Source organism: Xanthomonas sp. BRIP62418 (assembly GCF_003993495.1).
GTDB classification, from domain to species: Bacteria; Pseudomonadota; Gammaproteobacteria; order Xanthomonadales; family Xanthomonadaceae; genus Xanthomonas; species Xanthomonas euroxanthea.
In genome coordinates this window covers 172,677-230,347 of the sequence record NZ_QEZG01000033.1, presented here as the reverse complement: position 1 = coordinate 230,347, position 57,671 = coordinate 172,677, and the positions used below count along the sequence as shown (strand labels likewise).

Annotated in this window: 45 protein-coding genes and 1 pseudogene (1 of these 46 only partly in view); 22 read left to right on the top strand and 24 right to left on the bottom strand. The window is 65.5% G+C overall.

All coding sequences use genetic code 11. From position 1 onward, the window contains the following. From EO174_RS08600 to EO174_RS08560, 8 genes are all read right to left on the bottom strand, one after another. On the bottom strand, nucleotides 1-849 hold the 5' portion of the coding sequence (locus EO174_RS08600) for a dipeptidase (protein WP_126943774.1). The gene continues 405 nt to the left of window position 1, outside the view; only the first 849 of its 1,254 coding nucleotides appear in the window; the start codon lies at nucleotides 847-849; its stop codon lies beyond the left edge, outside the window. Between the two features lie 116 nt (nucleotides 850-965). Next, nucleotides 966-1,442, bottom strand: coding sequence for a hypothetical protein (locus EO174_RS08595; protein ID WP_126943771.1), 477 nt, complete (start codon nucleotides 1,440-1,442; stop codon nucleotides 966-968). 82 nt (nucleotides 1,443-1,524) lie between these two features. Continuing rightward, nucleotides 1,525-3,657: an acylase gene (locus tag EO174_RS08590; RefSeq protein WP_241235908.1), complete on the bottom strand. Its 2,133-nt coding sequence runs from the start codon at nucleotides 3,655-3,657 to the stop codon at nucleotides 1,525-1,527. An 11-nt stretch (nucleotides 3,658-3,668) separates the two neighbouring features. Next, nucleotides 3,669-6,431: a TonB-dependent receptor gene (locus EO174_RS08585; RefSeq protein WP_206515055.1), complete on the bottom strand. Its 2,763-nt coding sequence runs from the start codon at nucleotides 6,429-6,431 to the stop codon at nucleotides 3,669-3,671. Between the two features lie 156 nt (nucleotides 6,432-6,587). Further along, nucleotides 6,588-7,556, bottom strand: coding sequence for a FecR domain-containing protein (locus EO174_RS08580; RefSeq protein ID WP_126943765.1), 969 nt, complete (start codon nucleotides 7,554-7,556; stop codon nucleotides 6,588-6,590). Nucleotides 7,557-7,558: 2 nt separating this feature from the next. After that, nucleotides 7,559-8,146, bottom strand: coding sequence for an RNA polymerase sigma factor (locus EO174_RS08575; protein ID WP_126943762.1), 588 nt, complete (start codon nucleotides 8,144-8,146; stop codon nucleotides 7,559-7,561). Between the two features lie 726 nt (nucleotides 8,147-8,872). Next, nucleotides 8,873-9,190 carry a hypothetical protein gene (locus EO174_RS08565; RefSeq protein ID WP_104650381.1) on the bottom strand — a complete coding sequence of 106 codons (318 nt, stop codon included), beginning with the start codon at nucleotides 9,188-9,190 and terminating at the stop codon, nucleotides 8,873-8,875. Between the two features lie 31 nt (nucleotides 9,191-9,221). Next, nucleotides 9,222-10,388: a class I SAM-dependent rRNA methyltransferase gene (locus tag EO174_RS08560; RefSeq protein WP_104585916.1), complete on the bottom strand. Its 1,167-nt coding sequence runs from the start codon at nucleotides 10,386-10,388 to the stop codon at nucleotides 9,222-9,224. A gap of 261 nt (nucleotides 10,389-10,649) precedes the next feature. On the opposite strand from EO174_RS08560, the gene EO174_RS08550 reads away from it, so the two are divergent. Together EO174_RS08550 and EO174_RS08545 are read left to right on the top strand one after the other, a co-directional pair. Continuing rightward, on the top strand, nucleotides 10,650-11,606 hold the full coding sequence (locus tag EO174_RS08550; protein WP_016901852.1) for a TerC family protein: 957 nt from the start codon (nucleotides 10,650-10,652) through the stop codon (nucleotides 11,604-11,606). Nucleotides 11,607-12,302: 696 nt separating this feature from the next. Next, nucleotides 12,303-13,091 (top strand): rhomboid family intramembrane serine protease, encoded by a 789-nt coding sequence (locus tag EO174_RS08545; protein WP_104650383.1) that lies wholly within the window; start codon nucleotides 12,303-12,305, stop codon nucleotides 13,089-13,091. A 119-nt stretch (nucleotides 13,092-13,210) separates the two neighbouring features. Here EO174_RS08545 and EO174_RS08540 read toward each other — a convergent pair whose 3' ends face one another. Further along, nucleotides 13,211-14,311 carry a glycerophosphodiester phosphodiesterase gene (locus tag EO174_RS08540; RefSeq protein ID WP_164740139.1) on the bottom strand — a complete coding sequence of 367 codons (1,101 nt, stop codon included), beginning with the start codon at nucleotides 14,309-14,311 and terminating at the stop codon, nucleotides 13,211-13,213. 248 nt (nucleotides 14,312-14,559) lie between these two features. After that, nucleotides 14,560-16,860 (bottom strand): TonB-dependent receptor, encoded by a 2,301-nt coding sequence (locus EO174_RS08535; protein ID WP_126943755.1) that lies wholly within the window; start codon nucleotides 16,858-16,860, stop codon nucleotides 14,560-14,562. A 193-nt stretch (nucleotides 16,861-17,053) separates the two neighbouring features. Here EO174_RS08535 and EO174_RS08530 point away from each other — a divergent pair, with 193 nt between their 5' ends. Continuing rightward, complete coding sequence (locus tag EO174_RS08530) at nucleotides 17,054-17,914, top strand: phosphatase PAP2 family protein (protein ID WP_126943752.1); 861 nt, start codon at nucleotides 17,054-17,056, stop codon at nucleotides 17,912-17,914. Nucleotides 17,915-18,587: 673 nt separating this feature from the next. Next, nucleotides 18,588-21,632: a TonB-dependent receptor plug domain-containing protein gene (locus EO174_RS08525; protein WP_126943863.1), complete on the top strand. Its 3,045-nt coding sequence runs from the start codon at nucleotides 18,588-18,590 to the stop codon at nucleotides 21,630-21,632. A 108-nt stretch (nucleotides 21,633-21,740) separates the two neighbouring features. Here the strand turns inward: EO174_RS08525 and mnmE are convergent, their stop codons facing one another. The 4 genes from mnmE to rpmH all read right to left on the bottom strand — a co-directional run bounded on the left by mnmE (nucleotide 21,741) and on the right by rpmH (nucleotide 25,752). Continuing rightward, nucleotides 21,741-23,081: a tRNA uridine-5-carboxymethylaminomethyl(34) synthesis GTPase MnmE gene (mnmE, locus tag EO174_RS08520; protein ID WP_126943749.1), complete on the bottom strand. Its 1,341-nt coding sequence runs from the start codon at nucleotides 23,079-23,081 to the stop codon at nucleotides 21,741-21,743. A gap of 308 nt (nucleotides 23,082-23,389) precedes the next feature. After that, nucleotides 23,390-25,111, bottom strand: coding sequence for a membrane protein insertase YidC (gene yidC, locus EO174_RS08515; RefSeq protein ID WP_104650388.1), 1,722 nt, complete (start codon nucleotides 25,109-25,111; stop codon nucleotides 23,390-23,392). A 15-nt stretch (nucleotides 25,112-25,126) separates the two neighbouring features. Then, nucleotides 25,127-25,573: a ribonuclease P protein component gene (gene rnpA, locus EO174_RS08510; protein ID WP_104650389.1), complete on the bottom strand. Its 447-nt coding sequence runs from the start codon at nucleotides 25,571-25,573 to the stop codon at nucleotides 25,127-25,129. A 38-nt stretch (nucleotides 25,574-25,611) separates the two neighbouring features. Further along, nucleotides 25,612-25,752: a 50S ribosomal protein L34 gene (gene rpmH / locus EO174_RS08505; protein ID WP_002805908.1), complete on the bottom strand. Its 141-nt coding sequence runs from the start codon at nucleotides 25,750-25,752 to the stop codon at nucleotides 25,612-25,614. Between the two features lie 242 nt (nucleotides 25,753-25,994). Between rpmH and dnaA the strand changes: the two genes are divergently transcribed. From dnaA to EO174_RS23410, 12 genes and pseudogenes are all read left to right on the top strand, one after another. After that, nucleotides 25,995-27,323, top strand: a complete 1,329-nt coding sequence (gene dnaA, locus EO174_RS08495) for a chromosomal replication initiator protein DnaA (RefSeq protein ID WP_126943746.1) — start codon at nucleotides 25,995-25,997, stop codon at nucleotides 27,321-27,323. Nucleotides 27,324-27,599: 276 nt separating this feature from the next. After that, nucleotides 27,600-28,700 (top strand): DNA polymerase III subunit beta, encoded by a 1,101-nt coding sequence (gene dnaN, locus EO174_RS08490; protein WP_104650390.1) that lies wholly within the window; start codon nucleotides 27,600-27,602, stop codon nucleotides 28,698-28,700. A gap of 1,083 nt (nucleotides 28,701-29,783) precedes the next feature. Beyond that, complete coding sequence (gene recF, locus EO174_RS08485) at nucleotides 29,784-30,890, top strand: DNA replication/repair protein RecF (protein WP_126943860.1); 1,107 nt, start codon at nucleotides 29,784-29,786, stop codon at nucleotides 30,888-30,890. 114 nt (nucleotides 30,891-31,004) lie between these two features. Then, nucleotides 31,005-33,449, top strand: a complete 2,445-nt coding sequence (gene gyrB, locus EO174_RS08480; RefSeq protein ID WP_104586350.1) for a DNA topoisomerase (ATP-hydrolyzing) subunit B — start codon at nucleotides 31,005-31,007, stop codon at nucleotides 33,447-33,449. 67 nt (nucleotides 33,450-33,516) lie between these two features. Beyond that, on the top strand, nucleotides 33,517-34,353 hold the full coding sequence (locus EO174_RS08475; RefSeq protein WP_126943743.1) for a CPBP family intramembrane glutamic endopeptidase: 837 nt from the start codon (nucleotides 33,517-33,519) through the stop codon (nucleotides 34,351-34,353). 62 nt (nucleotides 34,354-34,415) lie between these two features. Then, nucleotides 34,416-35,222: a M48 family metallopeptidase gene (locus EO174_RS08470; protein WP_126943740.1), complete on the top strand. Its 807-nt coding sequence runs from the start codon at nucleotides 34,416-34,418 to the stop codon at nucleotides 35,220-35,222. Nucleotides 35,223-35,374: 152 nt separating this feature from the next. After that, nucleotides 35,375-36,571, top strand: a complete 1,197-nt coding sequence (locus tag EO174_RS08465; RefSeq protein WP_126943737.1) for a tetratricopeptide repeat protein — start codon at nucleotides 35,375-35,377, stop codon at nucleotides 36,569-36,571. A 267-nt stretch (nucleotides 36,572-36,838) separates the two neighbouring features. Beyond that, nucleotides 36,839-37,396, top strand: a complete 558-nt coding sequence (locus EO174_RS08460; RefSeq protein ID WP_180496974.1) for an energy transducer TonB — start codon at nucleotides 36,839-36,841, stop codon at nucleotides 37,394-37,396. Between the two features lie 85 nt (nucleotides 37,397-37,481). Next, nucleotides 37,482-38,243, top strand: a complete 762-nt coding sequence (gene exbB / locus EO174_RS08455; protein WP_005912445.1) for a TonB-system energizer ExbB — start codon at nucleotides 37,482-37,484, stop codon at nucleotides 38,241-38,243. Between the two features lie 45 nt (nucleotides 38,244-38,288). Then, on the top strand, nucleotides 38,289-38,711 hold the full coding sequence (locus tag EO174_RS08450; protein ID WP_011035268.1) for a biopolymer transporter ExbD: 423 nt from the start codon (nucleotides 38,289-38,291) through the stop codon (nucleotides 38,709-38,711). Between the two features lie 3 nt (nucleotides 38,712-38,714). Continuing rightward, nucleotides 38,715-39,125, top strand: a complete 411-nt coding sequence (locus tag EO174_RS08445; protein WP_011035269.1) for a biopolymer transporter ExbD — start codon at nucleotides 38,715-38,717, stop codon at nucleotides 39,123-39,125. A gap of 180 nt (nucleotides 39,126-39,305) precedes the next feature. After that, nucleotides 39,306-39,543 (top strand): annotated as a pseudogene (locus tag EO174_RS23410) (biopolymer transporter ExbD); the annotation flags it as partial. Nucleotides 39,544-39,669: 126 nt separating this feature from the next. Here EO174_RS23410 and EO174_RS08440 read toward each other — a convergent pair. The 3 genes from EO174_RS08440 to cls all read right to left on the bottom strand — a co-directional run bounded on the left by EO174_RS08440 (nucleotide 39,670) and on the right by cls (nucleotide 42,252). Further along, nucleotides 39,670-40,437, bottom strand: a complete 768-nt coding sequence (locus EO174_RS08440; protein WP_126943734.1) for a pyridoxine 5'-phosphate synthase — start codon at nucleotides 40,435-40,437, stop codon at nucleotides 39,670-39,672. Nucleotides 40,438-40,447: 10 nt separating this feature from the next. Further along, on the bottom strand, nucleotides 40,448-40,717 hold the full coding sequence (locus EO174_RS08435; protein WP_104535352.1) for a hypothetical protein: 270 nt from the start codon (nucleotides 40,715-40,717) through the stop codon (nucleotides 40,448-40,450). 74 nt (nucleotides 40,718-40,791) lie between these two features. Then, the gene (gene cls, locus EO174_RS08430; RefSeq protein WP_115675509.1) at nucleotides 40,792-42,252 is read right to left on the bottom strand and encodes a cardiolipin synthase; all 1,461 of its coding nucleotides are present in this window, start codon (nucleotides 42,250-42,252) and stop codon (nucleotides 40,792-40,794) included. A 136-nt stretch (nucleotides 42,253-42,388) separates the two neighbouring features. On the opposite strand from cls, the gene EO174_RS08425 reads away from it, so the two are divergent. Further along, on the top strand, nucleotides 42,389-43,483 hold the full coding sequence (locus tag EO174_RS08425) for a PA0069 family radical SAM protein (protein WP_119127927.1): 1,095 nt from the start codon (nucleotides 42,389-42,391) through the stop codon (nucleotides 43,481-43,483). A gap of 78 nt (nucleotides 43,484-43,561) precedes the next feature. On the opposite strand, the gene EO174_RS08420 is transcribed toward EO174_RS08425, so the two are convergent. Further along, nucleotides 43,562-44,278: a 2OG-Fe(II) oxygenase gene (locus EO174_RS08420; RefSeq protein ID WP_164740143.1), complete on the bottom strand. Its 717-nt coding sequence runs from the start codon at nucleotides 44,276-44,278 to the stop codon at nucleotides 43,562-43,564. 294 nt (nucleotides 44,279-44,572) lie between these two features. After that, nucleotides 44,573-45,913, bottom strand: a complete 1,341-nt coding sequence (locus EO174_RS08415) for an outer membrane protein transport protein (protein ID WP_104586250.1) — start codon at nucleotides 45,911-45,913, stop codon at nucleotides 44,573-44,575. 217 nt (nucleotides 45,914-46,130) lie between these two features. Here EO174_RS08415 and EO174_RS08410 point away from each other — a divergent pair, with 217 nt between their 5' ends. The 3 genes from EO174_RS08410 (at nucleotide 46,131) to EO174_RS08400 (ending at nucleotide 48,212) form a co-directional block, all read left to right on the top strand. Further along, nucleotides 46,131-46,823, top strand: a complete 693-nt coding sequence (locus EO174_RS08410) for a rhomboid family intramembrane serine protease (protein ID WP_003482177.1) — start codon at nucleotides 46,131-46,133, stop codon at nucleotides 46,821-46,823. A gap of 82 nt (nucleotides 46,824-46,905) precedes the next feature. Beyond that, complete coding sequence (locus tag EO174_RS08405) at nucleotides 46,906-47,226, top strand: DUF1820 family protein (RefSeq protein WP_016901574.1); 321 nt, start codon at nucleotides 46,906-46,908, stop codon at nucleotides 47,224-47,226. Beyond that, a complete protein-coding gene (locus tag EO174_RS08400) occupies nucleotides 47,226-48,212 on the top strand; it encodes a D-2-hydroxyacid dehydrogenase family protein (protein WP_126943731.1) in 987 nt (328 codons plus the stop codon). The genes EO174_RS08405 and EO174_RS08400 overlap by 1 nt, the downstream gene beginning before the upstream one ends. A gap of 141 nt (nucleotides 48,213-48,353) precedes the next feature. Here the strand turns inward: EO174_RS08400 and EO174_RS08395 are convergent, their stop codons facing one another. After that, nucleotides 48,354-49,883: a S41 family peptidase gene (locus EO174_RS08395; protein WP_126943728.1), complete on the bottom strand. Its 1,530-nt coding sequence runs from the start codon at nucleotides 49,881-49,883 to the stop codon at nucleotides 48,354-48,356. 141 nt (nucleotides 49,884-50,024) lie between these two features. Further along, nucleotides 50,025-51,323 (bottom strand): peptidoglycan DD-metalloendopeptidase family protein, encoded by a 1,299-nt coding sequence (locus EO174_RS08390; RefSeq protein ID WP_206515054.1) that lies wholly within the window; start codon nucleotides 51,321-51,323, stop codon nucleotides 50,025-50,027. 97 nt (nucleotides 51,324-51,420) lie between these two features. On the opposite strand from EO174_RS08390, the gene EO174_RS08385 reads away from it, so the two are divergent. Further along, on the top strand, nucleotides 51,421-52,077 hold the full coding sequence (locus EO174_RS08385) for a hypothetical protein (protein ID WP_126943726.1): 657 nt from the start codon (nucleotides 51,421-51,423) through the stop codon (nucleotides 52,075-52,077). A 60-nt stretch (nucleotides 52,078-52,137) separates the two neighbouring features. Then, complete coding sequence (locus EO174_RS08380; protein WP_126943723.1) at nucleotides 52,138-53,928, top strand: M28 family metallopeptidase; 1,791 nt, start codon at nucleotides 52,138-52,140, stop codon at nucleotides 53,926-53,928. A gap of 329 nt (nucleotides 53,929-54,257) precedes the next feature. Here EO174_RS08380 and EO174_RS08375 read toward each other — a convergent pair whose 3' ends face one another. From EO174_RS08375 to EO174_RS08365, 3 genes are all read right to left on the bottom strand, one after another. Beyond that, entirely contained in the window at nucleotides 54,258-54,704 is a 447-nt protein-coding gene (locus tag EO174_RS08375; RefSeq protein WP_164739720.1) for a PepSY domain-containing protein, read from the bottom strand. 291 nt (nucleotides 54,705-54,995) lie between these two features. Continuing rightward, entirely contained in the window at nucleotides 54,996-56,057 is a 1,062-nt protein-coding gene (locus EO174_RS08370) for a glycoside hydrolase family 5 protein (RefSeq protein ID WP_104586398.1), read from the bottom strand. Nucleotides 56,058-56,568: 511 nt separating this feature from the next. Then, nucleotides 56,569-57,558: a glycoside hydrolase family 5 protein gene (locus EO174_RS08365; protein ID WP_206515059.1), complete on the bottom strand. Its 990-nt coding sequence runs from the start codon at nucleotides 57,556-57,558 to the stop codon at nucleotides 56,569-56,571. Nucleotides 57,559-57,671: the final 113 nt, after the last annotated feature.

Sequence of the window (57,671 nt, the reverse complement as noted above, 5' to 3'; positions counted from 1 at the left end):
GCCGCTGTCGACCAGGTAGCCGCCATAGGAATTCACCTGGATCACCCCGCCGTGTGCGGCCAGCACCTTCAGCCGCGCGTCGTCGATATTGCGCGGATGGTCGAACACCGCACGCGCGCCGCTGTGCGAGAGCACGATCGGCACCGGCGACAGCGCGATCAATTGGTCGAACACCGCATCGGAGGCATGCGATTGATCGATCACGATGCCCAATGCCTGCGCCTGCTGCACCAGCTGCTTGCCGGCCGGACTCAGGCCCTTCCATTCCGGTCCCTTGGGATCGGTGGCCGAGTCGGCGAATTCGTTGTTGAGAAAATGCACGGTGCTCATCAGGCGCAGGCCTTGCGCGTAATAGAACCGCAGCAGCGTGGGGTCGGCCACCAACGGGCTGGCATTTTCCATGCTGATGTACACCACGCGCTTGCCAGCGGCCTTGATGCGCGCGGCATCGGCCGGCGTGGTGGCGAAGGCGAAGCGCTGCGGTTGCGCGGCCAGCAGCGTGTGGATCTTCAACAACCGCTGCAGGCCGGCATCGCGATCGTCCAGGTGCGCGGCCGCACTGCGATCGCCCTGCCCGGTGTAGACCGCCCAGAAGCCGCCATCCAGCGCGCCTTCGACCATGCGCGGGTAATCCACCTGCGACAGCCGGTTGCCGGCATGCGCCTGCAGGACGTCGAAGTCGGGGCGCTCCAGATTGGCCGGCGTGTCCAGATGCGAATCCAGCGTGACCAGCCGCTGTTGCAGAGCGGTGGCGCGCGCCAGTTCGGCCCTGGAAAACTCCAGCGCGTGGCTGGGTGCGGCCACGGCCAGACTCAGCACGATGGCGGTGCACAGGCGATGCAGGGTCATGGCAGCTCGCAGAAGTTGGGGGTGTATCGATCATAGCCGCGCTGGCCTCAGCCGCTGCACGATCAGGAGGTTCGCCTGCGTGGTCCGGGGCGTCGTCGCCGACCACGCCCCGGCGCTCACTTGCGTTCGAAGAACTCGTGATAGGCCTTGGATTTGCCTTCCGGCGACTTGCCCACCCCATTGCGGATCAGCGTCTTGCCATCTGCAGAGAACGTCCAGAACTCGCCGACGATCACGTCGTCGTCCTTCATCTTGAGGATCTGGTAGGTGTCGGCGCCGGTCTTGCTCACCGCGATCTGGTTGAAGCGCGCCTGCTCGTTGAGCGGGCTGGGTTTGCCGTCCAGCGTGGTGACGTAATCGACCTTGTACGGCGTGTCCGGGCGGGTGGTGTTGATGGAGTGGTACTCGATGCGGTTGTCGGAGAACTGCACGTTGATGGTCAGCCGCATGCCCTTGGGAAATTTGCCGTCGCTCCAGTTGGATTTGGATTCCACCAGGGTCCAGGCGCCGTCGTGCGGATCGGCCGCCGATGCGGCGAACGTGGCAGTCAACGCCGAGACGGCGAACAGGGCGGCGGTCAGAAAGGTGCGCATGGGCGGTGTCCTTGGAGGCTGGGATAGTGGGCGGTGCTGTCGGGTAGCTGCTTGGCGTCGGGCGATCGTCGGGAGCTGGGCATCAGAAGTCGGTGCGCGATTCCAGGTGCTGTTCGACCTGCTCGCGGGTGGTCCACAAGGTGCGGAACTCGCCCTTGGACAGCAGTGGCAGCTGGTCGCTGATGTGCGCCGAACCAGGCTGGCTGGCATTGCCGTAGCTCATCAGGCCCTTGGCCTTGAGCGGCGTGGAAAACTCCACCAGCGAGACCCAGGTTTCGCCGTGCTGCGGCAGGCGTTGGCCATCGGTATTGGGCGGGTTCCAGGTGATCACATCGAACGCACCGAGATTGCCGAAACCGCCGCGCCCGGGCACATCGACAGCGCCCAGGTGGAAGCGCGACACCTCGCCATACGGCCGGTCGATGGCGCCATAGGTCTTCTTGGTGCTGGCGACGGCCTGCTTGAGTCGGCGCAGCGCCAGCGCCGGGTCCTTCAGGCCGCTGGGTGTGGTCAGCGGCGCGTCCAGCGACCACGGCGTGGCATAACCGGCCTGCGAGAGGTAGCGCGCATCGCCGGTGAACAGGCGCGCCCATTCCTCGAACAACAACGCGCCGCGGCTGTCGGCTTCGAAGTGGCGGTCCCAGGCCTTGAGCACGTCGACCGCAGCGACAATGTCCGGATCGGTGCTGTCTGCGGCTGCGGCGTACAGCTGCGGCAACGTGCGATCGGCCGCCAGCGCCTGTGCGGTGCGCTTGAGTGCCACCAGCTGGTCGAAGTCGATGCTGTCGTGCTCGGCCAGCATCTTCACCGAGTTCTGCGCGCGCAACGACATCGGCCCGGTTGGGGCGACATAGGCCGGAAATGCGCTGGGGTCCAGCGCGCGCGGCCAGCTCGCCAGCCACGGCGGGTCGTTGGTGTTCTGCACGAAACCGCCGGCCGGATTGATCACCTTGGGCAGCTCGTCGTAGCTGTGCACATCGCTCCATAGCGTGGACGCGGTATCGCCGGGCACCAGGCCGCTCCAGTACTTCAGATCGCCTTGCGCATGCCTGGGCAGGATGCCGTTGTCCAGGAACAGCACGTTGCCGGCGTTGTCGGCATAGACGATGTTGAACATCGGCACCTGCAGCTGCTTGAGCGCGCGCTGGAACTGCGCAAAGTCCTGCGCCTTGCCCATGTCCCAGTACTGCTTGAGCATGTCGGGGCGATCCAGGCCAGCCACGCGCAGCGCCACGGTACTGCCGTCGTAGCGTTCGAACACCGGGCCGTGCACCGACTGCCGCACGTCCAGCGTCTGGGTTTTCAGCGCGCCATCGGCCTGACGGATCTTCAGCGTTCTGGTCTCCCGCTTGAACGGCAGCACCTTGCCGTCCAGCAGATAACCCTCGCCCGACAGCGTGAGTTTGTAGGTGGTCTGGCCCAGCAGCGTGTTCACCGTATTGGTGAAACCCAGTTGCTTGTTGAAGCCGAAACGCAGGATCGGCAGGCCGACCTGGGTGGCGCCGTACAGATCCACGCCCGGTCCGTTGAGATGCGCTTCGTAATAGGTGAAAAAGCCGCTGCCCCAGGGCAGGTGCGGGTTGGCCAGCAGCATGGCATGGCCGTCGCGGGTCTTGCTCGGCATCAGCGCCCAGGCATTGGAGCCATCGCGGGCCTGGCCGTCCTTGGGCGCTTCGCCCAGCACCTTGGCCGGCGAGGCGATGTAGACGTAATTCATCAGCCGGTGCGCGTGCGCCACCACGTCCACGCCGGTGATCGGCAGCACCACCTTGACGTTGGCGTCCAGGGCCTCCGGATGTGCGGCCGCGTAGGCGTTGATGCCTTGCGCGAAGGCGTCCAGGTCGGCACGAAAGCCCGGGGCCTGCTGCCGGTACCACTGCTGCGCGCGTGGGTAGACAGCGTTGCTGACCAGCCAGCGATCCTGTTCGGCGTACTTCTCGCCCCAGTATTCGGCGGCGCGGCCGCGCGCTTCGCCATACAGATGCAGCAGCAGATTGCCATGGCTATGGGTCTGCGCCCAACCGAAACCGTAGAAGGTGCCGGCTTCGGTCCTGGCATAGACATGCGGCACGCCGTAGCGGTCCCACAGGATCTCGCCGGTGTCCTTGCCGGCGCCGGCAAGCGCCGCCAGCGGGACACACGCCAACGCGATCAACAGCCCTGCGCAGATGGAAGCGCTGCGCGCATGCGCCCGCATCGAAGAAAGTCGCGGCACTGGGTCACTCCTCAAAAGGTGTAGGTCAACTTGGTGTAGTAGGACCCGCCGGTGAAGCCGTACGGCACGCTGGTCACATAGAAACCGCTGCCGGTGCTGGCGACCGCACCGATGTTGTTCGGGTATTGGTTGAACAGGTTGTTGGCGCCGAGCGTCCAGGTGATGCGCCCGGACAGTGCGTAGGACGCTTCCAGATCGGTGATCCATTTGGCCGGCACGTGTTCGTCGTTGGCCGGGTTGTTTTCCAGCACGTCGAAGCTGCCGAAGCGGTTGACGCGCACGTTGAGCGCGAAGTCGCCGATCACCCAATTGCCGCCCAGCAGCAGCTTGCTGCGCGGGGTGCGCGACAGGTAGCCGCGCGAGGCACGGTCGAACAGTTCGTAGCCGGCGCCCAGCGAGTCCAGTGCGGACGGGTTGTCGGCGATGCGGGTGATCTCGGTGGTGTTGTAGTTGTAGCCCAGGTTCCAGTTGACCCGGCCCCAGTCGCCGGCCTCCATGCGCCAGGTCGCCACCACGTCCACGCCTTCAGTGCGGGTGTCGATGGCGTTGGTGAAGTACTGCGCGCTGTCGACGCCGGACACGCCGGCGCGGGTGAGCAGGTCGGTGATCGCCGCACCGGTGATGTAGCCGGTCATGCCGATGCGGTCGTCCAGATCGATGCGGTAGGCATCCACGGTGAGGCTGAGCGCGCGCGTGGGGTTGTAGGTGAAGCCGATGCTGGCATTGGTGGATTCCTCCGGCTTCAGCGGTTCGGCCCCCAGTGCCAGCGCGGCGGGGGAATCCACCGGCAGCGTCTTGGCCAGGAACAGCTCGCGGTCGCCGTTGTCCAGCGTGCGCCAGCTGCTGTTGGTGGCCGCGTACAGGGCCTGCGCCAGGGCCGGCGCGCGGAAGCCGGTGCTGGCCGCGCCACGCAGCGCGAAGGTCGGGGTGATGGCCCAGCGCGCGGTGAACTTGCCCACCGCGGTGTCGCCGGCCGAATCATCGAAGCGCTCGTAGCGTCCGGCCAGGCCCAGCGACACGCTGTCGGCCACGTCCCAGGTCAGGTCGACATAGGCCGCGCCGCTGTTGCGATCCAGGCTGCCGGCTTCGTCGGGCTGAAAGGTGATCGCGCCCTGCGCGCCGGGCGGCGGCGCCTGCCCGGCACGCGGATGCCCGGCCGGGAACACGTAGCTGCCGGCCGCGTAGGCCGCCTGCTCGCCGGCCTGGATCTCGTATTTTTCGTAGCGATGCTGCACACCCAACGACACCTGCAGCGGGCGCTCGGCCAGTTGCAGGCCGCGGGTGATGTCCAGGCTGGTGGTCCAGTCGGTGGAGGTCAGCTGGCCGAGATAGAACGCGGTGGGGCTGGTCGGCCCCAGGCTGGCGTTGAGCGTGTGCAGGCCGTCGCGTTCGGAGGCGTTGCTGCCGTAGCTGGTGGCCAGGTCCCAATCCCACTGGCCCCACAGGCCCTTGATGCCGGCGGTGAACTCGTAATCGGTCTCGTCGATGCGCAGGCGCGGGCTGTACCCGTCCGGATAGATCTCCTGCAGGGTGTTGTTGGCGTTGGGATTGCGGAACGACCATTCCAGGTCGCTCAGGCGGCGGCTGTAGGTGGCGTAGGAATACCCACGCAGCTCGCCGCCCAGGCCCAGTTCGGCGTTGTAGGACAGGTTGGCGCCCTTCTGCCAGGGCTGGCCGAAGTTGCGCGTGATCAGGCGGTTGGCGGTGGCCTCGCGCGGGTCCGGCTGGCCGTTGACCGGGTAGTACAGCCGGTAATCGTCGGCCACCGGTACTGCGCGATTGGAGCTCTGCTGGTACCTGGCGTCGGCGGCCAGATAGACGAAGCCGTCGCTGCCCAGCGCCAGCCCCTTGCCGATGCTGGCGCTGCTGCTGTCGCCATCGGCGCGGTCGATGTTCTGGCCCCACAGCAGGTCGGCCTTGCCACCCTCGGCATCGGACTTGAGCAGGATGTTGATGACGCCGGCGATTGCGTCCGAGCCGTACTGCGCGGCGGCGCCGTCGCGCAGCACCTCGATGTGATCCACCGCCGAGACCGGGATCAGGCTCATGTCCACCGGCACCGAACCGCGCCCGACGATGCCGGCGATGTTGATGCTGGCGGTGCGGTGGCGGCGCTTGCCGTTGACCAGCACCAGGGTGTGATCCGGATTGAGCCCGCGCAGCCCGCCGGTGGCGATCACATACGAGGTGCCGTTGCCGGATTTGGCCGGTGCATTGAACGAGGGCACCAGATCGTTGAGCGCCGACAGCAGGCCCGGGCGACCGGTCTTTTCCAGTTCCGCCGCGCCGATCACATCGATCGGGGTGGGGCTTTCGGTGACGGTGCGCTGCACGCCGCGTGCGCCGGTGACCACCACCGCATCCAGGTTGCCGACTGCGGCATCGGCTGGCGGTGCAGCGGCTGGTGGCGTCGGTGCGGATGCGTCCACCTGTGCGTAGCCCACGGCGGGATATCCGTGCAACGCGGCCGTCATCGGCTGCGCCGAGGCCAGCGTGATGCGTTCGCCATCGTCTTGAACCACGCTCAGTCCGGTGCCGGCCAGCAACTGCCGCAATGCCACGCGCGATTCCAGCGTGCCCTGCACCGCCGGCGTGCGTACCTGCTGCAGGTATTCGCCGGGTGCCACGATCTGCACGCCGGCCTGCCGCGCAAATTCCGGCAACGCCACCACCGCATTGCTCTCGGGGAGCGAGAACGTGCGCCCCTGCGGCGAGGCTGCCAAGGCCGCTCCCGCTGCCATCGTCGCCACGGCCGTGCCGATGGCCTTGCTCAAACGCCTGCTTGCTGCCTGCATCACTGCTCTCCGCTGGCGCGCGTGCGCCGCTGTCCGGTCGTCGTCACCGTTGCTGTGTGGCCCCCTGTCTGTTGGATGCGTGGCCGCCGCTTTTCCGCCATCGACATCGCGGGTGGTGACGTGCAGCGGTGCACCTCACTGCGCGAGCGCGCCGCGCAAGTGGATGCCGCCACGGGTGTGTTCGATCTGCAGGCCCATGCTCAGCGCAACGGAGCGTGCGAAGCCTTCCGGATCGTTGGCCGAATACAGGCCGACCACGGTGCGCCGCGCCACCGCGGGGTCGTCGATCAGGATGCGCATGTCGTTGTAGCGGGCGAATTCGGCCGCGGCCTGCGCCAAGGTGTCGCCGTCGAAGGCGATCATTCCCTCGCGCCAGACCAGCAACTGCTGCACGCGCCGTGCTGGCAGCGGCTGCACCTGCACCGCCTGCGTCGGGCTGACCATGGCCAGCATGTTGGCGGCCACCCGCTGCGGTGTGCGCCGGTCGGCCTCCACTTCGACGGTGCCTTCGCGCACGACGACCTTGACCGCATCGTCCTGCCGCCGACGCACGCTGAAACTGGTGCCGACCGCGCGCACTTCCGCGCCGGCCGCCATCACCACGAACGGGCGATGACGGTCCTTGGTCACATCGAACAAGGCCTCGCCACGCAGCAACTGGATCTGGCGACGGTCGGCGCTGAACTCCACCACCACTTCCGAGCCGGAATTCAGCGTCACCGCCGAGCCGTCTGCCAACGGCAGGCGCAACACCTCGCCGATGCGGGTGAGGTGATGGCCGCTGCCGGGCGCGCCGGTGTCGGGGACGGCGGGCTGCAATGCCAGCATGCCGGTAGCCGCAGCGACCACGCAGGCGGCAAGTGCGGCCAGCCACCTGCCGCGTCGATGCGTGCGCCGCGAACACGTCGCTTCCGCGGCAAAGTCCTGCCCCAGCGCGCGCGCACGATCGAAATGCAGATGCACCGCGTGCGCCCGTGCATAGGCGCCGCGATGGCGCACGTCTTCGGCCAACCAGCGGTCGCGCTGCACGCGCTCGGCCGGCGTGAGCGGATCGCGGTCCTCGCGTCCCACCCAGGCGGCGGCAATGTCGTCGATGCTGCGCATGCTCAGCTGCCGCGCTGCGGATCGGCCAGGCGCGTGGCCGGCGCGGCGTGGCCCGCGGCCGGTGCCGATGCGGGCGTGCGGCCCATGCGTGCCATCAGCAGACGCAATCCCTTCACGGTGTGTTTTTCCACGGTGTTCTCGCTGATTCCGAGCCGCGCGGCAATCTCGCGCTGCGACAGGCCGTCGACCTTGCGCAGCAGAAACACCTGGCGGCATTTGTCCGGCAGTGCCGCCAGCGCTTCGCCGATGCGGCGCAGCTCCTGACCGGCAATGGCGTGGCGCTCAGGTGAGCGCTCGTCCTGTGTGATGTCCAGGCGCTCGATTTCCGCCACGCTCTCGATCGACACGATCCTGGCGCGGCGCACCTGCTGCAGCAGCACCGACTGCGCAGCGGTGAACAGATAGGCGCGCGGATTGGCGATATGACCCACCTCGCCCAGCCCGGCCAGGATGGCGTAGGTCTCCTGGATGACGTCGTCGCAATCGACGTTGCCGGGGGCGTGCTTGCGCAGCCAGCGCCGCAGCGCCGGCTCGTGCGGCAGGACCTGCGTCGCCAGCCAGGCGGCGCGCTGGGAATCGATGGCCGGCATCTAGGACGCGGCCGCTGACGTGCCCGCACGTCGAAGTGAGGAAGTCATTGCGTTCTCCGGGGGTTCGAGCGAAGGACCTGCTCTTGAAGTCACGATGCGCCAGCGGCGCAACTCCGCCATGCACTCCGACGGGTGGCCCGCTGCGATGGCACTACCCGCGCAGCGCGCGCCGGACATCGACAATGTCCGGTCGGATGCGGCCAACGAAATGGCCGTTGGCAATGACCTGACTGCCTTGGGTTATGCAGGCGCGCCGCCACGCCAATGGCAACGCGAATGGCAACCCCGTGGTGATGGGCGGCGCCGTGCAGGGCACTGCAGTATCTGGCGGTCTGAACGTGCGGCATCCGGGCGCGACGAGCGGCGCCGATGCGCTAGCGAGTACGGTGTTTATGGGGCCGGGCGTGCTGTGGCGATGTCGATCCGGGGACCATGACAAAGTCCGGTTTCGGGGGCCAATCTGCGCCAGGCGGTGCCGGACATCACCGCAGGGCCGGTGGGTTGGTGATCGGTTGCCGCTGCAACCAGCCGCAGGTCATCGGCGGATGGGCCCGATACGCGCAGGCCGAAGATGGCCTGGCCGGTGGTCCTTCGAGCGGCTGGCAGAAGCGATCGGGCGTGCGCAGTTGGCAGCACGCAGCACGCAGCACGCAAACGATTTGATCTGGCCTGCAAGAAATCCATCGCACGCGCCTGATCAGCGCGCAGTGGTGCTGCGCGCCGTGTTCAGTCGCCCAGTTCGGACAGGCGTGCGCGCACGCTCTCCACATCGACGTGCTCCCGCAGGTGCAGCCACTGCCGCGCCCACACCGAGCGCAACACGATCCAGGCACCGAACACGCCCAGACAGGTCGAGCCCAGCGCCAGCGTCAACGGATGCAACGGCGAGCCGCTGCCGGTCTGGAACAGATACATGAAGGCCCCGGAAAACAGCAGCCACACGCCGAACACCGGCCAGTTGCTGGCCAGCAGGCTGGCATGGGGCCGCTCGATCTCGCGCAGCAACCGGGTCAGCGCCTTGCGTTCCTCATCGTCCGGTGTCATCGACTGGCCGCTCCACGGATTGGTCGCCGCGCTAGATCACGCGGCAGAAAACAGCCTTCAGGTAGCGCGATTCCTGCACGTGCGCCATGAACGGATGGTCCGGACCGGCACCGGCCACCTTCAGGATCTGGATGGTGCGCCCGGAGAAATACGAGGCGCGCCGCAGCATGTCCAGAAACTCCTGCTCGGCCACCAGCCCGGTGCACGAGAAGGTGGCGAACAGGCCGCCGGGCTTGACCACGCCCAGCGCCAGCTTGTTCATGTCCAGGTACTTCTTCAGCGCCGGGATCACCTGCTCGCGGTCGCGGGTCATCTTGGCCGGGTCCAGGATCACCACATCGAACTGCTCGCCGCGGTTGGACGCATCGCGCAGCCACGGGAAGATGTCGGCCTGCACGAACTTGGGCCGCACGTTGTTGAGCTTGGCGTTGCCCTTGGCGATGGCGATCACGTCCTCGTCGATGTCCACGCCCAGCACCTCGGACGCACCGCGCGCGGCCGCATACACCGCAAAGCCGCCGGTGTTGCAGCACAGGTCCAGCACGCTCTTGCCCTCGACCTGCTCGCTCAGCCACTGGCGGTTCTCGCGCTGGTCGGCGAAGAAGCCGGTCTTGTGCGCACCGGCCGGGTCGGCGCGGAACCTGATGCCGTACTCGGTGATCACCGATGCTTCGGTGGTGGTATTGCCGTGGAAATCGAAGCTTTCCTGCTTCTGCACGTGTTCGTCGGCAAAGCTGTGGAAGCGGCAGCCCGGGAACTGCGCGCGCAGCGCCTCGTAGATCCACTCGCGGTGGCGGAACATGCCGGCGGCGAAGAACTCCACCACCACCAGGTCGCCATAGCGGTCCACCACCAGGCCGGACAGGCCGTCGCCTTCGCTGTGCACCACGCGCCAGGCATCGGACACCGCGTCGAGCTTGAGCCAGTCGCGGCGCAGGCTCACTGCCGCGGCGATCTTGCGCGAGAACCAGCCCGCATCCACCGGCACCGCCTGGTCGGTCTCCAGGATGCGCACGGCGATGCGCGAGTGGCCGTTGTAGAAGCCGCGGCCGACCCACTCCCCGTCCACGCCGACCACATCGACGATGGTGCCGGGTTTGGGCTTGGCGGCGGGCTTTTCCACCAGCTTCTGGAAGATCCACGGGTGGCTGGAGCGCCAGGCATTCTTGAGTCGGACGACGGGGACTGGAGTATTCATCCGCCCATTGTATCCGGCTGGATTGACGTGCCTGCCCTCCGGCACGCAGAATCGGGCGCAGAAGGGGAGTAGCTCCCAGCGTTGTCGCCGTCATGACGAGTCCTGCCAGCCAGGCTCCGGTGCAACGGCAACCGGCCAGGCCGGTTGTGAGCGAGACCTTCGCCGCGCAGGCGAAGGTCCGTCACCCGGAATCCACGATTTCCGTGTCACAAGGCCTCAGCCCACCGGCTGTCCAGGTCGTTTCACTTTCGGGATTCTTTTATGCAAACCATTGGCAATGTCTGGTTATGGGGCGGCTTCGCGATCGTGGTGATCGTGGCCCTGTTGGTCGATCTGGTGCTGATGCGCCACGGCGGTGCCCACAAGGTCACCTTCAAGGAAGCCACCTGGTGGAGCATTGGCTGGGTGCTGCTGGCGCTCGCCTTCAACGCCGGCCTGTGGTGGTACCTGCAGGGCAGCATGGGCGACGCGGCGGCCGACCGCATCGGGCTGGAGTTCCTGACCGGCTACCTGGTCGAGAAATCGCTGGCGGTCGACAACATCTTCGTGTTCCTGATGGTGATGACCTACTTCGGCGTGCCCGAGGAACAGCGCCAGCGCGTGCTGATCATCGGCGTGCTGGGCGCGATCGTGCTGCGCGCGATCATGATCTTTGCCGGCTCGGTGCTGCTGACCAAGTTCCACTGGCTGCTGTATGTGTTCGGCGCGTTCCTGCTGCTGACCGGCATCAAGATGTGGTTCTCCGCCGGCAAGGAGCCGGATCTGGAAGCCAACCCGGTGCTGCGCTGGATGCGCGGGCATCTGCGCCTGAGTCCGCAATACCACGGCCATGCGCTGAGCGTGATCAAGGACGGCAAGCGCTGGTTCACCCCGTTGTTCGTGGTGCTGATCCTGATTGCGGTGATCGATGTGATCTTTGCGGTGGACAGCATCCCGGCGATCTTTGCAATCACCACCGACCCGTTCATCGTGCTGACCTCCAACGTGTTCGCGGTGCTGGGCCTGCGCGCGATGTTCTTCCTGCTGGCCGGCATGGCCGACCGCTTCCACCTGCTGCCGTATGGGCTGGCGGTGATCCTGGTGTTCATCGGCACCAAGATGATGATCATCGATCTGTACAAGATCCCGGTGCTGGTCTCGCTGGCAGTGGTGATCGTGATCCTGGTCTTCACCATCGTGCTGAGCCTGCTGCGGCCGCCCAAGCCGGCCAGGCACTGAGGGGCTGGGAATCGGGAATCGGGAATCGGGGACGGTAGCGCCGCGTGTGTTGCTGGCATCCAAGCGCACCGACCATCTCGACAGGTCCTTGCGCTCACCGTCGCGGGCCCTTGAGCGGCATGGATGCCGCGCCAGAGCCTGGCTACCCGAGATCCTGGTCGTCACCATCTGCTGAGTTTGGTGCGGCCACCCAAGCCGGCCCCCGCACTGACAGGCTGGGAGTCCGGAGTCTGCAATTGGGATTCGGGAACGGCCGCGCTGCATGCACTGCTCACAACCAAGCGCACCGACCAACTCGACGGGCCCTTGCCTGCTCACCGTCGCGGGACCTTACGCGGCATGGATGCCGCGTAAGAGCCTCCATGGACGTACTTGCGGCGTGTCCCGCGACGGTGGGCGGGCAAGGGCCCTGCAGCCAAGCCGCAGATCGTCTGCCCTACGACCGAGGCATCCACACCGTTCAATCCCCTCTCAAGGCCGCCGGGATTTCAGGCGCCAGGTCGCTGGGGCGTTCCCGGGCCGAACTGGCGAGGGCGTGATGCCGCGCATGTTCGTGTCGCGCCCCGGTCACCTGCATGGTGCCTTGCGGCCGCTGCGCCAATGTTCGGCGGCGGGGCTGGATTATCCCGTCGTCGGGCCTGCTTATCCCGAGGCGGATAGCTTGTAAAAAATCCGCGCGACGCCATCCGTGAAGGTATGACACCGCCTCCTGTTGCCGCCGCCGACGCCACCGCGCAAGACCGCCTGGATCGTTCCCGGGTGTTGCGTGCCTTCAACTTCAGCCTGGCCGCCGTGCTGCTGCTGGTGGCGGTGTTCACCGCCCAGGGCATGTTCGACTGGCGCGCCTGGGCGGTGGCACCGCTGCAGGCCGACGGCCTGCTCGGCATCCTCACCGCACCGCTGCTGCATGGCTCGCTCGCGCATCTGGGCGCCAACGCCGCCGCGCTACTGATCCTGGGCACGCTGGCCGGCAGCGTGTATCCGCGTGCCACCGCCCTGGCGCTGCCGTTGTTGTGGCTGGGCTCGGGCCTGGGCGCGTGGTTGCTGGGCGAGCCCGGCAGCCGGCATCTGGGCGCCAGCGGCGTCACCCACGGGCTGATGTTCCTGGTGTTCGTGCTGGGCCTGCTGCGCCGCGACCGCCCGGCGATCGCCACCAGCATGATCGCCTTCCTGTTCTATGGCGGCATGTTGCTGACCATCCTGCCGCACGAAGCCGGCGTGTCCTGGCAATCGCATCTGGGCGGCGCGGTGGCCGGCCTGATCGCCGCGTTGCTGCTGCGCCTGCGCGACCCGCAACAGGCCAGGCCGCGCTACAGCTGGGAGGACGAAGACGAGGACGCTGCGTGGGAAGTAAGCAATGGCGAGCACGACGTGCTGGAACCGCCACCGCCGCGCCAGGTACCGGTGCTGTGGCAGCGCCAGGAAGACGGCTCGCACAACGTGGTGCTGCACTTCCCACCGCGCGAGCGCCCACCGGGCAGCTAGTGCCTGCATGGAGCAACGACCCAAACGGCCCCTGTTTCCCGTAGGAGCGTGCCTGCGCGCGACAGGGCATTACCGGGACCGCCCCATCGCGCGCAGGCACGCTCCTACAAAGGCGCTGCCTAGCGCGATGCTTGCCCCCGCAACGCACGCCGTGCCAGGCCCGGGTCGTCGGCGAAGAAGGCATCGATGCCGGCGTCCAGATAGGTCTTGAGTTCGGCCAGTGCACCGGCGTCGTTACGCTCGGTCACCGCGCCGCTGCTGCGGTTTTCGGCAGCCAAGAAGTAGTTCTCCGGGCGGAACGTGTACGGCTGCACCTGCAGTCCTGCCGCATGCGCGTCGTGCACCAGGCTGGTCGGCGTGCCCAGGCGTTGCTGCGCATCCAGCGGAATGATGCTGCGGATGTCCGGGCCGATCGCATCGGCGTAGCTGGCAACCTGCGTCAACCCCTCGGGCGTGATCATCTGCCCGTAGGTCCGCGGCGCGCTGCCCACGCCCGCATCGGGCAACGCCATCTGCGCGCCGGCCAGCAACTGCAGCAGGCGAATGTTGCTGCTGCGCCCGATCTTGCCGCGCAAATAACGCAGGTTGCCGGTCTCGAACGACTGGATCACCACCGGTGCGGTCTGCGTGTAGGCATGCGCACGCAGGCTCGCCAGCACCTTGTCTTCCATCGCCAGATGCAGCCGGCTGAAATAGCTCGGGTGCTTGATCTCCGGAATCAGCCCGATGCTGCGCCCAGTTGCCGCCGATTCGGCTGCGACAAAATCGATGATCTCGTCGAAGGTGACGATCTGAAACTGCCCATCCCAGCGCGTGCCGCGCAACTGCGGCAGACGCTCGCGCGCGCGCAGCGTCTTCAATTCGGCCAGCGTGAAATCCTCGGTGAACCAGCCTTCCATCGCCTGGCCATCGATGGTCTTGCGGGTCTTGCGCGCAGCGAACTCCGGGTGACTGGCCACGTCGGTCGTACCGCCGATCTCGTTCTCATGGCGCGCCACCAGCACGCCATCCCTGGTGGACACCAGGTCCGGCTCGACAAAATCGGCGCCATCGACAATCGCTTTGGCATACGCGGCCAAGGTGTGTTCCGGGCGCAGTGCGCTGGCGCCACGGTGCGCAAAGATCTGCACCGTCTTCGCCAACGGCGCCTCTGCCAACGCGGGCCCGCTCATACCGACCATCATTGCCCCCAACAGCCAGATACGGTGAAACTGCATCATGCCTTTCTCCAACTGAGTGTTGCCATCAGACGCTGGCCCTGATCGTCAAGCCGGCGTGGCAGGTGCTGGTTACCGTCTCATGGATCGCTGATGCGCTGCGTTGCCGAGCACGGTCGATGCCCACCTAACGACGCGTCACAACGTCTGCCAACCACGAAGACGCCCAGCATCATCCGGCATCGGTAATTCCTAAACAGCAACAAGACCCGCTTTTACGATTCCCGAATCCCGATTCCCAATTCCCGTCCTCAAAACTTGGCATCCAGCGTCAAAAACACCTGCCGCGGCGCGCTGGCATGGAACGCCAGCTGGCGGCCAGTCGGATCGCTGTTGGCGAACGCGGTGAGATTGGACGCGTACCGCTTGTCGGTGAGGTTGGTGACGTTGAGCGAGAGCTTGAGCCCCTGCAGCACGCCGGCCTGGCCGAAGTCGTAGCCAGCGCCCAAGTCGAACGAGGTGTAGCCGCCAAAGCCCTGATCGTTGGTGTAGGTGTAGTAGCGCTGGCCGGTGTACTTGCCGCGCAGATTGATGTTCCAGTTGGCGTAGTTGAACGCGATTTCGCTGGCGAACATGCGCTTGGGCGTATCCACCGTGGTCTTCCCGGCGGTGGGGATGGTCACCCCGTTCTGCACATAGTTGTCGTCGTAGGTCGAACGGTTGATCGAGGCCGAGTTGTACCACTGCAGGTAGCTGGTCGGCTTCCAGATCACCGTCAGTTCGCCACCGCGGCTGCTCACCGAACCCACGTTGAAGAAGCGTGTGGTGCAGGCCGGCGTGGTGCCCTGCTGGATGCTGGCGCAGGGATTGAGCGAGAGCAGGCGGTTGTCGAAGGTGACGTCGTAGCCGACCAGCGAGGCTTCGAAGCGGTCACGCACGAAGCGATAACCGGCCTCCACGGTGCGCGACTTTTCCGGCTCCAGCGCACCGGCGCTGGCATCGAACGAGGCCTGCGTCACCAGCAACGGACCACCGGCGCCGCCGCCCTGGAACGCGGCAATGTTTTCCGCGTACGAGGCAAACACCTCCTGCCCGTCGGCGATGCGATAGCCCAGGCCGACCTGCGGCAGCACCGACTCGCTGGCCTTGATCGAGCCGGTCGCCACCGGTGCTTCCACCGCCAGCCCCGGCGTCTCGCGCGCGGTCATTTCGGTGCTGGGGCTCTTGATGCCCAGATCCACGCTCAGGCGCTCGTCGAGGAACTTGAAGTTGCCCTGCACGTAGAACTGCCGCGTGGTGATGATGTAGTTCTGCGAGAACAGCCGGCGATCCGGATCCTGCAGGAACTTGTCGTCGCTGACCGGCCCGTCGATCCAGTAGAAATTGCGCTCCACATCGTGGTGATTGCGCTCGTACCACAGCCCGGCTTCGAGGTGATGCGCGCCCAGGTTCCAGCCGAGTGACGCGATGCCGCCGGTGCGGTTGATCCAGTAATTGGTGCTGCGGATCGAGATCGGCAGCGCCTGCGGCGTCCCCGGATTGGATGCCTGGCCAGGCGACCACCAGTGGCCCTGCCCCTTGTTTTCGTGGTGATAGACCTGGGTGTGCAGGCTGATCGCATCGTTGGGCTGGAAGTCGCCGGCCACGTAGAACAGATCGTCGTCGCGCAACGCGCGGCTCTGGTAGTAGGCATCGTCGACATTGTCCACGCCGCCGCTGAAACCGCAGCGCGCCGCATTGCGCGTGGCCGGTGCGCAGTACGCCGCGGCCAACGCGCGGTTCCAGTCCGGTGCGTACAGGTTCCAGTCCCAGCCCAGGCCACGCGCCATGCCGCTCTTGGACAGATACGCATAGTCCGCCTGCGAGGTGCGCGAGGTATCGGCAAATGCGGTCAGCTTGCCGCCGTCAAACTGGTACACGCCCTTGGCATTGAACTGCCGCGTGGTGGTCGGCGAGTCCGGGCGCGTCCACATGTCGGCTTCGGCATTGATGCCGGACAGATAGGCCGAAAAGCCGTTGTAGTCGCCGGTGTCCACACGCAGGAAGGTGCGGCGATTGGCGTCCGAGCCCACCGTCTGCGACAGCTGCCCGCCGAACACGCTGGACGGATCGGCCGAGTAGTACTGGATGGTGCCGCCCAGGTTGCTGGTAGATGCAGTGCCCAGCGCGCCGATGCCCGAGGCCAGCTCCACGCCGCCGAAGTTTTCCGCAATCAGGGCGCGGCTGATGTTGAGGCCGTTGTAGTTGCCGTAGGCGTTGTCGCCCAGCGGCAGGCCGTCGAGCGTATAGCCCAGGCGCGTGCCGTTGAAGCCGCGCAGGCTGATCGTCTGCGACTCCTCGTTGGCACCGAAGGCATCGTTGGATTGCACGTTCACGCCCGGCATGCGGTTGAGCAGCTTCTGGATGCTGGTACCCGGCGGCAACACCGGGATGTCCTGCTGGGTGATGCGCTGCACCTGACGCGTTTCGCCCTGGCCGATCACCGAGACCGCATCGAGTTGCTGCACGGTCGTGCCGGTGTCGGCAGTCACGTCGGGGTCGGCAGCATGGGCGGCCGGCGACAGCACGAGCGCGGTAAAGACAGCGGCACTTAAGAGATGGGTCTTGGGCATGGGCGGCAGGGAACGAGTCAAAAGATGACGGCAAGCGTGCGACAGCTGTCTTGCGCCGATGCGACGGCCAGGTGACAGTGCCGCGACAGTCGCAGTGCATCCCGCGCAAGCGCTGCGCCGCGCTTGCATGCAGATGTCATCTGCGCGTCGTAATCTGCGACCTCATCCATCTGTGTTGTCCGAGGGTTGGTCCATGTCCCATCGCATTGCCCGCGCTTGTTCCCGGACGCTGACCGGCGCCGCCATCGCCGTGTTGGCCTGGGGATGCGGCATCGCCAGCGCGCGGGATAACGTCGCCGCGACGGGCTCGGTGATCGCCACCGATGCACATGGCTACCTGGAAAAGACACACGTGCCCGACAGCCTGCGCCTGGTGCCGCCGCCGCCGCAGGACGGCAGCGCCGCGCTCGCCAACGATCAGGCCATCGCCACGTACATGCTCGCCCTGCGCGGCACACCGCGCTGGGACCTGGCCACACGGGACGCAGCGCTGGGGTTTCCCGCAGCCGCCACCCACTTCAGCTGCGCGCTCGGCATCCAGATCGACCAGGCCCACACCCCGCACCTGCTGCGCCTGCTGGAGCGCAGCATGCGCGATGCCAGCACCAGCACCAGCGCAGCGAAGGCGCGCTACCAACGCCCCCGCCCGTTCATGCGCAACGACCAACCGATGTGCACGCCCGGCGACGACGCGGCACTGCGCAAGAACGGCTCCTATCCCTCCGGCCACACTGCCATCGGCTGGAGCTGGGGCCTGATCCTGGCCGAGCTGGCCCCCGCACAACGCGATGCCCTGCTCGCCCGCGGCCGCGCCTTCGGCGACAGCCGCCTGGTCTGCAACGTGCACTGGCAGAGCGATGTCCTGCAGGGCCGCATCATGGGCGCCGCCACCGTCGCCGCGTTGCACGACAATGCCGAGTTCCAGAAGGATCTCACCGCCGCACGTCGCGAGATCGCCAAGGCACGTGCGAAGCAGCCGGTCGCGCTGGCGGAATCGCCAGCCTGCGCGGCAGAGAACGCTGCACTGCAGACCGTCCTGCCTGGGGTGATGTAGCAAGTCAGGCTCCTGCAACCTGCTACAAACAACGTGCGCCAGCGATCTGTCGCCTGTACATCATTCGTTTTTCTCCGAGTCCCTGGCCACGTCTCTCCTGGCTGGATACTGAGTGGCCGCAAACGCATCGGGTAACTCGGCCACGCGCCGATTGAGACCATCTGGTCTGGATCACTCTATGCGTCCGCCCGCCGCCGGTTGCTTGCATACGCTCTGCATGACCGATGCAGGCCCTTAGCCGCCAGCCCTGACAGCCGGCGTAGCGCTTGCCTGTTCACGGCGACCGCCATCTCACTCCCTGCCCGCACCGCGAAGACCCCGTCGCGGCAAAGCTGCGCCTGCTGATCGAGCCGCCCTCCCTATCGGGATGGTCAGACGCGTGCTCATCGCCCTCACCAGGCGCGAATCGCAACCGGTTGTGTTCGATCAGATAAGCATCCCTACACGAAACAGCTGACCAGGTCCTGGTCCGATAGCCCTGTTTCATAAAAAAGTTCCCGGAAAATGACATATCTGTAAATCCTGGGTTAATCTTCAGACTCCCTTCAGGAAAGTGATGCGCCGGGCTGGTCGGCGTTCCCTCGAAGTGGCTCCCCACCTCAACTGCGCCGCAGTGCAGTTGGGTCCCACGGTTTGCAGGCGTTGTGAAGGTACTTCATCAGGAGAAAGAGGAATGACACGTCCAGGGGTTCGTAGGTCTTTGTCCAAGAACATCACACGCAGTGCCTTGAGCATTGCGCTGAGCATGTGCGTTGCCGGCGGTGTCCAGGCCCAGAGCGCGGTCGGCTCCATTTTCGGTAGTGGGCAGCCTGGCAGCACCATCGCCATCCAGAGCCCGCAAACGGGCGTGAGCCGCTCGGCCACCGCCGCTGCAGATGGCAGATTCAGCTTCAGCCAACTTCCTCCGGGCAAATACATCATTACCTCCAACGGGCTGACCCGAGAGGTCGAGGTCAAGGTGGGCAGCGGCGCGCAGGTCTCGCTGGGTAGCAATGCCACTACGCTGGATCGGGTGGAAGTGGTCGGCGCGCAGGCGTTCAACCCCATCGACGTCTCTTCGGTGGAATCGACCACGGTATTCACTGCCGACCAGATGGTCTCGCTGCCGGTGGCCAGCGATGTGTCTTCGGTCGCGCTACTCGCGCCTGGCGCGGTCCGGGGCGACAGCGGGCTCGGTGCGGGCAATCTTGCCTCGTTCGGCGGATCGTCGGTGGCCGAGAACGGCTACTACATCAATGGCTTCGACGTCACGAACATGCGCACGTTCCTGTCGTTCGCCAATCTGCCGTTCCAGAGCATTGGTCAGCTGCAGATCAAGACCGGCGGGTATGGTGCAGAATACGGCCGCTCGCTGGGCGGCATCGTCAGCATCGTCACCAAGGCCGGCTCCAACGAATGGCACTACGGCGGCAGCGTGGAGTGGGCACCGGACTGGGGCGCGGCGGCAGGTAAAAACGTCCGCGAACGCGACCCCGATGCGTCAGACCCGCTGTACCAATACCGCAGCGACGATCAGTTCGACAGCACCATTTACTCTGCGTATGCCAGCGGCCCGATCGTCAAGGACCACTTGTTCTTCTTTGCAATGGTGGAAGGCCGCCAGGAAACTGAAGACAACTTTTACGCGCTGACCAGCCGGCGCGTCAGTGACACGACCCCCCAGGGCTTGGTCAAGCTCGATTGGTATATCAACGACAGCAACCTGGTCGAATTCACCGGCATCTACAACCAGGCCAAGACCAAGTACCGCACCTACGAATACGCCACCGACGCCAATGGCGACAACCGCTACAACGTCGGCCGGCACGAAGTGCCGATCGAGCAGTACGAGATGGAGAATGGCGGCAAGATCGGCATCCTCAAATACACCGGTTACTTCACCGATAACTTCACGCTGTCGGCGCAGTACGGCTACCTGAGCAATCTGATCGACTCCCGCCTGCCGGCCGATCCGGCTGGGAGCGAATGCCCTTGGGCCTACAGCTTCGGCCTGACCACTAGCGTGGTCGACCGATACATTGGCTGCAACCCGGGCACGATCTCCATGATCGCCGACCGCGATGCGGAGCCGGACGAGGACATCCGCAAAGCGTTCCGGGTCGATGGCGAATGGGTGTTGGGCGATCACCGGTTGCGCTTCGGCGTGGATCAGGAAAAGTACGAATCCAGCCACCGTGGCCAGACCTACGCCGGTGGCATCAACTGGGCGTATTACACGGTGCCCGGCAATTCGGTAGCCACCGGCGCGTTTGCAGGCCTGCCTGGCCGCACGGTCAACGGCCAACTGGTGCCGCGCAATGCGCTGTACGCGCGTTCGCGCGTGTTCCAGAGCAGCAGCTCCACGTACGAAAACACCAATAGCGCGTTTTATCTGGAAGACAACTGGCAGGTCACCGAAAACTTCCTCGCCGTGCTCGGCTTGCGCGGCGAGAAGTTCGAAAACAAGAACGGCGACGGCATTGCCTGGATCGAATCCGATTATAAAATGGCGCCGCGCCTGGGCTTCTCCTGGGACGTGCTGGGTGATTCCAGCTTGAAGCTGTTCGGTACCGCAGGCCGCTACTACATCCCGGTGGCGACAAACTCCAGTATCCGCGCAACCGGCGCCGAGTCGACCGTGTCCAACTGGTACTTCGTCAATGGCTGGAGCGAAGCCGACGGCACGCCGGTTGGCCAAGGTGCGCAGATTGGCCAGACCCAGACCAACGGCTCGCTCACTGCGCCGAATCCAGCCTCTGTCGCGTCCACCAACCTGTCGCCGATGTACCAGGACGAGGTCATTCTCGGTGGCCAACTGCAGTTGACGGAAAACTGGATGGCGGGTGTGCGTATGATCCGCCGCGAAGTGAAGTCCGGGATGGACGACACCTGCACCACCAATCCCTGGATCGACTGGGCGGCGGACAACGGCTACCCCGATTTCGATCCGGGCTCTGTGCCTAGCTGCTACTTCTTGAATCCGGGCAGCGATGTGACCATCAACGTCGATCTCAATGGCGATGGCGAACTGGAACTGGCAACCTTGCCGGCCTCGTATCTTGGCCTGCCTGAATATCGCCGCCTGCATACCGCTCTGGAATTCTTTTGGGAGCGCACCGGCGAGAAGTTCAACTTCCAGGGCTCCTATACGTTTGCCAGGACACGCGGCAACGTCGAGGGCTACGTCAATTCCACGCTGGAACAGGAGGATGCCGGCCTCACCCAGGACTTCGACCACCGTCTGTTCACCGATGGCACCTATGGGCCGACCCCGAACGATCGTCAGCACACGCTCAAGCTCTTCGGTGCTTATACGATCACCCCGGAATGGCAGCTTGGCGGAAATTTGGTCCTGCAGTCTGGGCGCCCGATCAATTGCCAGGGCTATATCCCGCTGGACGACATCCCGCAGCCTGACCAGGGCAACCTCAGCGGTTACAGCGGCTCGAGCTTTTATTGCTTGAACGCTGAAGGCACGCGCGTGCTGCGGCAGCGTGGCGACGAGGGGCGGACACCCTGGACCTGGACGTTCGATCTGGCAGCGGCGTACATCCCCAACTGGGCCGACAACAAGCTGCGTATCAAGCTCGATGTCTTCAACCTGTTCAACAATGACCGCGTCACCGAGTACAACGAGTTCAGTGAAGCATCTCGCGACGTAATCAGCCCGAACTATCTGAACGACGTCAATTATCAGACGCCGCGCTCGTTCCGTTTGACCGCACGGTACGATTTCTGATTGTTCGCTGGTTCAACGATGGCATTACGAAATCCGGCCTCGAAAGGGGCCGGTTTTTTTTGGCATCAACCGATGTAGCGAAGTCGCGGCACGTTGCGCCGTACTGCCTCACTTGCCGATACAAAAACTCGAAAAGATCTTGCCCAGCAACTCGTCGGCGCTCAGCTTGCCGGTGATCTCGCCGAGGGCTTCCTGGGCCAGACGCAGTTCTTCGGCGGCCAGTTCGAGTTGTTCGAAACCCAGCTCCAGATCCGCCCCATCTGCGTGCTGTTCGGCACGACGCAGTGCGTCGACATGCCGCGTGCGTGCGGAGAATTCACCTTCCACGCTTTCCATTCCATCGCCCAGCGCGAGTTCGCGCAACCGGGCGTGCAACTGCTCCAGTCCATGCCCGGTCACTGCCGATACTGCGATCGCGTCGCGATCGAGCGCTGCGGGTTCGACCAGCAGATCGCATTTGTTGTGGATCCACAGCTGACGCGGCACCGCATCGATGGCATCGCCGATCGCATCGCGTGCGGCCTGCGGGTCGCGTGCATCCAGCACCACCAGCGCCAGATCGGCGCGCTGCAGTTCGACACGTGCGCGACGCATGCCCTCGCGCTCGATCGCATCGCCACCCTCGCGCAAGCCGGCGGTGTCGACCAAGGTCAGGTCGAAGCCATCGAGCTGGATGGCTTCCTGCAAGGTGTCGCGGGTGGTGCCGGCGACATCGGTGACGATGGCGCGCTCGCTGCCGGCCAGTGCATTGAGCAAGGAACTCTTGCCGGCGTTGGGCGGGCCGATCAGCACCGCATGCAGGCCGTCGCGCAGCTTGCGCCCGCGCTCGGCATCGCGCAGCAACTGCGCAAGCAGGCTGCGAGCCTGGGTCAATCCATCGCGCACCTGCGCCCCGCCCAGCGTGTCCAGCGGCTCGTCGGCAAAGTCGATCGCCGCTTCCACGTGGATGCGCAGCCGGGTGAGGCCGTCGCTGACCGCATCGACACGTTGCGAAAACACACCGTCCAGCGATCTGCGCGCAGCACGTGCCGCGCGCAGATCGCCAGCGGCGATCAGATCGGCGATCGCCTCGGCCTGCGCCAGATCGAGCTTGCCGTTGAGAAAGGCGCGTTCGCTGAACTCGCCCGCGCGTGCCTGGCGCGCGCCCAGGGCAATGCAGCGGCTCACCAGCTGCCGCAGCAGCACCGGGCTGCCATGGCCCTGCAACTCCACCACCGCTTCGCCGGTGAAGCTGTGCGGCGCCGGAAACCACAAGGCGATGCCATCGTCGATCACCTCGCCCCGCGCATCGCGAAAGCGTGCGTATCTCGCCTGCCGTGGTTGCAGATTCGGGACACCCAACTCGGCGGCGATCTGCGCGGCCTGCGGCCCGGACAGACGCACGATGCCGATGCCCCCGGTTCCGGCGGCGCTGGCGATGGCAACAATGGTCGATGGCGAAGAAGACATAGGCAGATGGTAAGGCGTGTGGTCAAAGACGTGGCTTGCATGCGCCTGCGCGCGCGGCGGCGGTATGGCTGCATTTCACGGATGTGCCGCAAGCCTTGCGCACGATGGATCGATCTTCAAGACACCGATCCAGTGTTGCCTGCACGCTGCTCGCGATAGCCGGCCACGCCAACATGCTGGCGCAACGAGGTGCATCGCATGCGATGCAACAGCGATGACATCACGACAGCATCCGTGGCATAGCTAAAAAAACGACATCCGGGCGCACATACAGAAAGCCCGCCTTGCGGCGGGCTCTGTGCAACTGCTTACTTGGCGTTGGCCTGGATGATCTTGCTCGGCTTCTCGCCGTGCTGGCGGATCATCCACCACTGGATCAGCAGACCCAGGCCGCCGTTGACCACCCAGTACAGCACTAGGCCGGCCGGCATGAAGGCCATCATGACGCCGAACACCAGCGGCATGAACTGCATCATCTTGGCCTGCATCGGGTCCATGCCCGGGGTCGGGGTGAGCTTCTGCGTGGCCCACATGATGGCGATGTTGAGCAGCGGCAGGATGAAGTACGGATCGCGCGCGGTCAGGTCCTGGATCCAGCCCAGCCACGGCGCCTGACGCAGTTCCACCGATTCCACCAGCACCCAGTACAGCGCGAAGAAGATCGGCATCTGGATCAGCAGCGGCAGGCAGCCGCCCATCGGGTTGATCTTTTCCTTCTTGAACAACTCCATCGTCGCCTGCTGGTACTTGACGCGATCATCGCCGTAGCGCTCCTTCAGCTGCGCCAGGCGCGGCTGGAAGCGGCGCATCTTGGCGCCGGACTTGTACTGCGCCGCCGACAACGGATACAGCGCCAGGCGCAGCAACACCACCAGGCCGATAATGGCCCAGCCCCAGTTGTGCAGGAAGCTGTGCAGATGGCTCAGCACCCAGAACAGGCCCTGGCCGATGATGGCCATGATCGAGAAGCGGCTGTAGTCGACCACACGGTCCAGCCCCTTCACGTCTTCCTTGGCGATCAGGCTGACCAGTTTCGGGCCGACCCACAGGCGTGCCTCGGTGGTGGCGGTCTGACCCGGCGCGACAGTGAAGGCCGGGCCGCGCAGTTCGGCCACGTCACGCGGGCCGTCCTGGTTCAGCACATACAGCGAGGCCTGGTCCTTCTGCGGAATCCACGCGGTGAAGAAGTGGTGCTGCAGCAGCGCCACCCAGCCGCCGGTGATCTGGCGATTGAGGCCGCCGTCGTCCATGTAGTCCTTGAACGCGCGACGCTCGTAGCCTTCCTGCGGGCTGTACCAGGTCGCCCCGTTGAAGCTGAAGGAATCCGGGTTGGTCATGCCGCGGCTGAGGATGGTCGGCACCCGGCTCAGCTTGCGGAACACGTACCCGTTCCACGGCGCGCCACTGTTGTTGATCACCTCGTCCTTGATCGAGATCGCGTAGCGCCCGCGTTCCAGGGTGAAGGTGCGGCGGATCGACACGCCGTTGGGGCCATTCCACACGAACGGCACCACCAGGGTGTTCTGGCCCTTGGCCAGTGCAAACGCGGTGCCCGGCTGTTCGGCGCGGAAGCCGCCCACGCCAGGAACCGGCGAATGCTCGCTGGCCCAGCCGCTGGTGGCGTTGTAGGGGTGCGCGGCATCTTCGGTCAGCAGGCTGACCGGCGCGGTGCCGTCCTTGGTCTGCGGAAACTGCAGCAATTCGGCATCGAGCACGCTGCGGCCGTCCAGTTTCAGGCGCAGCACGTCCGAGGTCAGGGTGATCACCGGCGCAGCACCGGCAGCGGCCGGCGTCGCGGCGGTGGTGCTGGTCGCCGGCACAGCGCCCGGCGCGCCCGCCTGCGGGATGGCCTGTGCCGCCGGCACATTGGCCGCGGTTGCAGCTGCGTCCAGGTCACGCGCGGCCGGCACCGACTGGGTCGCCGCGGCCACCGGCGCATTGGCAGCCGCCTTGTCCTTGCCCCACTCCATCCACAGCAACGCCGCGACCATCAGCCAGGCAAAAATCAGGAAAACACGGGTCTGGTTCATCGGGCAGCAACTCGCTCAGTCGGAACTGGGTTCCGGCTCTGTCGGGGAAAGGGAGGATGGGTGCATCGTCCTGGCGGGCGGCATTGTGCCGGGCGCGGCAGGCAGGGGCAATGCGCCCGCACGGCGCAGCAGACGCACGAAGGCATCGCGAATCTGTGGATTGGTCGCTTTTGCGGCCGCCGAGCGCGCCACAATCACGTAGTCGCCGCCGGCAAGCTCGGGTAGCAGATGGCGCATGGCATCGCGCAGGACGCGTTTGATCCGGTTACGGCCCACCGCACGCGTATCGACCTTGCGCGACACTGCCATGCCCAGGCGCGGCGGCGTATCGCCGGTCCGCCAGTGCAGGCTGAGCAACGGGTCCGAGGTACGACGTGCCGTATCGAAAACGACCGTATATTGCGCACGCGTACGAACCCGCGCAGAGCGAGGAAATCGCCTGCACGGGTTCGATGCGTTCACGTTAGGGACTGCCTCGGCCGCAGGGAGCGGCGCGGCAATCAAGCGCTCAGGCGCTTGCGGCCCTTGGCGCGGCGGCGAGCCAGGATCTTGCGGCCGTCGGCGGTTGCCATACGTGCGCGGAAACCATGGTCGCGTGCTCGCTTGAGGTTGCTGGGTTGGAAAGTACGCTTGGTGGCCATGGGGCCCTCTGCATGAATGGAGACGAATAGAACCGGCAATTCTATAGGGCCACCCGCGTCCGGGTCAACTCCCCGCACGCTTTACCGGAGGTGACGGCGGTGGCGCCCTGTGGATGGACCTGTGAATAAGTCTGGGAAAACCCTGCCCTCGGTGCTAGTCTGGCCCATCCTCTTTTCACTACCGGGCTGCGAGCACGGCGCTTTTCTGCGCGCCGCAGCCAGCAACAGATGATCATACTTTGATGGATGCTTGGCCCCGCTGTCTGGAACGTCTCGAAGCCGAATTCCCGCCCGAAGACGTCCATACCTGGTTGAAACCCCTGCAAGCCGAAGACCGCGGCGACAGCATCGTGCTGTATGCGCCCAACGCCTTCATCGTCGACCAGGTCCGCGAACGTTACCTGCCGCGCATCCGCGAACTGGTGGCGTATTTCGTCGGCAATGGCGAAGTGGCGCTGGCGGTCGGCTCGCGCCCACGCGCGCCGGAGCCACAGCCGGCACCGATGGCTGCGCCCAGCGCCCCGGTTGCCGCGCCGATCGTGCCGTTTGCCGGCAATCTGGATTCACATTACACCTTCGCCAACTTCGTCGAAGGCCGCAGCAACCAGCTCGGGCTGGCCGCCGCGATCCAGGCCGCGCAAAAGCCCGGCGACCGCGCGCACAACCCGCTGCTGCTGTACGGCAGCACCGGCCTGGGCAAGACCCACCTGATGTTCGCCGCCGGCAATGCGCTGCGCCAGGCCAACCCGGCCGCCAAGGTGATGTATCTGCGCTCGGAACAGTTCTTCAGCGCGATGATCCGGGCGCTGCAGGACAAGGCGATGGACCAGTTCAAGCGCCAGTTCCAGCAGATCGATGCGCTGCTGATCGACGACATCCAGTTCTTCGCCGGCAAGGACCGTACGCAGGAGGAGTTCTTCCACACCTTCAACGCGCTGTTCGATGGTCGCCAGCAGATCATCCTGACCTGCGACCGCTACCCGCGCGAGGTCGAAGGCCTGGAACCGCGGCTGAAGTCGCGCCTGGCCTGGGGCCTGTCGGTGGCGATCGACCCACCGGATTTCGAGACCCGTGCGGCGATCGTGCTGGCCAAGGCGCGCGAGCGCGGTGCCGAGATTCCGGACGACGTGGCGTTTTTGATCGCCAAGAAGATGCGCTCCAACGTGCGCGATCTGGAAGGCGCGCTCAACACCCTGGTGGCACGCGCCAACTTCACCGGCCGCTCGATCACGGTGGAATTTGCCCAGGAGACGCTGCGCGACCTGTTGCGTGCCCAGCAGCAGGCGATCGGCATCCCCAACATCCAGAAGACCGTGGCGGACTACTACGGCCTGCAGATGAAGGATCTGCTCTCCAAGCGACGCACCCGCTCGCTGGCGCGTCCGCGCCAGGTGGCGATGGCGCTGGCCAAGGAACTGACCGAACACAGCCTGCCGGAGATCGGCGACGCCTTCGCCGGCCGCGACCACACCACCGTGCTGCATGCCTGCCGGCAGGTCCGCACGCTGATGGAGGCCGACGGCAAGCTGCGCGAGGACTGGGAAAAGCTGATTCGCAAGCTCAGCGAGTAGGCCGGGGACGGCCCTGACGGTCCGCGTGGAGAAAAGCGTGGAAACGTTGGGGTCAAATGCGGGAGAATCTGTGGATAACGTTGCCTCGCAGGTCGGGCGGAAAACTATCCACAGGTTTTACCGCTAGGCCAGGGGCACTAGTCCAACGACTTTCAGGCGTGAAAATTTCTTTGGAAACAAAGAGTTACGGTGGTTATCCGCTGAAAACGGCCCTACCATCACCACCAAGCTTTTGATTTATTCCATATCTTTTAAAGCATAGGGGCACGGAACCACATGCGTTTTACACTGCAGCGCGAAGCCTTCCTCAAACCATTGGCCCAGGTGGTCAATGTGGTCGAACGCCGTCAAACCTTGCCGGTTCTGGCTAATCTGCTGGTGCAGGTCAAGGACGGACAGGTGTCGTTGACCGGCACGGACCTGGAAGTGGAAATGATCTCGCGCACGATGGTGGAAGACGCGCAGGACGGCGAAACCACGATTCCGGCCCGCAAGTTGTTCGACATCCTGCGCGCCCTGCCCGACGGCAGCCGCGTCACCATTTCGCAGACCGGCGACAAGGTCACGGTGCAGGCCGGGCGTAGCCGCTTCACTCTGGCCACGCTGCCTGCCAACGATTTCCCGTCGGTGGATGAAGTCGAAGCGACCGAGCGCGTGGCAGTGCCGGAAGCGGCGTTGAAGGAGCTGATCGAGCGCACCGCGTTCGCCATGGCCCAGCAGGACGTGCGCTACTACCTCAACGGCTTGCTGTTCGACCTGCGCGAGGGCCTGCTACGTTGCGTTGCGACCGACGGCCACCGCCTGGCGCTGTGCGAGACCGAACTGGAAAAGTCCGGCGGCGCCAAGCGCCAGATCATCGTGCCGCGCAAGGGCGTGACGGAACTGCTGCGCCTGCTGGAAGCGGCAGATCGCGACGTGGAACTGGAAGTGGGTCGCAGCCATATCCGCGTCAAGCGTGGCGATGTGACCTTCACCTCCAAGCTGATCGATGGCCGCTTCCCGGACTACGAGGCAGTGATTCCCATCGGCGCCGACCGCGAGGTCAAGGTCGATCGCGAAGCGCTGCGTGCGTCGCTGCAGCGTGCGGCGATCCTGTCCAACGAGAAGTACCGTGGGGTGCGCGTGGAAGTCTCGCCGGGCCAGCTGAAGATCAGCGCACATAACCCCGAGCAGGAAGAAGCACAGGAAGAAATCGAGGCCGACACCAAGGTCGATGACCTGGCCATCGGCTTCAACGTGAACTACTTGCTGGATGCGCTGTCGGCATTGCGCGATGAGCACGTGGTCATCCAGTTGCGGGATGCGAATTCGTCGGCACTGGTGCGTGAAGCCAGCAGCGAGAAGTCGCGCCATGTGGTGATGCCGCTACGTCTTTGACGTTGCGTTCCACGTGGAACACGAGGAGCCCGGCAACTGCCGGGCTTTTTTGTTTGTGCAGCGAGAGGGCGACTCTCTTGCTGCGTCAAGCTTTCGAGGCGCTGGCAATCACGGGCTGCGCAGGAGCGGCATTGCCGGCCTCGCTGCTCGGCGCGTTGCCTTGAAGCACCTGCTATGGCTTGCCGAGTGGTCGCACGACGTCGCCGGAGCCGATCGCCAGGCAGTTGGCCAGGCGAGGCTCGATGGACACGCCGCTTTCCGGCGATCAGGGATCGGGTGGCACGCGCGTCAGCTCGCTTCCTTGACGCCAACCGCTGGAGCACCCCAGGCATTCGCAGGCCACGATCGTGCAGCTGTTCTGCCGCTGTCATCGACGTGGACGTTGGGACGATCGCGTGCAGTGCTGCACCACATCCTTGCGACAGGCAACAAGCTGTCTCGTTACCGCATTGCTGTGAACGCTGGGGCCTGGGTTGGACCACCCGCCGGTTCTAGAGCAGGCTAGTCCCCAGGCATGCTGTCGGTGGGATCTCCCAGAGTTGACCTGACCCAGGTCGTCGCCCTTCGAGGATCGGCGATACCGCGAGTCGCACCCGACAGTGAGATTGACCTTTTAGTCTGTGGCGCTTCTTCGATACCCCAATCGACATCACGCGAAGCTCGGTTGGCCTGAACGACTTCACCTGAGTCCAAGATTTGCTGCTCCGTACTCAATTGCTCGGCAGCGCCCGGTTGACGTGTTTCCTTGGCCTGTTTTTGACTTATGCACATCGAGCTTTGCTTTTAAATCTATAAATAATTTAAGAGCTTTGTGGTGATGGTAGGGCTAGATTTCGCCAGAAACTAACCTATCTCTTTGTTTTAAAAGAATTTTATTGCCTCGAAACCCTGTGTCTAGACCCCTATGGAAGGGTCAGCAACCTGTGGATAAGCATGCGGCGCTCCTTAGGCCACCTTTTTATCCACAGCTTGTCCCCTGCTTGTCCGTGGGTCGCTTCACGAGTCCACGCGCAGGATCCGCATCGATCACGTATCCTCCGCTCCGACCGGGATGCCGGATCACAGCGCAGAGCACACCGATCCATGCACGTAGTGCGGTTGTCCATCCATCGACTTCGTCGTTTCGCGACCGTCGACCTCCACCCCGCCCGTTCTTTGAACCTGCTGACCGGCGATAACGGTGCAGGCAAGACCAGCGTGCTGGAAGCGCTTCACCTGATGGCCTACGGCCGCAGCTTTCGTGGCCGCGTGCGCGACGGACTGATCCAGCAAGGCGCCAGCGATCTGGAGGTCTTCGTTGAGTGGCACGAGGGCACGGCCGAGACGGGCGAACGCACGCGTCGGGCAGGTCTGCGCCATAGCGGGCAGGAATGGACCGGCCGGTTGGACGGAGAGGATGTCGCACAGCTCGGCGCCCTGTGTGCCGCGCTGGCTGTGGTGACCTTCGAGCCCGGGAGCCATGTGTTGATCAGTGGTGCCGGTGAGCCGCGGCGGCGGTTCCTGGATTGGGGTTTGTTCCACGTGGAACCTGACTTCCTGGCGCTATGGCGGCGCTATGCGCGGGCGCTCAAGCAGCGCAATGCCTTGCTCAAGCAGGGCGCACAGCCGCGGATGCTCGATGCCTGGGATCACGAACTTGCCGAATCCGGCGAAGCGCTGACATCGCGTCGCCTTCGCTACCTGGAGCGGCTGCAGGAACGGTTGATCCCGGTCGCCGCTGCCATCGCCCCGTCGCTGGGATTGTCCGCGCTGACATTCGTGCCGGGCTGGAAACGTCATGAGGTCTCGCTTGCCGATGCGCTGCTCCTGGCACGCGAGCGTGACCGTCAGAACGGCTACACCTCGCAGGGGCCGCACCGCGCCGATTGGGCACCCGCCTTCGACGCGCTTCCGGGCAAGAATGTGCTCTCGCGTGGCCAGGCAAAGCTCACCGCCCTCGCCTGCCTGCTGGCGCAGGCCGAAGACTTCGCCCATGAGCGTGGCGAATGGCCGGTGATTGCATTGGACGACCTGGGTTCGGAGCTGGATCGCCACCACCAGGCGCGGGTGCTGCACCGCTTGGCCTCCGCACCGGCCCAGGTGTTGATCACCGCCACCGAAGTGCCGCCCGGCCTGCTCGACTCCGGAAAGCTGCTGCACCAGTTCCACGTGGAACATGGCAATGTCGCCGTATTGAGGCCCGTGGCCTAGCCATCCGCGGCGCAGGTGGGCCGACTGGTATAATTTCCGGGCTATCCCCTTTTTCCCACGGTGCGATGCGGCTCCTGCCGCCTGCGCCCGTGTTGTGGAGCTAACGGCACACGCATGACCGACGAACAAAACACCTCGCCTACTCCCAACGGCACCTACGACTCCAGCAAGATCACCGTGCTGCGTGGCCTGGAAGCCGTCCGCAAGCGTCCAGGCATGTACATCGGCGATGTCCATGACGGCACCGGCCTGCATCACATGGTGTTCGAGGTGGTCGACAACTCGGTCGACGAAGCCCTGGCCGGCCATGCCGACGACATCGTGGTCAGGATCCTGGTCGATGGATCGGTCGCGGTGTCCGACAACGGCCGCGGCGTGCCGGTCGACATCCACAAGGAAGAAGGCGTCTCTGCGGCCGAGGTGATCCTCACCGTGCTGCACGCCGGCGGCAAGTTCGACGACAACAGCTACAAGGTGTCCGGCGGCCTGCATGGCGTGGGCGTGTCGGTGGTCAACGCGCTGTCCGAGCACCTGTGGCTGGACATCTGGCGCGACGGCTTCCACTACCAGCAGGAATACGCGCTGGGTGAGCCGCAGTACCCGCTCAAGCAGCTGGAAGCCTCGACCAAGCGCGGCACCACACTGCGTTTCAAGCCGGCGGTGGCGATCTTCAGCGATGTCGAGTTCCATTACGACATCCTGGCGCGCCGCCTGCGTGAGCTGTCGTTCCTCAATTCCGGCGTCAAGATCGCGCTGATCGACGAGCGTGGCGAAGGCCGTCGCGACGACTTTCACTACGAAGGCGGCATCCGCAGCTTCGTCGAGCATCTGGCCCAGCTCAAGTCACCGCTGCACCCGAATGTGATCTCGGTGACCGGCGAGCACAACGGCATCGTGGTGGACGTGGCCCTGCAATGGACCGACGCCTACCAGGAAACCATGTACTGCTTCACCAACAACATCCCGCAGAAGGATGGCGGTACCCACCTGGCCGGCTTCCGGGCCGCGCTGACGCGGGTGCTCAGCAACTACATCGAGCAGAACGGCATCGCCAAGCAGGCCAAGGTGGCGCTGACCGGCGACGACATGCGCGAAGGCATGATCGCGGTGTTGTCGGTCAAGGTGCCCGACCCCAGTTTCTCCTCGCAGACCAAGGAAAAGCTGGTCAGCTCGGATGTGCGTCCGGCGGTGGAAAATGCCTTCGGTGCGCGCCTGCAGGAGTTCCTGCAGGAGAACCCGAACGAAGCCAAGGCCATCACCGGCAAGATCGTCGATGCCGCACGTGCGCGCGAAGCCGCGCGCAAGGCGCGTGACCTGACCCGCCGCAAGGGTGCGCTGGACATCGCCGGCCTGCCCGGCAAGCTGGCCGACTGCCAGGAAAAGGACCCCGCGCTGTCCGAACTGTTCATCGTCGAGGGTGACTCGGCAGGTGGCTCGGCCAAGCAGGGCCGCAACCGCAAGAACCAGGCGGTGCTGCCGCTGCGCGGCAAGATCCTCAACGTCGAGCGTGCGCGTTTCGACCGCATGCTGGCGTCCGACCAGGTCGGTACGCTGATCACCGCGCTCGGCACCGGCATCGGCCGCGACGAGTACAACCCGGACAAGCTGCGCTACCACCGCATCATCCTGATGACCGACGCCGACGTCGACGGCTCGCACATCCGCACCCTGTTGCTGACGTTCTTCTACCGGCAGATGCCGGAGCTGATCGAGCGCGGCTACATCTACATCGGCCTGCCGCCGCTGTACAAGCTCAAGCAGGGCAAGAGCGAGCTGTATCTCAAGGACGATGCGGCGCTCAATGCCTATCTGGCCAGCAATGCGGTCGAAGGCGCGGCGCTGATTCCTGCCACCGACGAACCGCCGATCACCGGCGAAGCGCTGGAAAAGCTGTTGATGCTGTTCACCAGCGCCAACGAGGCGATCGCGCGCAATGCGCATCGCTACGACCCGGCGCTGCTCACCGCGCTGATCGACCTGCCGCCGCTGGACGTGGACCAGCTGCAGGCCGAAGGCGAGGCGCATCCCACCCTGGATGCGCTGCAGGCTGTGCTCAACCGCGGCACCCTGGGCACGGCGCGCTACCAGCTGCGTTTCGACCCGGCCACCGACAGCGCCTCGGCGTCGCTGGTGGCGGTGCGCAGGCACATGGGCGAGGAATTCACCCAGGTGCTGCCGATGGGCGCGTTCGAAAGTGGCGAGCTGCGTCCGCTGCGCGAGGTCTCGCTGGCCCTGCACGACCTGGTCCGCGAAGGCGCGCAGATCGTGCGCGGCAACAAGACCCACCCCATCACCAGCTTTGCCCAGGCGCATGCCTGGCTGCTGGAAGAGGCCAAGCGGGGCCGCCAGGTGCAGCGCTTCAAGGGCCTGGGCGAAATGAACGCCGAGCAGCTGTGGGAGACCACGGTCAACCCGGATACGCGTCGCCTGTTGCAGGTGCGTATCGAAGATGCCGTGGCCGCCGATCAGATCTTCAGCACCTTGATGGGCGATGTGGTCGAGCCACGCCGCGACTTCATTGAGGACAACGCGCTGAAGGTGTCCAACCTGGACATCTGAGCCACCGTCGCCCGCCGGCACATCGCGCAGGTGATGCGCCGGCGTCTGCGGTTTTTTCAGGACGACGATGCGCACAGATCCTCCACCGAGGCCGGCAGCGACGCCGGCTGCCGGCAATGCCCCGCTGCTTCCGCCCTTGCTCGGCTTCGGCATCGATGTACTGATCGCCACCGGCCTGCTGTTGTTGCTGAGCGTGGCCGGTTTCGCGCTCTGGGGCGTGTTCCGCGGCGTCAGCGCCGTGCAGGCCGCCAAGGCGCAGGGCCTGACGCCCTCCCCGACCCAGATCATGGCCACGATCGGCCAACCGGGCGTGCTGGTGCAACTGCTCACCGCGCTGGTCAGCACGGCCTCGCCGGCGCTGCTGCTGTATTACTGGCGCCGCCGCGCGACCGCGGACGAACGCAGGGCCTCGCGGGCCGCCACCAGGCGTGCCTCGACCTGGGGCTGGACCGCGCTGATCGCGGTTGGCGTGTTCCTGCTCAGCAATCTGGTCAGCGTCGCGGCGTCCGCGCTGGGCATCAAGCCGGTGCCGACCAACCTGCCGTTGATGGAAGAAGCCATCAAGCAATGGCCGCTGGCGCTGGTGGTGTTTGCCGTGGCCATCGCCCCGGCGTACGAAGAACTGCTGTTCCGACGCGTGCTGTTCGGCCGCCTGCTTGCCGCCGGCCGGCCCTGGCTGGGCATCGTGCTGAGCAGCGCGATCTTTGCGCTGGTGCACGAAGTGCCCGGCGTCAGCGGCAACGGCCCGGCCGCCATCGCGCAATTGTGGCTGGTCTACGGCAGCATGGGCGCGGCGTTTGCATGGCTGTATTGGCGCACCGGCACGTTGTGGGCACCGATCGTGGCGCATGGCGTCAACAACGCCACCGCCCTGGCGGCGCTGTACTTTTTTGGCCTCGGCTGAGCCGTTTGACGAAAAGTTAAGACGAGCCTGCCAAAATGCCCCCAGGGTTCAAGGGGGACTGAATGAAAGCCAGGCTGTTGATCGTTGTCGCCGTCCTTGCATTGACGGCATGTGCCACCACAACCTCGCCGACCGGCCGCCGACAGGTGGTGGGAGGCGTCACCCAGGACCAGCTCGACAAGCTTGGCGCAGAGTCCTTCGCGCAGACCAAGGCCAAGGAAAAAGTCAGCACCGACGGCAAGCAGAACGGCTACGTGCAGTGCGTGGTCAATGCGCTGGTCGCGCAGCTGCCGCCGCAGTGGCGCGAGACCCGTTGGGAAACCGCGTTGTTTGTCGATGACGAAGCCAATGCCTTCGCCCTGCCCGGTGGCAAGGTCGGCGTGAACACCGGCATCTTCACCGTCGCCAAGACCCAGGATCAGCTGGCTGCCGTGCTTGGGCACGAGATCGGGCATGTGATCTCGCGCCATCATGAAGAACGCATCACCCGTCAGCTTGGTGCGCAGACCGGCCTGGGCATCATCGGCGCGCTGGCCGGTGCGGCCTATGGCGACGGTGCGGCCAGTGCCGTTAACCAGGTCGGCGGGATGACCGCCCAGACCGTGTTTCTGCTGCCGGGCTCACGGACCCAGGAGAGCGAGGCCGATGTGGTTGGCCAGCGCCTGATGGCCCAGGCTGGTTTCGATCCTGCCCAGGCGGTGACGCTGTGGCAGAACATGATGGCCGCCAGCGGCAACCGCCAGCCGCAGTGGCTGTCCACCCACCCCGACCCGGCCAATCGCATCCGCGAATTGCAGGCAGACGTCGGTCAACTCGAACCGGTTTACCAGCAAGCGCGACAGGACGGACGCGTGCCGCGCTGCGGCTGATCGTGCAGCGCTTACGTACCGAATGTCGCAACACAGCATGGAAACCGTTTTCGGGAACTGAGACTTTCTGCTAACTTTGCCGGCTCAGATTTTTCGTACAGCGTTTATTCCGCTTTTCGTACCGCCCGACGGCGGCTCGTCCGAGGTGAAACATGAAACTGCTCAACCGCAAGCAAGCCCTGTTGTCCCTGTTCATCGCCGCGTCGCTGGGCGGGGCTGTCGTCGCCGATGCGGTCGCGCAGTCGGATCGTTCGTCCGAGCGCGCCAGCCGCAAGTCCAAGGGCAGCGGCAAGGCCGAAGAGTTGTATCCGCAGTCCACCCGCGCCGCGCCGACGATCAAGCCCTCGTCCAAGCTGGGCAGCAAGCTGCAGAAGCTGATCGAAACCTTCAACAAGGGCGAAGACTTCCCGGCCGTGCGTACCCAGGCCGATGAGATCTTGGCCAATGGCTCGGCCAACGAAGCCGACAAGGCGCTGGCGGCGCAGCTGGCCGCCCAGGCGGCGTACAACATGGACGACACCGCCGCTGCCAAGACGTATCTGCAGCAGGCCATCGGCCTCAATGCGCTGGACAACAACGGCCAGTTCCAGTCGATGCTGATGCTGGCGCAGTTGCAGATGCAGGACGATCAGCAGGCCGAAGGCCTGGCAACGCTGGACAAGTATCTGGAAGAGAGCAAGTCGCAGCGCCCGGAAGATCTGATCCTCAAGGGTCAGGCGCTGTACCAGGCCGAGCGCTACAAGGAAGCCATTCCGGTGCTGAAGCAGGCCATCGCCGCCTCGCCCGAGCCGAAGGACACCTGGAACCAGTTGCTGATGGCGGCCTATGCCGAAGCCGGCCAGACCGGTGAGGCGGTGGCCGCTGCCGAGGCGCTCGCCGCCAAGACGCCGAACGACAAGAAGGCCCAGCTCAACCTGGCCAGCATGTATATGCAGGCCGACCAGATGGACAAGGCTGCCGCAGTGATGGACAAGCTGCGCGCGGCCGGGCAGTTGACCGAAGAAAAGGAGTACAAGCAGTTGTATTCCATCTACGCCAACACCGAGAACAAGGAAAAGGACGTCATCGCGGTCATCAATGAAGGTATGCAAAAAAGCATCCTTAAACCCGATTATCAGACATACCTTGCGCTGGCACAGTCGTATTACTACAGCGAAGATGTGCCCAAGGCGATCGAGAATTGGCAAAAGGCCGCACCGCTTTCCAAGGACGGCGAGACCTATCTGAATCTGGCCAAGGTGCTGCATTCGGAAGGTCGCATCCCGGAGGCCAAGCAGGCCGCGCAGCAGGCAATCGCCAAGGGTGTCAAAAAACCTGATGACGCCAAGAAGATCATCAATCTGAAGTAAAAAAGAAAATAAACCCCCGAAATCCCTGTGTTTTTAGTGGTTACAGGACTCGGGATTGGTATAAGCTTGGGGGTTCCTGCGGTGTCAAAGCCGTCCGAAAACCTGGGGATCATCACAGTGATCCGGGGCCCCCACTGAAAGAGCCATTGGCGCATGACGGAACAACTCGTTATCCACAGGCATGACTATGATGCCGGGAACCAGGGTCTGAGCTGGGCCCGCATTATCGGCATTGCTTTTGTAATTGCCCTGCACCTCACTGCACTGATGATGTTGCTGATCCCTGCAGTGGCGCCGAAGGCTCCGGCAGAGAAGGAGCGCACCACCATGGTCACCTTGGTGGATGCACCACCTCCTCCCCCGCCGCCGCCGCCGCCGCCGCCGCCGGAAGACAAGCCGCCACCGCCGGTCAAGAATCTGTCGCCGCCGAAGCCGTCACCGGTTCCGCCGCCGCCGGAAGCACCGGTCGTCGATGTTCCCGAACCGCGTCCCAGCGATATCGTCACGCCACCGGCTCCGCCGGCTCCACCGGCTCCACCGAGTGACATCGGCGCCAGTGTCGATATCTCGTCCAAGAACATGAACCCGCCGAAGTACCCGCCGGCTGCATTCCGGGCCGGTGTCCAAGGCGAGGTCATCCTGATCGTGGATGTGGATGCCAGCGGCAACGTGACCAACGTGTCGGTCGAAAAGTCCAGCCGCAACCGCGACCTTGACCGTGCCGCGATGGACGCAGCACGCAAGTGGAAGTTCAACGCCTCCACTGTCAACGGGCAGAAAGCCGCCGGACGTGTCCGCGTCCCGGTCAACTTTGCTCTGAACTGATCCCACGGGCCGGCCACGGCCGGCCCAGGATCCTGTCTTCCTTTCGCTCCACCCTTCATCACCACACACAACAAAGGTAAGCGTCATGCTGCAGGAATTCTTTATCGCCGCCGCTGCAGGGGGCTCCAATCCGTCGGCCGCTCTGTCGCAGATGGGCTTCGAGCACTTGATCACCGAAATGACCTCCAGCCCCGGCGATTTCGCCGTGTCCTGGGTCGTCCTGATCACCCTGATCGCCATGTCCGCTGCCTCCTGGTACTGGACCGTCATCAACATCTTCCGCGCCACCCGTCTGAAGAGCGCGGCCGACCGCGTCACCACCGCGTTCTGGGATGCCCCGAATGCACAGGACGCCATCCGCGCCATGGAAGAGCAGCCGGCTTCCGAGCCGTTCTCCAAGATCGCACTGGATGCAGCGCAGGCTGCTGCTCACCACCAGCGCGCCGAAGGCAGCACCGGTGGCCTGGGCGAGAGCCTGAGCCGTTCGGAATTCGTCGATCGCGCCCTGCGTCAGGCCGTGACCCGCGAAAGCACCAAGCTGCAGTCCGGCATGACCCTGCTGGCCACCGTCGGTGCGACCGCGCCGTTCGTCGGTCTGCTCGGTACCGTGTGGGGCATCTACGGCGCGCTGATCAAGATCGGTGCAACCGGTTCGGCCTCCATCGACGCCGTTGCCGGCCCGGTGGGTGAAGCGCTGATCATGACCGCGATCGGTCTGTTCGTCGCCATCCCGGCCGTGTTCGCGTTCAACTTCTTCTCCAAGGTCAACAGCTCGGTGATCGCCAAGTTCGACACCTTCGCCCACGACCTGCACGACTTCTTCGCCACTGGTTCGCGCGTTCGCTAATCCGTAGTAAAGAACGACTTCGCAACGATTTAGACGGAGCCCGTTATGGCCTTCAGTAGTGGAAACAGCGGTGGCCCGATGGCCGACATCAACGTGACGCCCCTCGTGGACGTGATGTTGGTGCTGCTGATCATCTTCATCATTACGGCACCGCTGATGTCCCATAAGGTCAAGGTGGAGCTGCCAGAGGCCAACCTGATCCAGAAGGAAGATGCGGAGAAACGCGCCGCGCCGATCACCCTGGCCGTCAAGGAAGACGGGTCGCTGTACTGGAACGACGAGCCGATTTCCAAGGAAGCCCTGGAATCGCGCCTGTCCACCGCCGCACAGCAGACACCGCAGCCGCCGCTCAACTTGCGTGGCGACCGCACGACCAAGATGCGTACGATCAACGAGATCACCAAGATCGCGCAGGGTCAGGGCATGTTGGACGTCGGCTTCGTCGCAACCAAAGAGAAGGGGCAGTAAGCCATGGCATTCAGTACCGGTGGAAACCGTGGCCCAATGGCCGACATCAACGTCACGCCCCTCGTGGACGTGATGTTGGTGCTGCTGATCATCTTCATCGTGACCGCGCCGATCATGACCTACCCGATCGCCGTGGATCTGCCGCAACGGGTGCTCAACCCGCCACCGCAGACGACCGAACCGCCGCCGCCGATCGAGTTGCGTATCGACGCCAGCAACCAGGTGTTCTGGAACAACAGCCCGACCCCGGTCGCGCAGTTGCAGCAGAAGATGGAAGAAGTGGTGCAGGCCGATCCGACCAATCAGCCGGAACTGCGCATCGATGCCAATGAAGATGCGGAGTACGAGGTGATGGCCAAGGTGCTCGCTGCGGCGAAGAACTCGCAGATGAAGAAAATCGGCTTCATGCAGTAAGACATCGCAACACCGCAACACAACAGTCATGACGCGACTGCAACGCCACCGGAAACGGTGGCGTTTTTTTATGCTCGATCAGGCGACAGTGCCGTGTTGTTGATCATCTTCATCGTCACCGTGCGCGGTTAATCACAGTTGCTCCGCCACAGCGCAGCCAGCAAGCGCTTTCACGGGTCCGAACCGCCTGCACCGATCGTGTTGTGGGTGGACGCCAGCGGCCAGGTGTTCCGGAATGCCAGCCCGGTCATGCTGCAGGAATTCCAGCACAGGTTGATCGAACAGATGCGCCAGGCAAGCGGCCATCAGCCGCAGCTGCGCATCGCCGCCAGTGCGGGATGGCAAATACGCGGTAATGGCCAAGGCGCTGGATGCGGCCAGGAATACGCAGATGGACCGCATCAGCTTTGTGCAGTAAATACGCGATTAACTCACCTGGTAAACCAGATGAAAGTCATCGATAACCATCGCATCGGGGCAGAAACCTGCTCCGATACACTGCCTGGTAACGACGCTGCACATTTATATACTCCGCTTGATTATCTCAAGCGTCGATCGATGCGCCGCGCAGTATCCCCAGATAGGCGCGTACCGTCACATCCAGGCCTCGATACAAGGCCTCGCTGATCAATGCATGGCCGATCGAGACTTCCAGCACGCCCGGGACGGCGCCGAGAAAGTCACCGAGATTGGCCTGCGACAGATCATGACCGGCATTGACGCCAAGACCTGCCACGGCTGCGCGTTGTGCGGCGTCGGAAAACAGCTTGAATGCAGCATCCGGCTGGCCGCTCAGATGCGCCTGCGCATAGGGACCGGTGTACAACTCGATACGGTCTGCACCCAGTACCGCCGCTTGCGCAATATCGGGATTGCCTGCATCGACAAACAGGCTGACGCGCGCACCGACTGCCTTGAACGAGGCAATCAGCGTGGCAAGTTGGGTGGTGTCCTGCGCAAAATCGAACCCGTGGTCGGACGTCAGTTGTCCATCGCCATCCGGTACCAGGGTGACCTGCTCGGGCCGCGTGGCACGACATAACGCCAGCAGACCTGGATAACCGTCGCGCGGTGGCGCAAACGGATTGCCTTCGATATTGAATTCGACGCCGTGCTCGCGCGTCAGCGCGCTCAGTGCCAGCACATCATCGGCGCGGATATGCCGCTGGTCCGGGCGCGGGTGCACGGTGATGCCATGCGCGCCGGCGGCAATGCAGGTGCGGGCGGCCTGCACCACATCCGGGTCGTGGCCGCCGCGCGAATTGCGCAATACCGCGATCTTGTTGACGTTGACGCTGAGCTGGGTGGTCACTACGTCGGTCTCAGGCCTGCGGCTCGCCATCACGGGTGGCGTTGAGTGCGGCGGCCTTGCGGGCTTCGGCGATCTCGCGCAGGCGGCGCAGCTCGGCCGGGTCGATCAGGCTGCTGGTGTCGCGCTGGGCATCGCCCATGCGCGAGGCGAACCAACCGCGCGTCCACAGCAACAGCAACAGCAGTGCCACCAGCAGCGAAGCCACCAGCAACCACACGTGCGGCGTGCTGAAGGCCAGCACCAGCGCACCCAACGCCATAAGCAGAAACAGCCAGTGCATGACGAGCTCCCCGATCAGTGGCGGCAGTGTAGCGCCGCGCCCGGCACGGTTCCACGTGGGCGCGGCGGTGCGGGTCACAGCAGCGGGGACAGCAGCCGTGCGCAGGCTTCGGGCAGCCGGGAGCGCCACAACGGCCGATGGCGGACAAAGCGCACTTCCTGCGCGTGCTGCAGGTCGGCGTCGATCAAGCCGGCCAGTTCGGCCGCGACCGCCTGGTCGCGGAACAGCATCGACAGCTCGAAGTTCAGGCGAAAGCTGCGGCTGTCGAAATTGGCGCTGCCGACGATGCAGACGTCGTCGTCGGCCAGCAGCGCCTTGGTGTGCAGCATGCGCGGGCCATATTCGTAGATGCGCACGCCGGCCTCGAGCAGCTCGTCGAAATACGAACGCGCCGCGTAGGTGACCAGACGCGAGTCGCTGACGCGCGGCACCAGCAGGCGCACGTCCAGCCCGCCCAATGCGGCCGAGGTCAGCGCCATACGCGCGGCCTCGCCGGGGACGAAGTACGGCGTGACCAGCCAGACCCGATGCCGGGCTTCGTGAATCGCAGCGACCATCAGCCGGTGGATGGACTCCCACGAGGAATCCGGCCCGGAGATCAGCACCTGCGCGTCGACATCGCCCTGCGCGCGGCTTGGCACGTCCTCGGGCCAGAGCTGCTGGCCGTGGAACGCGGCGCGACCCTGCCCGGTGGCGTAGAGCCAGTCTTCCAGGAACACCAGCTGCAGGCTGCGCACCACGTGGCCCTGCAGACGCACGTGCAGGTCGCGATAGGCATCGCTGCGGACCTGCTCGTTCTCTTCGTCGGTGACGTTGATGCCGCCGGTGAAGCCGATCCTGCCGTCGATCACGACCACCTTGCGGTGGGTACGCAGGTTCAGCCACGGCCGCTTGAACGGCTTGAGCAGCTGGGATGGATGGAACCAGGCGGTCTCCACGCCGGCCGCACGCAGCGTCCGCAGGCTGCGCCGGGTCATCGCCGACGAGCCCACCGCATCCATCAGCAGGCGCACCTTGACGCCGGCGCGTGCGCGCTCCATCAGTGCATCGCAGATCGCGGTGCCGCTGTGGTCGGGCTGGAAGATGTAGTACTCCAGATGGATGTGGTCGCGCGCGCCGCGGATGGCCTCGATGATGGCCGCATAGGTGGCCGCGCCATCCACCAGCCAGTGCACCTCGGTGGCGCTGCTGGGGGCCAGGCCGGTGGTGGACTGGGCGATCTTGGCCAGCTCGGTGCAGTCTGCGTCCGGCGGGCAGACGCTGCTATAGCTCTCCATGCCCGAGCGCGAGCGGCCGCGCCGCAGCCGCTGGCGTTTGACCTTCTGCGGGCCGAGCCAGTAGTAGATCAGCAGGCCCAGGTACGGCAGCGCGGCCAGCGACAGCACCCAGCTGAGCGTGGCCACCGGCTCGCGCTTCTGCAGCACGATCCAGCTGGCGATCCACAGCAGGTACAGCACATAGGCGGCCAGGAGTAGCGCTTCGAGGTGGGGAACGGTGGCCAGCCGATCCCACGCGCCCTGTACGGATGCGAGCATGCGCGGATTCTACGGGCCGCACGCGCCGCTGCGATGACCGGGCGACCAACACGATCGCCGCGCCGGGCCTGAAAGCTTCATCGTGGCGCTGCGCGTGGTCGCATTGCCTGAGACCTGCCGGCCGTACGATGGCGCGATGGCAACTGCGATCAAGGGCCGCGGTGCGACCGGCCACCTCCCCGGACGCTTCGAAACCACCACCCAGCAGGCAGTGGACGATGGCTGGTACGCCGACGACAGCGAGGAGTTCGCCGCGCCGGCGTTACGCACGCAGGTCACCGAGGAAACCGCGCGCAGCATCATCAGCCGCAATCAATCGCCGGACATCGGCTTCTCGCAATCGGTCAATCCGTACCGTGGCTGCGAGCATGGCTGCAGTTACTGCTTTGCGCGGCCCTCGCATGCCTATCTCAACCTGTCGCCCGGGCTGGATTTCGAGACCAAGCTGTTCGCCAAGACCAATGCACCGGAGCTGCTGCGGCGCGAACTGTCGCGCCCGGGCTATGTGCCCAGCCCGATCGCGCTGGGCATCAACACCGATGCGTACCAGCCGATCGAGCGCAAACGCGCACTGACGCGGCGCCTGATCGAGGTGCTGTGGGAGACCCGGCACCCGTTCACGCTGATCACCAAGAATGCGTTGGTCACGCGCGATCTGGATCTGCTCGCACCGCTGGCACGCGAGGGCCTGGTCAACGTGCATTTTTCGGTGACCACGCTGGACCCGCATCTGTCGGCCAGACTGGAACCGCGTGCGTCCGCACCGCATGCCCGCCTGCGCGCAATGCGGGCACTGCACGAGGCCGGCGTGCCGGTCGGGGTGATGGCCGCGCCGGTGATCCCGTGGATCAACGACCATGAGCTGGAGGCGATCCTGCAGGCCGCGTCCGATGCCGGCGCGCACAGTGCCGGCTACGTGCTGCTGCGGCTGCCACACGAAGTGGCGCCGCTGTTCCGCGACTGGTTGCAGACCCATCACCCGCAACGCGCCGCGCACGTGATGAGCACGATCCAGCAACTGCGCGGCGGCAAGGATTACGACAGCGCCTTCGGCGCACGCATGCGCGGCCAAGGCGTGTACGCGGAGTTGCTGGCACGCCGCTTCGCCCTGGCCCACCGCCGCAGCGGTTTCGACGCCCGCACCATGCCGGCGTTGGACACCGGCAAGTTCCGGCGCCCTGCTCCACCGGCCAAGCCGGTACCGCAATCGCCGCAAGGCAGTCTGTTCTAGCGGCGGAGATTGGGGATTGGGGATTCGTAACAGCCGGCGTACTGCAGTGACCTGCCCTTACCTATCCCAAATCCCGAATCACGAATCCCCGCCGTACAAGGCGCTTGCCGACTGGAACAGGATCCAGCTGGTGGCAATGAACTTGTCGCCGCCGACCGGGCGGTTGCCGCGGTGGGTGTGGGTGAAGGCGGTGGGGGCGATCAGCAGGCTGCCGGTGCGCGGGCGGGCCTTGCGCTGCTGGAACAGGAATTCGGTTTCGCCCTGTTCGAACTCCTCGTTGAGGTACAGCGTCCACAGCAGATGGCGGTGCAGCGTGTCGGCGCTGGCATCGCGTGGATACAGTTCGCAATGCCAGTACGGGTAGCCGCCCTGGTCGGCGGTGTACCACTGCAGGTTGATCGCGCCCGGGCGCAGGCAGGTGCGGGCCAGGTCGCCCAACGCCTGGTCGCTCATCTGCACGATGTCCTCGGCCACCAGCCGGTGCGGGCTGCCATCGGCGGTGGTGACCTGCAGCATCAGCGGTGAAATCAGGGCTTGTGGATACTGCCGCAGGTAGGTCAGCACGCCTTCGAACACGGCCTGTTGCAGGCGGTTTTCCACCGCAGCCCATTCGGCCACGCCGCTGATGCGCAGGTCGCGGCTGTGCTTGAGTTCGGGAAACACGCCGCTGCCCACGCGCCCCGGTTGCAGCTGCTGGCTGGCGCGCATGCGCTGCACGATGGCGGCGCAATCCTCGCGCGAGACGGCGTCGTCGGTGATCTGGATGAAGTCGGGTTGGTCCATGCGCACGACCATAGCAATCCGCGCTGCCGCCTGCACGGCGCGCCCGGCGGCGTAGACGGCCTCGGTCAACGCGTTGCCATGAGGCATCGCCACCGCATGCCTCGGCGTTGCGTCGCCCAGAAAGACAGTGCCTCGGCCCGCCTATGCACGCCATGCCAGCCAGTACGCCGCTGCGATGGCGCTGGAGGAACGTGCGCAGCCGCACTCAGCCGCCGGCCTGCAACGCAGGTGGCGGCGTGCGCAAGGCAGTAACGAAAAAACCCCGCCGAAGCGGGGTTTTTCGTTACACGCGTGGTGCTACGACGATCAGAACTTGTAGTTGACCGAAGCGGCCAGCACGTCGCCCTTCACCTTGTAGCTGCCCGCCAGACGGTCGCCGGTGGCGCTGACGGTGTCGCTGGTCGGGTCGCTGGTGAACAGGTGGGTGTAACCGAAGTTGTATTCGGCCTGCTGCGACGGACGCCAGCTCAGACCCAGCGAGACCCACTTGCGGCTCGCATCCGGCACGCGCACGTCGCGGTGCTCTGCGGTGGTCGGGGTCTGGTCGTAGGCCAGGCCGCCACGCAGGGTCAGCGTCTCGCTCATGCGGTAGTCGGCACCGATCGAGGCGAAGGTGGTGTCGCGGTAGGAGAAGTCCAGCACGGTATTGGGCTGGTTGGAGGCGAAGTCCAGCGTGACCTGGTCGAACTTGCTCCAGGCGGTGCGCGTGACGTCGGCCATGATCGACCACTGCTCGTTCACGTTGTGGGTGAAGCTGGCCGTGGCACTGGCCGGCAACTTCACGGTTGCACGGCCGCTGGTGTCGATGAAGGTGCCTGGTGCTGCATTTGCGAAGACCGCAGCGGCGCCGCCGGGCATGGTGAAATCGACGTCCGCGCCGGTGATCTTGTGCTCCACTTCCGAGCGGTAGCTGAAACCGATGTGGGTGTTCTCATCGATACTGAACAGGCCGCCGAGGGTGAAGCCCACTTCGGTGCTGTGGCCCTTCATCTTCAGCGCGCCATCGGCATTGCCCGGTGCGAAACCCGGCACCCGCGAGCGCGCCAGGATCGAACCGGCGTCCACGGCGTTGCGCAGTTCGATATCCAGGCGCTCGGCGAACACCGACGCACCGAAGGACACGTACGGGTTCACGTCGTAGGAGAACGCGACGTTGAAATCGATCGCCTGCAGCTCGGTCTTGGTGCCGTGGTAACGGCCGACCCAGTTGCTGTCGTATTCGGTCTTGAAGCCGAACGGCACGGTCAGCGAGGTACCCAGGTGCATGTTGTCGTTCTCGCCGAACGGCACATGGAAGTACATCGCCGGGACCGGCGCGATCATGCCGGCATCGCCGCCATTGCCGCCGGAGACCGGGGCGCCATTGGCGTAGGTGGCGGTGTCGGGCTGGAACTTGGCCGAGAAGCTGATAGCGCTGACGTCGGCCTGGAACAGGCGACCGTCCAACTGGCGCATGCCGGCCGGGTTGTTGGCGATGATCGAGGCATCGTCCGGGGCGCTGCCGGAACCTGCGAAGGCGCGGCCAAGACCCTTGGCGCTGTTTTCCTTCAGCTGGAAGGCGGCGCCGTGGGCCTGGCCAACGGCCAGTACGCCGGCGATACCGACGGCCAACAGGGTGGCGCGGCTGAGAGTGGAAGCGGTAGACATAAGATGGTGCTCTCCGGATAAAGACTGCAGTGGTCGGTACAGCGCCCGCGCCCAGCGCCAAGTGGCTGCTGAAGCGCGCCGGAGACCCCCCCCCGACATACGACGCCGTACGCAGTATACCCACCACAATTAACCGAACAATAACGAAGCGCCTATTGATCGGCCGGACAGGTTAGGGGTGGGTTCAGGAGCGTGAACCCGCTAGAGTGCCACTCCGATGTTCGTCTCCCTCCCCTCCCGCAAGAAACCCACCCCGCGCTGGGCGGTGCCGTTGCTGTTCGCCACCGTCTGGCTGGCCTATCTGTGGTCGATCAGCCGGCCCGGTGAGGCGCGCAATACGCTGTGGCTGGACTGGGGCGCGCTGTCCAGCGGCGTGTCCAACCTGGGCGACTGGTGGGCGACGCTGCGCGACGGCAGCGTGCTGCGGCTGTTCACCGCGCTGTTCCTGCATGCGGACTGGTCGCACCTGCTCGGCAACCTGGTGTTCCTGCTGATCTTCGGGCTGCCGGCCGAGCGCATTCTCGGGCCATGGCGCCTGCTGCTGCTGTTCCTGGTCGGCGGCGCGGCCTCCAACCTGGCGGCGATCTTCGCGATCGGCACGCCGGACCGGGTGATCATCGGTGCCTCCGGCGCGGTGTCGGCACTGATCGGCACCTATCTGGCACTGTTTCCCGGCGCCAAGCTGGGCGTGGTGCTGCCGCTGGGGGTGTTTCTGGAATTCATCCGCGTGCCGGCGCCGTTGCTGATCGGCGCCTGGGCGCTGCTGCAGGTGGTGTTCGCCTACATCGGCCCGGCCTTCGGCATGGTGGCGTGGTCGGCGCATATCGCCGGGTTCGTGTTCGGCATCGTCTACGGGCTGTACGTGCGCGCGGCGATCGCGCGGCGGCTGCGCAAGCGCCACGGCTTCTAGCGTGGCGCCAACGGGGCAAGGCCCCCCGGGCGCAGTGATGCGCGGGCCGCGCGCTGCGTAGTGGCGCGCCTATAATCGCCGCATGTCCAAGCCTCTGTACAAAGTCACCTTCCTCAATCACGGCAAGGTCTACGAGCTCTACGCCCGCCAGGTCACCGGCAGCCATCTGTGGGGGTTCAACCAGATCGGCGAGCTGGTGTTCGACGTGCACGACGGGCTGGTGGTCGATCCCACCGAAGAGCGCCTGCGCGAAGAGTTCGGCAACACCAAGACGCTGCACCTGCCGATGCAGAGCATCGTGCGCATCGAGGAAGTCGAGAAGAAGGGCCAGTCGGTGATCCGCGACGCCACCACCGGCGACAAGGTGGTCACGCCGTTCCCGTTGCCGACCAAGCCGCGCTGATGCGCATCCTGGTGCCCGACGATTACCAGGGCGCCGTGCGTCACCTGCCCTGCCTGCAGCGCCTGCACGGCCACGATGTGCAGGTGCTGGGTGCGCTGGCCACCGATCCCAACGAATGGGCCGAGCGGCTGGTCGAAGCCGATGCGCTGGTGCTGATCCGCGAGCGCACCCGCGTGGACGCCACGCTGTTGCGGCGGCTGCCGCGCCTGAAATTGATCAGCCAGACCGGCCGCATCGGCGCGCACGTGGACGTGGCCGCGTGCACCGAATTCGGGGTGGCGGTGGCCGAAGGCGTCGGCTCGCCGGTGGCGCCGGCCGAACTGACCTGGGCCCTGATCCTGTCGGCCAGCCGGCGCCTGAGCGAGTACCAGCGCGCGCTGCACCAGGGCCGCTGGCAGGCGCTGGGCGATCCCGGCCTGGGACGCGGAGTGCACGGGCGCACCCTGGGCATCTGGAGTTATGGGCGGATCGGCCAGCGCGTGGCCGGCTTCGGGCGTGCGTTCGGCATGCAGGTGCTGGTCTGGGGCGGCGACGCCTCGTGCGCACAGGCCGCGCGCGACGGCTTCGCCATCGCCGGCAGCCGCGAGGAACTGTTCGAACGCAGCGATGTGCTGTCGCTGCATCGGCGCCTGACCGCGCAGACCCGCCACCAGGTCGGTGCGCAGGATCTGGCGCGGATGCGCCCGGATGCGTTGCTGGTCAACACCAGCCGCGCCGAGCTGATCGCGCCCGGCGCCTTGCTGGCCGCGCTGGATGCGGGCCGGCCGGCGCAGGCGGCGGTGGATGTGTTCGAGCGCGAACCGGTGCTGGATGCACGTGATCCGTTGCTGCAGCATCCGCGCGTGCTGGCGACGCCGCATCTGGGCTATGTGGAAAGCGACAGCTATGCGCTGTACTTCGAAGCGGCGTTCGACAACGTGGTGGCATTTGCCGCAGGGACGCCGCGCAATCTGGTCAATCCCGAGGCGCTGGCGGTAGCGCGGTAACGCTGGTTTGACGTGGTGATCGCGTGTTCGGGAGGGCTTGTCGCGACCGGGGTCGCTCCTACAAAAGCATTGGCGCTCGACAGTGTCTATCGATCGCGCCGGGCGCGCAGCGGGTGATGCACCCGCTGCGCTGTGGCCGGATTACTTGACCGGTTCGGCCGGCTTGGGCTTGTCCGCAGGCGCAGCCGGTTGGGCCGGTTCGGCCGGCGTGGCCGGCTTGGCCTTTTCCGCCGGTTCGCTCGGTTTGTCGGCAGGCTTGGGCTTGTCGGCCGCTGCCGGGCGCGCGGCAGGCGGCTTGGGGTCGGCCGCGGGCTTGGCAGCCTTGGCCTTCTGCGCTGCCTGCGCCTTGGCTTTGAGCGCGGCTTGCGCCTTGGCCGCCGAGCCGGGCTGCTTGAGCTCGGCCAGCGCGGCGGCGATCGGGCCATCGCCCGGCAAGACGTCGCCGGCGCTGTAGCCCTCCTCGCCTTCGGCATCGCCACGCAGATGGCCCGGCAGCGTGGCTTCGCTGAAGTCGGTCAGGCTGGCCGGCACATCGGCGTCGCCCGGTTGCGGTTCCGGGGTGAGCAGCACTTCCGGCACGATGCCGCTGGCCTGGATCGACTTGCCGCTGGGCGTGTAATAGCGCGCGGTGGTCAGCTTGACCGAGTCGCCGTTGTCCAGCGGCAGCACGGTCTGCACCGAGCCCTTGCCGAAGGTGCGGCTGCCGATGATGCGCGCGCGCTGGTTGTCGCGCAGCGCACCGGCCAGCACTTCCGACGCGCTGGCCGAGCCGGCGTCCACCAGCACCACCACCGGTGCGCCACCGAGCAGATCGCCCGGGGTGGCATCGAACTTGGCATCGCTGATGGAGATGCGCCCGCGCGTGCTGACGATGTTGCCCTTGTCGAGCAGATCGTCGGCCACCTGCACCGCCGAGGTCAGCAGGCCGCCAGGGTTGCTGCGCAGGTCCAGCACCAGGCCGCGCAACTTGCCGCCGGCCTGCAGCTGCTTGAGGTTCTTCTGGAAATCGGCACCGGTGTCGGCCTGGAAGGTGCTGATGCGGATGTAGCCATAGCCCGGTTCCAGCAGCTTGCTGCGCACGCTGGCCACGCGGATGGTCTCGCGCTGCAGGGTGACGTCGAACGGCTTGGGCGCCTTGTCGCGCACGATGGTCAGCACGACCTTGCTGCCGGATTCGCCACGCAGCGGTTCCATCGCCTTGCTGGCGTCGATCGGCTTGCCGTCGATGGCCACGATGACGTCGCCGGCGCGGATGCCGGCACGCGCGGCCGGGGTGTCGTCGATCGGCGCAATCACCTTGAGCGTGTTGTCCTGCTGCTGCAGCAATTCCACGCCGATGCCGTCGTAGGCGCCGGTGGCCTGCTCGTCGAAGGCTTCGGCATCTTCCTTGTCGAAATAGGTGCTGTGCGGGTCCAGGTCCGAGAGCAGGCCGCGCACCGCCGCGTGCATCAGCTTCTTGTCTTCGACCGGGTCGACGTAGGCCTGCTTGACCGCGTTGTACACCGCCACGAAGCGGCGGATCTCGTCCAGCGGCACCTTGGACACGGCGGCTTCGTTGGCTTCCGGATCGTCCGCAGTGGCCTGGGCGGCGGCGGGACTGGCTTTCTGCGCCCAACCGGGTGAGGCGAACAACGCCAGCGACAGGGCAACGGACAGGACGGCTACGCGCATGAAGCACTCCGACAAAGAGATAAGACGCCCCGCAACGGAGCGGCCTGGATTATGCGCGAAGCGGCGGTAAATCCGCGTTGACTTGGCAGGGCCAGGTCGGGCCACGGTCATGCACCGGCGCGCGCGTGGCCTGGGTGGGGCTCAGCGGCGCTGCAACCAGCTCGACGGATCCACCGGCTGCCCGTTGCGCCGCAGTTCGAAGTACAGCGCCGGCACGCCCTGCCCGCCCGAGCTGCCGACCTTGGCCACCGCCTCGCCGCGCTTGATCGACGCGCCGGCGTCGCGCAACAGCGTGTCGTTGTGCGCGTACAGGCTCATATAGCCGTTGCCGTGGTCCACGATCAGGATCATGCCGTAGCCGGTCATCCAGTCGGAGAACACCACCGTGCCATCGGCCACCGCGGTGACCGTGCTGCCCTTGGGCGCGCCGATCAGCACGCCCTTGCTGGTATGGCCGTCCGGCAAGGGGGCGTTGAAGCGCGCCAGCAGGTTGCCCGACACCGGCCAGCTCAGGCCGCCGACCTTGGGGGCCGGCGCGCTGGCGATGACCTTGGGCGGGGTCTTGCCGGGACGCTCGGGGCGATCGGCCTTGCCGCGCTTCGCCTGCGCGGCGGCTTCGGCGGCGGCGCGCTTGGCGGCCGCGCGCCGTTCGGCCTCGGCCTTGGCGGCGGCCGCGCGCAGGTTGGCGAGCAGCTGCTCCAGCGACCTGGCGTCCTGGCCCAGGGCTCTTTCGCGTTCGGCGCGTTGTTTGTAGCGGTCGTCCAGCTGCGCGACGGTCGCCGCCTGTTGCGAGCGATCCTTCTGCAGCAACGCGGCCTGCGCCTTTTGCTGCGCACGCGCCGCATCCAGCGCCTGGCGCCGGCTGGCGATGTCCTGTTCCACCTTGGCCAGCGCATCCAGCTGCGTGGTCAACGCCTGGATGCGCTGCGCACGTGCGTTCTGCACATAGCGGTGATCGGCCAGCATGCGCGTGGCATCGCCGACGGTGTCCTGCGACAACAGCACCTTCAACGGCGCGTTGCGGCCGACCTGGTCGGCGGCGCGCAACAACGCGGCCAGCTGCACGCGCTGGTTCTGCAGGCCGCGCTGCAGCTGCGCACGGTCCTGCTGCAGCTTGCCCAGATGCTGTTCCTGCTCGCGCATCGCCGATTCGGTCTCGCTCAATGCACGCGAGGTCCTGGCCACCTTCTCATCGGCCTGGCGCAACTGCTGGGCGGCATTGCCGCGCTTGCCTTCCAGCGCGCGGCGGTCGGCGCTGATGGTCTTGAGTTCGTCGCGCAGCTGCTGCAATTTGCGCTCGGCCTCGCGCTGGCTCTGCGCGCCCGCCCCGGTGCTGCCCAGCAGCGCGCAGGCCAGCACGGTCACCGCCAGCCACGCGCGTGGGCGGCCGGTGGCGGGGGCAAGCGGCAGGCGCGATCGCGGTGCGGGCGACAGGGGCAACGAAAGGTCCAATGACTTCAGGCAGGTGCGCGATTGTAGCCAAGCATGGTGTGATCGCCGCCACGCCCAAGACAGCCGCCGCCGCGCAAGGTTCAGCATGAAAGCCCAGCATCTCTTTCTGGCGTTGTCCCTGGTCTGCGCAAGTGCCTGGGCCGACGAGGACATCAGCAAGGTCAACGGCCGCATCAGCGCCGAGGCCGGCAAGGTCTATGGGGGGCTGGATACCGTCAACGGTTCCATCGAGATCGGCGCCGGCGCGCAGACCCGCAGCGTGGAAACGGTCAACGGCAGCATCCAGATCGGCGACAACGCCCGTACCGGCGATGTCTCCACGGTCAATGGCGCGATCACGCTGGGCCAGAAGGTGGTGGTGTCCGGCGGGCTGGAGACGGTCAACGGCAGCGTGCTGGTGGAACGCGGCAGCCGGATCAGCGGCGGCGTGGAAACGGTCAACGGCAGTATCGGCCTGGTGGAAACCGAGCTGGGCAAGGGCATCGAGACCGTCAACGGCGACATCACCGTCGGGGTGCGCTCGCATGTGCGTGGCGGGATCGAGGTCACCAAGCCGAACTTCAGCTTCTCGTTCAAGCCTGCGCGCAAGCCGCGGGTGGTGATCGGCCCGGATGCGGTGGTCGATGGCCCGCTGGAGTTCGAGCGCGAGGTCAGCCTGTACGTGCACCGCACCGCGAAGATCGGCGCAGTGACCGGCGCCACCGCGCGCAGCTTCGACAGCGACGTGGCACCCAGGGACTGACGCCCCCACCACGGGGCCAGCGCCTAGAATCGGGGGACCTTCGCCGCACGAGGAGTCCCGATGCCCCGCAAGATCCTGTTGTGCCTGGCCGCGACGCTGGCCCTGGCCGGCTGCAAGCGTGAACCCGCCGATGCGCCGAGCGCACCCGCCGCGCAGGTGCCGGCCGACAGCGCGCCCAGCGCCCCGGTCAGTCGCCACGCCTTCTCGCCGGAGCTGACGCCCGGCGACTTTGCCGAGCTGGTCAAGACGCTGGCCTCGGACGACTTCGAAGGGCGCGGCCCCGGGACTCCCGGCGAAGAGAAGACCGTCACCTACATCCGCGACCAGATGCAGCGCATCGGCCTGCAGCCGGGCAACGGCGACGGCTGGTTCCAGGACGTGCCGATGGTGGAAACCACCGCCGATGCGGCCACCGCGCCGACCCTGCGCAGCGGCGAGCAGACCCGTACCCTGGCCTTCGGCACCGACATCGTGGTCGGCACGCGTACCGGCCAGGCCGAGGTCAAGCTGGACAACAGCGAGCTGGTGTTCGTCGGCTACGGCGTGGATGCGCCCGAACAGCAGTGGAACGATTACGCCGGCCAGGACTGGAAAGGCAAGACGGTGGTGATGTTCGTCAACGACCCGGGCTTCCAGACCGGCGATACCACGCTGTTCGACGGCAAGCGCATGACCTATTACGGGCGCTGGACCTACAAGTTCGAAGAGGCCGCCCGCAAGGGCGCGGCCGCTGCGCTGATCGTGCACGACACCCCGGGCGCCAGCTACGGCTGGGACGTGGTGAAGAACTCCTGGGCCGGCCCGCAATACGACCTGCCGGCCAAGGACGATCCCGATCCGCGCCTGCCGGTGCAGGGCTGGATCAGCGCCGAGACCGCCAAGCAGCTGTTCGCCAATGCCGGGCTGGACCTGGCGCAGGCCTACAAGGACGCCAGCAAGCGTGGCTTCAAGCCGGTGCCGTTGAAGGCCAGCTGGTCGGTGGACCTGAAGAGCAGCATCGCCGAAAAGACCTCGCGCAACGTGGTCGGCGTGTTGCCGGGCACCAGCCACGCCGACGAGGCGGTGCTGTACATGGCGCACTGGGACCACCTGGGCAAGCATCCGGGCGAAAGTGGCGACAACATCTACAACGGCGCGGTGGACAACGCCACCGGCGTGGCCGGCATTCTCGAAATTGCCGACGCGTTCGCGCATCAGGATCCCAAGCCGGCGCGCTCGGTGGTGTTCGTGGCGGTGACGCTGGAGGAATCGGGCCTGCTCGGTTCCAAGTACTACGTGGCCAACCCGAGCTTTCCGCTGGACAAGATCGCGGCGGTGATCAACCTGGACGCGATGTCGGTGGCCGGGCGCGCACGCGATGTCACCGTGGTGGGCATGGGCAGTTCGGAGCTGGAAGACATCCTCAAGCCGATTGCCGCGATGCAGGGCCGCACCCTGCATGCCGAGGCCACGCCGCAAAGCGGCTCGTATTTCCGCTCGGATCACTTCAACTTCGCCAAGGCCGGCGTGCCGGCGCTGTATGCCGATGGCGGCGAAGACCTGCGCGAGGGCGGCACCGCGGCCGGCCGCGCGGCCGCCGAGGACTACGGGCGCAATCGCTATCACGCCCCTGGCGACGAATACGATGCGGCCACCTGGAAGCTCGATGGCACCATCGAAGACCTGCAGGCGGTGTATGGCGTAGGCAAGGAGGTGGCCGCCGGGCAGCGCTGGCCCAACTGGTATGCCGGCAACCCGTTCAAGGCGGCGCGCGACCGCATGATGGCCGGCAAGCCCGCTACGGGCGCCGAGGCGCCCGATACCGGCAAAGACACCGCTGCAGAGGGCAAGAAGGCAGCACCGACGCGTTGACCGGCGCCGGGACGGCACGCGTCATGCAGCCGGTGCATGGCCGGGTGGCGCGGTCTGTAAGGGCAGCGGCAGTGCGTCCGCGCATCGATCAGACGCGTATCGATCAAAACGCGAAGGGCCTCCTGGTGGAGGCCCTTCGCGTTGGGTGCGTCGTGACGGTTGCGGACCAGATCACGCTTGTTGCCGATGCAGCACGGTCGCGATAGTGCTGCGATGAATAGTGCATCGATGCACTACGATGCCTTTAACCGTGCTGCCGGCCGCGCGCTGCCCGCGCGCTGCCATCAAGCCAGCGGCATCATCTACGCCACTGGCTTCGGGCGTCCTGGTCAATCGTTGTCCACGCTGACCACGTGCCCGTCTTCCGGATCGACATGCAGCTCGACCTTCTGCCCGCCACGCTCGGCATCGGCGCTCCACAAGCCGTCTTCGAACTTGAGGTCGTGCACGTTGGAATAGCCGCCGGTCGACAGCGCGGCGCGGATATCGGCCTCGCTCAGCTTGGAGGTGGTCTGGTCGCCATAGACGCGGCCGGTGACCGGATCGATGCGTACGTCCACGTCCTTGCCGTCGCCGCTACGCGCGTCAGCGGTCCACACGCCATGCTCGAACTTGACGTCGTGCACCTTGGTGTAGCCCTTGCCGGTCAGCATGCTGGTGACCTCGCTGGAGGTCAGTGCCTTGGCCGGCTTGTCGGCGGCCGCTTGCGCAAATGCGCCCTGCGCCGCCACTGCCAGTGCGCCGATCAGCGCGGTCTTCATCAGTCGATATGCCATGTGATGCTCCTGCAGTGAAGTGCGCCCATGCTGGACGCGGCCTTATTGCTGTCAGGTGAAAGCCACTTCAAACGCGTTGCGAAAGTTCAGTGAGCTCAAGCTTTGGTGATGATGCGCCTGCGCTGCATGCGGTGGCACGCGCGGTCGTAAGAGGGCGTTGCGCAGTGGCACGTTGCGCTACCGCAACCGCATCATTCGCACTGTCCGACGACATGTGATCCGTGCGAAGGACGCAAAAAAGCGAGCCGCCTCGCGGCGGCTCGAGATTGACCTACAACCCTCTGCCTCACCTTACGGAATGGCGCGTGTGGCGCGAACGGCCTGGGGCGAGAGGATGGACATCTGCGGCCTGTCGGTGCCGTCCTTGTTGGGATGCACGCTGTACTCGTAACTGACATTCCACCACGAGCCGGCAGCCCACCACGTCCAGCCCGTCCAGACATCTGCATTGGTGTCGATATAGCGGAGCATGCCGCGCAGCGCTTCATTGCAGACCGGGTTGTTGCCGGTGCCGAATTCGCCCAGGAATCCGCGCTTGTGGTTGGTGCGCAACCACTCGGTGAAGCTGCGCAGGCGCTCGACACCGATGGTGGCACTGACGCAGACATTGGTGGTGCCGCTGGAGTCGGCATCCAGGTACTGATGCACCTCGAACGCGTAGCGATTGAGCGGATCGTAGATCGAGACCAATGCGGTTGCGTTGGAGTAACCATCGTTGGTGGGCGAATACCAGCTGTGCGCACCGGTCCACAATGCGCCCGGCACCAGGATCAGATTGTTCGCACCGGTGGCACGAATCGCATCGATGCCTGCCTGTGCAGTGGCTGCCCAGCCGCTGGCCGATACGCCGTTGGGCTCATTCATCAGCCCGAAGATCACGGCGTTGTCGCTGGGAAATACCAGCGCAAGGCGGCGCCACAGGTCGGCGAAGGTGGCGTTCGACACCTGGTCGCCGCCAATCTTGTAGCCGTAGTATTTGCCGTAATTGTGGATGTCCAGCACCAGGTACATGCCCGATGCCTTGGCGCGTGCCACGGCTTGCTTTACCAGAGCCAGTTGGGTCGGATCCAGTTCGCCGCGTGCACTCGGCTGCAGGCGTTCCCACAGCACCGGCAGGCGGATCGTATTCATGCCAACGCCGGCGAAATAGGTGTAATCGCTGGCCGGGGCATACATATAGTCCTTATTGAGGACACCGGGTTTCTTGGACGATGCAAATTCGGCGCCGGATAAATTGACGCCGGCATATTTCAGTGCGCGGGTTTGTGCGTAAACGGGTGCGAATGTGCCGAACAGGACGCAGAGCAGGGCGCAGCGGAAAATGGTGCGCAGCGTTTGAGAGACAGCAGACATAAAACAACTCCTTAGACGACGGGGATGGTGTGTCGCAGCGGGTTGCGTGCGATCTGCGCGAGGTGCGCCACACCTGTCGTAACCAATGCATCTGCCGTGCCTAATTGCCCACCACATCGCGTGTGAATTAAATGTGTTGGCTGGGTCGCAGTCACTTACCGCAGGGGTCACGTTCTGGAACAGCACGCTGTAACGCGCCGCGTTGACAAGCGGTCGCGCACGCTTGTCGGCACCGCCATCGCATGCATGGCGCTGTCGAAAAATCGGCGAATGGATGCGCTCGCCGTCAACGCTGCGACGTCGGGTCACTGACGCGGCAGCGCTGTTGCGCGCGCACACATGGCGAGCGCTAGCGCGCGCCGTGTGCTGGCGTTTTATTGCGGAAGGACTGTGCTCACCGCGGCCGGGCACGGTTGCTGCCTGGCATCGGCACGCACTGCGCGTGCATGCCGATGCCGGGTGCCTGCTGCGCCGCGTGCGACGGGTGACCCTCGCTCGCGGCGTGCTTCGACTAATGGGTGATGCGTTTTGCGCGCGCGCTCAGGATCGACATCTGCGGCTTGTCGCGGCCCTGCGCATCGGGATGCACGTTGAAGGGGTAGGTGCGGTTCCACCACGCGCCGGCGGCCCACCAGGTCCAGCCCAGCCACACGTCGCGGTTGGTCTCCAGATACCCCAGCATGCCGTTGAGTGCGCTGTTGCAGGTGGCGTTGTTGCCGGTGCCGAACTCGCCGAGAAATCCCTGCTTGTGATTGATGCGCAGCCATTGGGTAAAGCTGCGCAGGCGCTCGGCACCGACAGTGCTACTGACACACCCGGCGCTGGTGCCGCTGGAGTCCGTATCCAGGTATTGATGCACTTCGATGGCGTAGCGATTGAGCGGGTCGCGAATGGAAGCCAGCGCCACTGCGTTGGACTGGCCGGCAACGGTGGAGTACCAGCTGTGCGCGCCACTCCATAGCGCGCCGGGCACCAGGATCAGATTGTTGGCGCCGGTTTTGCGGATGGTGTCGATCGAGGCCTGCGCCGCGTTGGCCCAGGATTGCGGATTGATGTCGTAAGGCTCGTTCATCAGCCCGAAGATCACGCTGTTGTCGTTCTTGAAGGCGATTGCCAGGCGTCGCCACAGATCGTTGAAGGTGCTGATCGGCACGCGCGCACTGCCGATCTTGTTGCCGTAATACCTGGCGTAGTTGTGGATATCCAGGATCAGGTAGACCTTGGCGGCCTTGGCGTTGGCCACGGCCTGGCTGATCAGCGCCAGCTGCGCTGCATCCAGCTCGCCGCCGGCCTTGGGTTGCAGGCGTTCCCACAGGATCGGCAGCCGAATGATGTTCATGTGCTTGCCGGCGAAGTAGCGGTAATCGCTGGCGGCCGGATACAGGTAGTCGACGTTGAGCACCCCGGGCTTTTGCGAGGATTTGATCTCGGCACCGGACAGATTGACGCCTGCGTACTTCAGGCGGTTCTGTGCATGTGCCAAGGGCACGCCTGCAAGCAGCACGCTGGCAAGCAGCAGCAATGACAACGCACGGCTGGACAGCCGGCGCGTCGGAGTGGGGGAGGGCAACATGGGTGACTCCTGAAGCATTCGCGGGGGAGATGCATGGCCCG

What these genes read in the sequence shown, in the direction of transcription:
- EO174_RS08595 (WP_126943771.1), bottom strand. Translation starts at nt 1,442, where the DNA reads ATGCGCACCTTTCTGACCGCCGCCCTGTTCGCCGTCTCGGCGTTGACT.
- EO174_RS08580 (WP_126943765.1), bottom strand. Translation starts at nt 7,556, where the DNA reads ATGCGCAGCATCGACGACATTGCCGCCGCCTGGGTGGGACGCGAGGAC.
- EO174_RS08575 (WP_126943762.1), bottom strand. Translation starts at nt 8,146, where the DNA reads ATGCCGGCCATCGATTCCCAGCGCGCCGCCTGGCTGGCGACGCAGGTC.
- EO174_RS08565 (WP_104650381.1), bottom strand. Translation starts at nt 9,190, where the DNA reads ATGACACCGGACGATGAGGAACGCAAGGCGCTGACCCGGTTGCTGCGC.
- EO174_RS08560 (WP_104585916.1), bottom strand. Translation starts at nt 10,388, where the DNA reads ATGAATACTCCAGTCCCCGTCGTCCGACTCAAGAATGCCTGGCGCTCC.
- EO174_RS08550 (WP_016901852.1), top strand. Translation starts at nt 10,650, where the DNA reads ATGCAAACCATTGGCAATGTCTGGTTATGGGGCGGCTTCGCGATCGTG.
- EO174_RS08545 (WP_104650383.1), top strand. Translation starts at nt 12,303, where the DNA reads ATGACACCGCCTCCTGTTGCCGCCGCCGACGCCACCGCGCAAGACCGC.
- EO174_RS08540 (WP_164740139.1), bottom strand. Translation starts at nt 14,311, where the DNA reads ATGATGCAGTTTCACCGTATCTGGCTGTTGGGGGCAATGATGGTCGGT.
- EO174_RS08535 (WP_126943755.1), bottom strand. Translation starts at nt 16,860, where the DNA reads ATGCCCAAGACCCATCTCTTAAGTGCCGCTGTCTTTACCGCGCTCGTG.
- EO174_RS08530 (WP_126943752.1), top strand. Translation starts at nt 17,054, where the DNA reads ATGTCCCATCGCATTGCCCGCGCTTGTTCCCGGACGCTGACCGGCGCC.
- EO174_RS08525 (WP_126943863.1), top strand. Translation starts at nt 18,588, where the DNA reads ATGACACGTCCAGGGGTTCGTAGGTCTTTGTCCAAGAACATCACACGC.
- mnmE (WP_126943749.1), bottom strand. Translation starts at nt 23,081, where the DNA reads ATGTCTTCTTCGCCATCGACCATTGTTGCCATCGCCAGCGCCGCCGGA.
- yidC (WP_104650388.1), bottom strand. Translation starts at nt 25,111, where the DNA reads ATGAACCAGACCCGTGTTTTCCTGATTTTTGCCTGGCTGATGGTCGCG.
- rpmH (WP_002805908.1), bottom strand. Translation starts at nt 25,752, where the DNA reads ATGGCCACCAAGCGTACTTTCCAACCCAGCAACCTCAAGCGAGCACGC.
- dnaA (WP_126943746.1), top strand. Translation starts at nt 25,995, where the DNA reads ATGGATGCTTGGCCCCGCTGTCTGGAACGTCTCGAAGCCGAATTCCCG.
- dnaN (WP_104650390.1), top strand. Translation starts at nt 27,600, where the DNA reads ATGCGTTTTACACTGCAGCGCGAAGCCTTCCTCAAACCATTGGCCCAG.
- recF (WP_126943860.1), top strand. Translation starts at nt 29,784, where the DNA reads ATGCACGTAGTGCGGTTGTCCATCCATCGACTTCGTCGTTTCGCGACC.
- gyrB (WP_104586350.1), top strand. Translation starts at nt 31,005, where the DNA reads ATGACCGACGAACAAAACACCTCGCCTACTCCCAACGGCACCTACGAC.
- EO174_RS08475 (WP_126943743.1), top strand. Translation starts at nt 33,517, where the DNA reads ATGCGCACAGATCCTCCACCGAGGCCGGCAGCGACGCCGGCTGCCGGC.
- EO174_RS08470 (WP_126943740.1), top strand. Translation starts at nt 34,416, where the DNA reads ATGAAAGCCAGGCTGTTGATCGTTGTCGCCGTCCTTGCATTGACGGCA.
- EO174_RS08465 (WP_126943737.1), top strand. Translation starts at nt 35,375, where the DNA reads ATGAAACTGCTCAACCGCAAGCAAGCCCTGTTGTCCCTGTTCATCGCC.
- EO174_RS08460 (WP_180496974.1), top strand. Translation starts at nt 36,839, where the DNA reads ATGATGTTGCTGATCCCTGCAGTGGCGCCGAAGGCTCCGGCAGAGAAG.
- exbB (WP_005912445.1), top strand. Translation starts at nt 37,482, where the DNA reads ATGCTGCAGGAATTCTTTATCGCCGCCGCTGCAGGGGGCTCCAATCCG.
- EO174_RS08450 (WP_011035268.1), top strand. Translation starts at nt 38,289, where the DNA reads ATGGCCTTCAGTAGTGGAAACAGCGGTGGCCCGATGGCCGACATCAAC.
- EO174_RS08445 (WP_011035269.1), top strand. Translation starts at nt 38,715, where the DNA reads ATGGCATTCAGTACCGGTGGAAACCGTGGCCCAATGGCCGACATCAAC.
- EO174_RS08435 (WP_104535352.1), bottom strand. Translation starts at nt 40,717, where the DNA reads ATGCACTGGCTGTTTCTGCTTATGGCGTTGGGTGCGCTGGTGCTGGCC.
- cls (WP_115675509.1), bottom strand. Translation starts at nt 42,252, where the DNA reads ATGCTCGCATCCGTACAGGGCGCGTGGGATCGGCTGGCCACCGTTCCC.
- EO174_RS08425 (WP_119127927.1), top strand. Translation starts at nt 42,389, where the DNA reads ATGGCAACTGCGATCAAGGGCCGCGGTGCGACCGGCCACCTCCCCGGA.
- EO174_RS08420 (WP_164740143.1), bottom strand. Translation starts at nt 44,278, where the DNA reads ATGGTCGTGCGCATGGACCAACCCGACTTCATCCAGATCACCGACGAC.
- EO174_RS08415 (WP_104586250.1), bottom strand. Translation starts at nt 45,913, where the DNA reads ATGTCTACCGCTTCCACTCTCAGCCGCGCCACCCTGTTGGCCGTCGGT.
- EO174_RS08410 (WP_003482177.1), top strand. Translation starts at nt 46,131, where the DNA reads ATGTTCGTCTCCCTCCCCTCCCGCAAGAAACCCACCCCGCGCTGGGCG.
- EO174_RS08405 (WP_016901574.1), top strand. Translation starts at nt 46,906, where the DNA reads ATGTCCAAGCCTCTGTACAAAGTCACCTTCCTCAATCACGGCAAGGTC.
- EO174_RS08400 (WP_126943731.1), top strand. Translation starts at nt 47,226, where the DNA reads ATGCGCATCCTGGTGCCCGACGATTACCAGGGCGCCGTGCGTCACCTG.
- EO174_RS08395 (WP_126943728.1), bottom strand. Translation starts at nt 49,883, where the DNA reads ATGCGCGTAGCCGTCCTGTCCGTTGCCCTGTCGCTGGCGTTGTTCGCC.
- EO174_RS08385 (WP_126943726.1), top strand. Translation starts at nt 51,421, where the DNA reads ATGAAAGCCCAGCATCTCTTTCTGGCGTTGTCCCTGGTCTGCGCAAGT.
- EO174_RS08380 (WP_126943723.1), top strand. Translation starts at nt 52,138, where the DNA reads ATGCCCCGCAAGATCCTGTTGTGCCTGGCCGCGACGCTGGCCCTGGCC.
- EO174_RS08375 (WP_164739720.1), bottom strand. Translation starts at nt 54,704, where the DNA reads ATGGCATATCGACTGATGAAGACCGCGCTGATCGGCGCACTGGCAGTG.
- EO174_RS08370 (WP_104586398.1), bottom strand. Translation starts at nt 56,057, where the DNA reads ATGTCTGCTGTCTCTCAAACGCTGCGCACCATTTTCCGCTGCGCCCTG.